The sequence below is a fragment of the Herbaspirillum sp. GW821-FHT09A12 genome (assembly GCF_059418325.1).
On the sequence record NZ_JBWKPR010000001.1, the window covers coordinates 460486 to 516939 of the forward strand.

At 61.7% G+C, this 56454-nt stretch carries 51 protein-coding genes, 1 tRNA gene and 1 riboswitch (2 of these 53 cut by a window edge); of the genes, 20 read left to right on the forward strand and 32 right to left on the reverse strand.

The annotated features are described in order from the left end of the window. From AC07N6_RS02045 to recQ, 3 genes are all read left to right on the forward strand, one after another. Nucleotides 1–828, forward strand: the 3' portion of a protein-coding gene (locus AC07N6_RS02045; protein ID WP_494780658.1) for an undecaprenyl-diphosphate phosphatase. It extends 27 nt beyond the left edge of the window; only the last 828 of its 855 coding nucleotides appear in the window; its start codon lies beyond the left edge, outside the window; the stop codon is at nt 826–828. 119 nt (nt 829–947) lie between these two features. After that, nucleotides 948–1820, forward strand: a complete 873-nt coding sequence (locus tag AC07N6_RS02050) for an undecaprenyl-diphosphate phosphatase (protein ID WP_494780659.1) — start codon at nt 948–950, stop codon at nt 1818–1820. A 60-nt stretch (nt 1821–1880) separates the two neighbouring features. Continuing rightward, a complete protein-coding gene (gene recQ / locus AC07N6_RS02055) occupies nt 1881–3734 on the forward strand; it encodes a DNA helicase RecQ (protein WP_494780660.1) in 1854 nt (617 codons plus the stop codon). A gap of 146 nt (nt 3735–3880) precedes the next feature. On the opposite strand, the gene trmB is transcribed toward recQ, so the two are convergent. The 5 genes from trmB to AC07N6_RS02080 all read right to left on the reverse strand — a co-directional run bounded on the left by trmB (nt 3881) and on the right by AC07N6_RS02080 (nt 9612). Beyond that, the gene (gene trmB, locus AC07N6_RS02060; protein WP_494780661.1) at nt 3881–4600 is read right to left on the reverse strand and encodes a tRNA (guanosine(46)-N7)-methyltransferase TrmB; all 720 of its coding nucleotides are present in this window, start codon (nt 4598–4600) and stop codon (nt 3881–3883) included. 73 nt (nt 4601–4673) lie between these two features. Next, nucleotides 4674–4747, reverse strand: a tRNA-Gly gene (locus tag AC07N6_RS02065). Nucleotides 4748–5064: 317 nt separating this feature from the next. Continuing rightward, on the reverse strand, nt 5065–7026 hold the full coding sequence (gene drt3b, locus AC07N6_RS02070; protein WP_494780662.1) for an antiviral reverse transcriptase Drt3b: 1962 nt from the start codon (nt 7024–7026) through the stop codon (nt 5065–5067). A gap of 12 nt (nt 7027–7038) precedes the next feature. Beyond that, nucleotides 7039–8298, reverse strand: a complete 1260-nt coding sequence (gene drt3a, locus AC07N6_RS02075) for an antiviral reverse transcriptase Drt3a (RefSeq protein ID WP_494780663.1) — start codon at nt 8296–8298, stop codon at nt 7039–7041. A gap of 426 nt (nt 8299–8724) precedes the next feature. Next, on the reverse strand, nt 8725–9612 hold the full coding sequence (locus tag AC07N6_RS02080; protein ID WP_494780664.1) for a LysR substrate-binding domain-containing protein: 888 nt from the start codon (nt 9610–9612) through the stop codon (nt 8725–8727). A 138-nt stretch (nt 9613–9750) separates the two neighbouring features. Here AC07N6_RS02080 and AC07N6_RS02085 point away from each other — a divergent pair, with 138 nt between their 5' ends. Further along, nucleotides 9751–10158: a tautomerase family protein gene (locus AC07N6_RS02085; RefSeq protein ID WP_494780665.1), complete on the forward strand. Its 408-nt coding sequence runs from the start codon at nt 9751–9753 to the stop codon at nt 10156–10158. Between the two features lie 85 nt (nt 10159–10243). Here the strand turns inward: AC07N6_RS02085 and arfB are convergent, their stop codons facing one another. The 5 genes from arfB to AC07N6_RS02110 form a co-directional block, all read right to left on the reverse strand. Further along, nucleotides 10244–10645 (reverse strand): alternative ribosome rescue aminoacyl-tRNA hydrolase ArfB, encoded by a 402-nt coding sequence (gene arfB, locus AC07N6_RS02090; RefSeq protein ID WP_494781265.1) that lies wholly within the window; start codon nt 10643–10645, stop codon nt 10244–10246. Between the two features lie 84 nt (nt 10646–10729). Continuing rightward, nucleotides 10730–11914 carry an alginate lyase family protein gene (locus AC07N6_RS02095; RefSeq protein WP_494780666.1) on the reverse strand — a complete coding sequence of 395 codons (1185 nt, stop codon included), beginning with the start codon at nt 11912–11914 and terminating at the stop codon, nt 10730–10732. Nucleotides 11915–12014: 100 nt separating this feature from the next. Then, nucleotides 12015–12488, reverse strand: coding sequence for a DUF3761 domain-containing protein (locus AC07N6_RS02100; RefSeq protein WP_494780667.1), 474 nt, complete (start codon nt 12486–12488; stop codon nt 12015–12017). Between the two features lie 58 nt (nt 12489–12546). Beyond that, nucleotides 12547–12801 carry a GlsB/YeaQ/YmgE family stress response membrane protein gene (locus tag AC07N6_RS02105; RefSeq protein ID WP_494780668.1) on the reverse strand — a complete coding sequence of 85 codons (255 nt, stop codon included), beginning with the start codon at nt 12799–12801 and terminating at the stop codon, nt 12547–12549. Between the two features lie 241 nt (nt 12802–13042). Beyond that, entirely contained in the window at nt 13043–13462 is a 420-nt protein-coding gene (locus AC07N6_RS02110) for a YidB family protein (RefSeq protein WP_494780669.1), read from the reverse strand. Between the two features lie 610 nt (nt 13463–14072). Here AC07N6_RS02110 and AC07N6_RS02115 point away from each other — a divergent pair. After that, nucleotides 14073–14285 (forward strand): cold-shock protein, encoded by a 213-nt coding sequence (locus tag AC07N6_RS02115; RefSeq protein WP_141914509.1) that lies wholly within the window; start codon nt 14073–14075, stop codon nt 14283–14285. A gap of 526 nt (nt 14286–14811) precedes the next feature. Here AC07N6_RS02115 and AC07N6_RS02120 read toward each other — a convergent pair. From AC07N6_RS02120 to AC07N6_RS02130, 3 genes are all read right to left on the reverse strand, one after another. Beyond that, on the reverse strand, nt 14812–14967 hold the full coding sequence (locus AC07N6_RS02120; RefSeq protein ID WP_494780670.1) for a hypothetical protein: 156 nt from the start codon (nt 14965–14967) through the stop codon (nt 14812–14814). Between the two features lie 253 nt (nt 14968–15220). Continuing rightward, nucleotides 15221–18745: an autotransporter domain-containing protein gene (locus tag AC07N6_RS02125; RefSeq protein WP_494780671.1), complete on the reverse strand. Its 3525-nt coding sequence runs from the start codon at nt 18743–18745 to the stop codon at nt 15221–15223. Between the two features lie 513 nt (nt 18746–19258). After that, complete coding sequence (locus tag AC07N6_RS02130; protein ID WP_494780672.1) at nt 19259–19468, reverse strand: protamine P1 domain containing protein; 210 nt, start codon at nt 19466–19468, stop codon at nt 19259–19261. On the opposite strand from AC07N6_RS02130, the gene AC07N6_RS02135 reads away from it, so the two are divergent. After that, nucleotides 19467–19613 (forward strand): hypothetical protein, encoded by a 147-nt coding sequence (locus AC07N6_RS02135; protein WP_494780673.1) that lies wholly within the window; start codon nt 19467–19469, stop codon nt 19611–19613. The genes AC07N6_RS02130 and AC07N6_RS02135 overlap by 2 nt on opposite strands. A 49-nt stretch (nt 19614–19662) precedes the next feature. Here AC07N6_RS02135 and AC07N6_RS02140 read toward each other — a convergent pair whose 3' ends face one another. Together AC07N6_RS02140 and AC07N6_RS02145 are read right to left on the reverse strand one after the other, a co-directional pair. Further along, on the reverse strand, nt 19663–21315 hold the full coding sequence (locus AC07N6_RS02140; RefSeq protein WP_494780674.1) for a methyl-accepting chemotaxis protein: 1653 nt from the start codon (nt 21313–21315) through the stop codon (nt 19663–19665). A gap of 395 nt (nt 21316–21710) precedes the next feature. Then, nucleotides 21711–22304: an attG domain containing protein gene (locus AC07N6_RS02145; protein WP_494780675.1), complete on the reverse strand. Its 594-nt coding sequence runs from the start codon at nt 22302–22304 to the stop codon at nt 21711–21713. Between the two features lie 143 nt (nt 22305–22447). Here AC07N6_RS02145 and AC07N6_RS02150 point away from each other — a divergent pair, with 143 nt between their 5' ends. The 3 genes from AC07N6_RS02150 to AC07N6_RS02160 all read left to right on the forward strand — a co-directional run bounded on the left by AC07N6_RS02150 (nt 22448) and on the right by AC07N6_RS02160 (nt 26489). Continuing rightward, nucleotides 22448–22873, forward strand: coding sequence for a nucleotide pyrophosphohydrolase (locus tag AC07N6_RS02150; protein ID WP_494780676.1), 426 nt, complete (start codon nt 22448–22450; stop codon nt 22871–22873). Nucleotides 22874–22934: 61 nt separating this feature from the next. After that, complete coding sequence (locus AC07N6_RS02155; RefSeq protein WP_494780677.1) at nt 22935–24503, forward strand: methyltransferase regulatory domain-containing protein; 1569 nt, start codon at nt 22935–22937, stop codon at nt 24501–24503. A 306-nt stretch (nt 24504–24809) separates the two neighbouring features. Continuing rightward, nucleotides 24810–26489, forward strand: coding sequence for a diguanylate cyclase (locus AC07N6_RS02160; RefSeq protein ID WP_494780678.1), 1680 nt, complete (start codon nt 24810–24812; stop codon nt 26487–26489). A gap of 95 nt (nt 26490–26584) precedes the next feature. On the opposite strand, the gene AC07N6_RS02165 is transcribed toward AC07N6_RS02160, so the two are convergent. The 5 genes from AC07N6_RS02165 to AC07N6_RS02185 all read right to left on the reverse strand — a co-directional run bounded on the left by AC07N6_RS02165 (nt 26585) and on the right by AC07N6_RS02185 (nt 30212). After that, nucleotides 26585–27088: a hypothetical protein gene (locus AC07N6_RS02165; RefSeq protein ID WP_494780679.1), complete on the reverse strand. Its 504-nt coding sequence runs from the start codon at nt 27086–27088 to the stop codon at nt 26585–26587. Between the two features lie 197 nt (nt 27089–27285). Beyond that, the gene (locus tag AC07N6_RS02170) at nt 27286–27732 is read right to left on the reverse strand and encodes a DUF2325 domain-containing protein (protein WP_494780680.1); all 447 of its coding nucleotides are present in this window, start codon (nt 27730–27732) and stop codon (nt 27286–27288) included. 100 nt (nt 27733–27832) lie between these two features. Next, nucleotides 27833–28537, reverse strand: a complete 705-nt coding sequence (locus tag AC07N6_RS02175; protein WP_494780681.1) for a helix-turn-helix transcriptional regulator — start codon at nt 28535–28537, stop codon at nt 27833–27835. A 133-nt stretch (nt 28538–28670) separates the two neighbouring features. Further along, nucleotides 28671–29042, reverse strand: a complete 372-nt coding sequence (locus AC07N6_RS02180; RefSeq protein ID WP_494780682.1) for a VOC family protein — start codon at nt 29040–29042, stop codon at nt 28671–28673. 159 nt (nt 29043–29201) lie between these two features. Then, the gene (locus AC07N6_RS02185; RefSeq protein ID WP_494780683.1) at nt 29202–30212 is read right to left on the reverse strand and encodes a bile acid:sodium symporter family protein; all 1011 of its coding nucleotides are present in this window, start codon (nt 30210–30212) and stop codon (nt 29202–29204) included. Nucleotides 30213–30351: 139 nt separating this feature from the next. Here AC07N6_RS02185 and AC07N6_RS02190 point away from each other — a divergent pair, with 139 nt between their 5' ends. After that, nucleotides 30352–31200: a LysR family transcriptional regulator gene (locus AC07N6_RS02190; RefSeq protein ID WP_494780684.1), complete on the forward strand. Its 849-nt coding sequence runs from the start codon at nt 30352–30354 to the stop codon at nt 31198–31200. A gap of 39 nt (nt 31201–31239) precedes the next feature. On the opposite strand, the gene AC07N6_RS02195 is transcribed toward AC07N6_RS02190, so the two are convergent. Continuing rightward, nucleotides 31240–31635 carry a hypothetical protein gene (locus AC07N6_RS02195; RefSeq protein ID WP_494780685.1) on the reverse strand — a complete coding sequence of 132 codons (396 nt, stop codon included), beginning with the start codon at nt 31633–31635 and terminating at the stop codon, nt 31240–31242. A 12-nt stretch (nt 31636–31647) separates the two neighbouring features. Next, on the reverse strand, nt 31648–33285 hold the full coding sequence (locus AC07N6_RS02200) for a flagellar assembly protein A (protein ID WP_494780686.1): 1638 nt from the start codon (nt 33283–33285) through the stop codon (nt 31648–31650). Nucleotides 33286–33598: 313 nt separating this feature from the next. Here AC07N6_RS02200 and AC07N6_RS02205 point away from each other — a divergent pair, with 313 nt between their 5' ends. The 3 genes from AC07N6_RS02205 to AC07N6_RS02215 all read left to right on the forward strand — a co-directional run bounded on the left by AC07N6_RS02205 (nt 33599) and on the right by AC07N6_RS02215 (nt 37238). After that, entirely contained in the window at nt 33599–34525 is a 927-nt protein-coding gene (locus AC07N6_RS02205) for a cation diffusion facilitator family transporter (RefSeq protein WP_494780687.1), read from the forward strand. Between the two features lie 101 nt (nt 34526–34626). Next, a riboswitch (yybP-ykoY riboswitch) is annotated at nt 34627–34796 on the forward strand. Nucleotides 34797–34805: 9 nt separating this feature from the next. Next, nucleotides 34806–35372, forward strand: a complete 567-nt coding sequence (mntP, locus tag AC07N6_RS02210) for a manganese efflux pump MntP (protein ID WP_494780688.1) — start codon at nt 34806–34808, stop codon at nt 35370–35372. A gap of 255 nt (nt 35373–35627) precedes the next feature. After that, entirely contained in the window at nt 35628–37238 is a 1611-nt protein-coding gene (locus AC07N6_RS02215; RefSeq protein WP_494780689.1) for a methyl-accepting chemotaxis protein, read from the forward strand. 5 nt (nt 37239–37243) lie between these two features. Here the strand turns inward: AC07N6_RS02215 and AC07N6_RS02220 are convergent, their stop codons facing one another. Next, entirely contained in the window at nt 37244–37750 is a 507-nt protein-coding gene (locus AC07N6_RS02220; protein WP_494780690.1) for a hypothetical protein, read from the reverse strand. Between the two features lie 149 nt (nt 37751–37899). Between AC07N6_RS02220 and AC07N6_RS02225 the strand changes: the two genes are divergently transcribed. Beyond that, nucleotides 37900–38343, forward strand: a complete 444-nt coding sequence (locus AC07N6_RS02225; protein WP_494780691.1) for a hypothetical protein — start codon at nt 37900–37902, stop codon at nt 38341–38343. A gap of 191 nt (nt 38344–38534) precedes the next feature. Here AC07N6_RS02225 and infA read toward each other — a convergent pair whose 3' ends face one another. After that, a complete protein-coding gene (gene infA, locus AC07N6_RS02230; protein ID WP_050470224.1) occupies nt 38535–38795 on the reverse strand; it encodes a translation initiation factor IF-1 in 261 nt (86 codons plus the stop codon). A gap of 324 nt (nt 38796–39119) precedes the next feature. On the opposite strand from infA, the gene AC07N6_RS02235 reads away from it, so the two are divergent. From AC07N6_RS02235 to AC07N6_RS02250, 4 genes are all read left to right on the forward strand, one after another. Continuing rightward, the gene (locus tag AC07N6_RS02235; protein ID WP_494780692.1) at nt 39120–39407 is read left to right on the forward strand and encodes a hypothetical protein; all 288 of its coding nucleotides are present in this window, start codon (nt 39120–39122) and stop codon (nt 39405–39407) included. A 395-nt stretch (nt 39408–39802) separates the two neighbouring features. Next, complete coding sequence (locus AC07N6_RS02240) at nt 39803–40519, forward strand: gluconate 2-dehydrogenase subunit 3 family protein (RefSeq protein WP_494780693.1); 717 nt, start codon at nt 39803–39805, stop codon at nt 40517–40519. Nucleotides 40520–40577: 58 nt separating this feature from the next. Continuing rightward, nucleotides 40578–42350: a GMC family oxidoreductase gene (locus AC07N6_RS02245; protein ID WP_494780694.1), complete on the forward strand. Its 1773-nt coding sequence runs from the start codon at nt 40578–40580 to the stop codon at nt 42348–42350. A 6-nt stretch (nt 42351–42356) separates the two neighbouring features. Continuing rightward, nucleotides 42357–43625 (forward strand): c-type cytochrome, encoded by a 1269-nt coding sequence (locus tag AC07N6_RS02250; protein WP_494780695.1) that lies wholly within the window; start codon nt 42357–42359, stop codon nt 43623–43625. A gap of 111 nt (nt 43626–43736) precedes the next feature. Here AC07N6_RS02250 and AC07N6_RS02255 read toward each other — a convergent pair whose 3' ends face one another. The 5 genes from AC07N6_RS02255 to xylF all read right to left on the reverse strand — a co-directional run bounded on the left by AC07N6_RS02255 (nt 43737) and on the right by xylF (nt 49474). Beyond that, entirely contained in the window at nt 43737–44618 is an 882-nt protein-coding gene (locus AC07N6_RS02255) for an L-fucono-1,5-lactonase (protein WP_494780696.1), read from the reverse strand. 65 nt (nt 44619–44683) lie between these two features. Further along, nucleotides 44684–45493, reverse strand: a complete 810-nt coding sequence (xylB, locus tag AC07N6_RS02260) for a D-xylose 1-dehydrogenase (protein WP_494780697.1) — start codon at nt 45491–45493, stop codon at nt 44684–44686. Between the two features lie 82 nt (nt 45494–45575). Continuing rightward, nucleotides 45576–46715: a sugar ABC transporter permease gene (locus AC07N6_RS02265; RefSeq protein ID WP_494780698.1), complete on the reverse strand. Its 1140-nt coding sequence runs from the start codon at nt 46713–46715 to the stop codon at nt 45576–45578. Between the two features lie 22 nt (nt 46716–46737). Next, entirely contained in the window at nt 46738–48294 is a 1557-nt protein-coding gene (xylG, locus tag AC07N6_RS02270; protein ID WP_494780699.1) for a D-xylose ABC transporter ATP-binding protein, read from the reverse strand. A gap of 199 nt (nt 48295–48493) precedes the next feature. Then, entirely contained in the window at nt 48494–49474 is a 981-nt protein-coding gene (gene xylF / locus AC07N6_RS02275) for a D-xylose ABC transporter substrate-binding protein (protein WP_494781266.1), read from the reverse strand. Between the two features lie 488 nt (nt 49475–49962). Between xylF and AC07N6_RS02280 the strand changes: the two genes are divergently transcribed. Then, a complete protein-coding gene (locus tag AC07N6_RS02280) occupies nt 49963–51237 on the forward strand; it encodes a XylR family transcriptional regulator (RefSeq protein WP_494780700.1) in 1275 nt (424 codons plus the stop codon). A gap of 75 nt (nt 51238–51312) precedes the next feature. Further along, on the forward strand, nt 51313–52377 hold the full coding sequence (locus AC07N6_RS02285; RefSeq protein WP_494780701.1) for an aldose epimerase family protein: 1065 nt from the start codon (nt 51313–51315) through the stop codon (nt 52375–52377). 48 nt (nt 52378–52425) lie between these two features. Here AC07N6_RS02285 and AC07N6_RS02290 read toward each other — a convergent pair whose 3' ends face one another. The 3 genes in view from AC07N6_RS02290 to AC07N6_RS02300 are tightly spaced (at most 15 nt apart) and all read right to left on the reverse strand, a layout consistent with a single transcriptional unit that may run on beyond the window. Then, nucleotides 52426–54528: a site-2 protease family protein gene (locus tag AC07N6_RS02290; RefSeq protein ID WP_494780702.1), complete on the reverse strand. Its 2103-nt coding sequence runs from the start codon at nt 54526–54528 to the stop codon at nt 52426–52428. 15 nt (nt 54529–54543) lie between these two features. Then, complete coding sequence (locus AC07N6_RS02295; RefSeq protein ID WP_494780703.1) at nt 54544–55935, reverse strand: efflux RND transporter periplasmic adaptor subunit; 1392 nt, start codon at nt 55933–55935, stop codon at nt 54544–54546. Further along, nucleotides 55932–56454, reverse strand: partial view of an Ig-like domain-containing protein gene (locus AC07N6_RS02300; protein ID WP_494780704.1) — the end only. It continues 4187 nt past the right edge of the window; the window shows 523 of its 4710 coding nt (coding positions 4188–4710); the start codon falls outside the window, past its right edge; it ends in the stop codon at nt 55932–55934. Before AC07N6_RS02300 ends, AC07N6_RS02295 begins: the two co-directional genes overlap by 4 nt.

A 56454-nucleotide genomic window follows, 5' to 3' on the forward strand; every position in this document is an offset into this window, starting at 1 on the left:
CTCATCATGGGCATCGTAGAAGGCCTGACCGAATTCCTGCCCATTTCTTCTACCGGACACCTGATCCTGGCTGGCAGCCTGCTGCAGTTCAGCAGCCCGACTTTCTCCAAGGAAAAAGTTGACGTCTTTGAAATCGTCATCCAGGCCGGCGCCATCCTCGCCGTGTGCTGGGAATACCGGGTACGCATCGCCTCGGTGCTGACCGGCCTGTTCACCGACCGCAAGGCGCAGCGGCTGGTGATCAACCTGATCGTCGCCTTCCTGCCGGCGGCCATCCTCGGCTTCCTGTTCAGCAAGAAGATCAAGGAAGTGCTGTTCAACCCGCTGTCGGTGGCGATCGCCTTCATCGTCGGCGGCCTGGTCATCCTGTGGGTGGAACGCCGCAACAAGGACCGCATGAGCATGGCGTCGGCACGCATTGAAACGGTGGACGACATGACCCCGATCGACGCCCTCAAGGTCGGCATCGCCCAGGCCTTTGCGCTGATCCCCGGCACCAGCCGCTCCGGCGCCACCATCATCGGCGGCATGCTGTTCGGCCTGTCGCGCAAGGCGGCCACCGAGTTCTCGTTCTTCCTGGCCATTCCGACGCTGTTCGCCGCCACCATCTACTCGCTGTACAAGGACCGCGCGCTGCTCTCCGCGGCGGACGTGCCGCTGTTTACCATCGGCACCGTGGCCGCCTTCGTCTCGGCTTTCCTGTGCGTGCGCTGGCTGTTGCGCTATATCAGCTCGCACGACTTCACCATCTTCGCCTGGTATCGGATCGTGTTCGGCATCGTCGTGCTGGTCACGGCTTATAGCGGCGTGGTGGTCTGGGTGGAATGATTCCACGCGCCTCCCGCAGGTTTGATTAATTCAGCGCAGTACCGTCGTACCGGACCGGACGCCTCGATGCGTCCGGCCTCACAATTACCTTTCGCCAACCTCATCCAAAAGAGAACCTTATGGCCAATGTTTGCAGCGCCGGCCTCGATATCGGCTTTGCCTCGCTTAGCTATCTGCAGATCGGTTTGCTCGGCGTCATCCAGGGCATCACCGAATTGTTGCCGATTTCTTCCACCGCCCATATGCGCGTCGTGCCGGCCTTCCTCGGCTGGCATGACCCCGGTTCGGCGTTTTCCGCGGCGATGCAACTGGCGGCGCTGGCCGCCGTGATCAGTTATTTCCGCCGCGACGTGGCGGCGGTCACCGGCGGCAGCGTGGCCGCCTGGCGCCGCCGCGATTTCAATGACCCCATGTTCAAGCTGGCGGTGGCCATCATCCTGGCCACCATTCCCATCGGCATTGCCGGGCTGGCGCTGTCGCACGTACTCAATGCCTGCGGCTCGCCGCTGCGCAGCCTGAGCGTGATCGGCTATTCCTGCATCGCGATGGCCATCCTGCTGGCGATTGCCGAACTGGCGTGCCGCCATCGCCGCAGCGTCAGCCAGATGCGCCTGCGCGATGCGCTCATCGTCGGCATCGCCCAGGTCGGCGCGCTGATCCCGGGCGTGTCGCGCTCCGGCTCCACGCTCACCGCCGCCTTGTTCCTCAATTTCCGCCGTGAAGAGGCGGCGCGCTTTTCTTTCCTGCTGGGGTTGCCGGCCATCGCCCTGGCCGGCCTGAAAGAGCTGGCCGTGCTGCTGCACGCGCATATCCCGCTGCAAGCCTGGGGCGTGCTGCTGTTCGGCTTGGTCGTGGCCAGCGTTTCGGCCTTTGCTGCGATCTGGGGGCTGATGAAGTTCCTGGAGAAATTCTCCACCTGGCCCTTCATCGTCTATCGCGCCGCGCTGGGGATATTCCTGCTGGTTGCGGTCGGCCAGGGCTGGCTGCAATAAAATAGCGTCTTTCTGGCGCCTTTCGTTTCCGCCAGTCCCGCGACACCTGTATAAAGATCCATGGTCGATTTCGATACCCTGCCTGCCGACACCCCTTTGCCGCAACGTGCCCTGCATGTGCTGGAGACCGTGTTCGGCTATTCGTCCTTCCGCGGGCACCAGGACGAGATCGTCCAGCACGTCGCCAACGGCGGCGATGCGCTGGTCCTGATGCCGACCGGCGGCGGCAAGTCGCTGTGCTACCAGGTGCCGGCCTTGCTGCGCGACGGCGTGGGGGTGGTGGTGTCGCCGCTGATCGCGCTGATGCAGGATCAGGTCGATGCGCTGGACGAAGTCGGCGTGCGCGCCGCCTTCCTCAACTCCACCCAGAGTTTCGACGAGGCGCTGCAGATCGAACGCCGCCTGCGTACCGGCGACCTCGACCTGCTCTACGTCGCGCCGGAACGGCTGATGACGCCGCGTTGCCTGGAACTGCTGCAGTCGGCCAATATCTCGCTGTTCGCCATCGACGAGGCGCATTGCGTCTCGCAATGGGGGCATGACTTCCGTCCCGAATACATCAAGCTCTCGGTGCTGCACGAGCGCTTCCCGCAGGTGCCGCGCATTGCGCTGACCGCCACCGCGGACGCCCAGACCCGTGAAGAGATCATCCACCGCCTGCAGCTGGAACAGGCGCGCCAGTTCGTCTCCTCCTTCGACCGTCCCAACATCCGCTACCAGATCGTGGAAAAGGCCAACGGCCGCAAGCAGTTGCTGGACTTCATCAAGAGCGAGCATCCGGAGGACGCCGGGATCGTCTACTGCCTGTCGCGCAAGAAGGTGGAAGAAACCGCCGAATTCCTGCGCGGCGAAGGCCTGGACGCGCTGGCCTACCACGCCGGCATGGACTATGCGCAGCGCACCGCCAACCAGGCGCGCTTCCTGCGCGAGGACAAGATCGTGATGGTCGCCACCATCGCCTTCGGCATGGGCATCGATAAACCCGACGTGCGTTTCGTCTGCCACCTCGACCTGCCCAAGAGCGTCGAAGGCTATTACCAGGAAACCGGTCGCGCCGGCCGCGACGGTTTGCCGGCCGACGCCTGGATGGCCTACGGCCTGCAAGACGTGGTGCAGCAGCGCCGCATGATCGGCGAGTCGGAAGCCGACGAAAGCTTCAAGCGGGTGCAAGGCGCCAAGCTCGACGCCATGCTCGGCCTGTGCGAAACCCTGAACTGCCGGCGCGTGCGCCTGCTCAATTACTTCGACCAGGAAGCCAGCCCCTGCAACAACTGCGACATCTGCATGACGCCGCCGGTATCCTTCGACGCCACGGTTGAAGTGCAAAAGCTGCTGTCCACCGTCTACCGTGTCGAACAACGCTTCGCGCCCGGCCATGTGATCGAGGTGCTGCGCGGCATCGATGGCGAGCGCGTCAAGCAGTGGCGCCATGACCAGCTCTCGGTATTCGGCATCGGCAGCGACCGCGGCGAGGCCGAGTGGCGCGCCATCCTGCGCCAGGTGATCGCGCTGGGGCTGCTGACCGTCGACCACGAGAACTACAGCGCGCTCAAGCTCACCGACGCCGCCCGCCCGGTGCTGCGCGGCGAGCAGAAGATACAGCTGCGCCAGTACCAGAAACCCGTCAAGCCCAAGCGCGGTTCGCAGCGTTCCAGCTTCGTCGAGACCGACCTGTCGACCGAAGAGCAGGCGCTGTTCGAGAAGCTGCGCTGGTGGCGCGTGGAAACCGCGCGCGAACACAACGTGCCGGCCTACGTCATCTTCCACGACGCCACCATGCGCGAGATCGCCAAGGCGCGCCCGCAATCGCTGGACGACCTGCGCCACGTCAATGGCGTAGGCGAAAAGAAACTGGAAACCTACGGCGCGCAAATCATCTCGCTGATCGCCGGCGTGGAGGAAGCGCAAGGCTGATGGTCAGCATCGCGGAGGAGCCAAGCTTGCGCTGAACTTCTTCTTGTCGCCCAGCCCGGTTTAACGCGCAAAATTAACGCGCAAAAAAATGGCATGCTGCAAACAGCATGCCGTTTTTCATTGCAGCGCCGAAGCGCAATGAAGCCTCAGGCTTTCTTCTCGAATACCAGATCCCACACCCCATGCCCCAGCCGCAAGCCACGGTTCTCGAACTTGGTGGTGGGACGGTAGTCGGGGCGCGGCGAATAGCCGGACGGATCGGAGGAGGTGTTTTTCAGCGTCGGTTCGGCGCCCAGCACTTCCAGCATCTGGATCGCATACTCTTCCCAGTCGGTAGCGCAATGGAGGTAACCGCCAACCGCCAGCCGCGAGCTCAGGAGCTGCACCAGCGGCCCCTGGATCAGGCGGCGCTTGTTGTGGCGCGCCTTGTGCCACGGGTCGGGGAAGAACACGTGCGCGCCGGCCAGCGAGCCTGGCGCGATCATGTGGTTCAGCACCTCCACCGCATCGTGCTGGATGATGCGCACGTTGGCAAGCTTGCCTTCGTCCACCAGTTTCAGATAACTGCCCACGCCCGGCGTATGCACTTCCACGCCGATGAAATTCTTTTCCGGCATCAGCGCGGCGATCTTGGCGCTGGTCTCGCCCATGCCGAAACCGATCTCAAGCACCGTCGGCGCATTGCGGCCGAACGCGGCATCCAGGTCCAGCGTTTCCTTGGCATAAGGCAGCAGGAATTTCGGCCCCAGCTCCTCCAGCGCACGCCCTTGCGCATTGGAAACGCGCCCGGTGCGGGTCACAAAGCTGCGGATGCGGCGCTCGCTGGGATCATAGAAAAGCGGCTTGCCGGATTTGTTCTCAGACATGAAATACTCGTGAATCGGTGAGGCGCGGCCCGGATATCCTGTCCGGAAGATTCCGGCACGAGCCGCATGGAATTGGAGCGGGTGAAGGGGATCGAACCCTCGTCTTAAGCTTGGGAAGCTTCTGCTCTACCATTGAGCTACACCCGCGTGTGGGTGGGGATTATACCGGGTTACTGAGGGTCTTTTCCAACGTTGGGAATTTGCTGGGGACATTACTGGTGCAAGCAAAAGAGATTAAACTTGCAAAAAATTTTGACCGCCCTTAGAGGGTGAAGAGTGGAGAAGTTACTGAGTGTGTGGATGAACAAGTCATCGCTCATACTGCTTCGATAACCATCAGTAACAAATCGAAAGCCACCTCGGCAGTAGAAAGACCCCGTTTTACGGGGGCCCTAAGGCATACATTGATATTATTCAAAATATGAGGAGAACATTCCCCACTCTTCATATTCAAGAGTAACTCATCAGTAGGCCTGCTTCAACTCCTTTTTCTCCAGCGAATTTAGCAGATCGACGTCCGACCAATCCACTTGCCAAAAGAAGGGTGAGTCTGCACGACAAAAATCATCAGTCTCTCCTTTTGAAGGAGCATTTTTTTGCAAGACTCTATAAACACTTCTTAGCCATGATTCTTTGAGAGTTTGGGAGACAAATGGGCAACTTAGCATATCTAGTAAAAGATATGCCTTCTCACTATTAACCTGTATATCGGATAGATTTGCCAGCTTCAAAGAGGCCGCTTTGAGTATCTTTCTCCTCACGTCTTCATACTGTGGAATTGCTCGTACATAAAATAAGCAGGAGATAATCGTAAAATATGAAGGATCTTTATCCTTAACGAATAAGTCATTCAATACACTTCCTGGTAACAGATGTGATTCCCCGAGTTCTCTTATGGCTAACATGATGTTAAGCCCTTCAAGATGAATGAATCCTTCTACCCCCTCTCCGTGAACTTTTCCACACTGCTCGAGCAGAAGATTTGATGCAAGTTCATAGATAACGTGGGATATTGTCTCAGCGTGCTTTGGCAAATATCGCTTAGAGAAGCGCAAGGATAAAATTAGAGAGGTACTTAACTTATAGGATGCGCTGACAGAGGGTGCTACGCTATAAAGGAAAAAGAGTACATCAAGTAAAATTTCCAGCGCTTTACGATACGTCTCTGCTACACCAATGGGTTCTTCATCAGTCAGGGAGTTATTTACCAGCTTTTTTATTCTCTCTGTGATGACGGAAATTAAAAATGAGGCGATTTGATCATAGTTAGCTTCGTTAGACGAACACAAAGCCTTAATCGAATCAATATATCCTTTGGTTAATTTCCAGCGAGAAAACACTTTTTGAGGAACTAGCGTTCCCGGGCCCTGTTCGGTCAAGAAGCTTGAGAAGAAATCCTCGGAAAGCTTGCCGACTTCAAAGATTAGCCTCGACTTTGCAGTAAAGAACGGCCGATGCAACACTGACGACTTTGCTGTATTTGCGTGAAGATTAAAAGAAGTGAGTAAATCAGCATATACGTCATAAACCAATTTCGCAGTGGCTTCATCATGTGAAAAGATAAACACATCATCCACGTATCTTAAAAATACGTAGTCAACACCATACTCATATTGGTCGAGCTTCGATACCGCCCTAAAATCTATCGACTGAAAGAGAATTTCAGCAAAAATCCTACTAACTTCAGGGCCGATTGGTATTCCGTTTGTCTCGTTGTGATTTCCATGTCTAATGATCTGATCAAATTCCTGTGCAAAAGTTGAAGAAACATTGATGTTCTCCTTGGTAAAAGATTTATCTTTGATCGCCCAAGAAAGACCGTGGGTGTAAATGCTGTCAAAACATTTTGAAACATCCAACGTCATGAGAACGGAAAATTTCTTTTCAAGATGAAAGTAAAACCGGGAATTGAAAAATTTGTAGAGACGATCGTATCCTTTGTAAGCAAAAAACGTAGGTGCATGTTTTACATATCTGTCATTTGTTGAAAGCGTTGCTGAATCATTCTTGTATTGATTGATATTTTCCCAAGAACTCTTGTTATAAAAGCTGCCAGCTATTTTTTCAGGTGAGCGTATGGAGGAGGGACTCTTTGAGCAGTAATGGATAATCAATCGTTCATATTTCTTATAAAAATTTCTGATCTTCCATTGTGAGAGCGGATGTATAAGGGCAAGCCGACGAAACTCCGTAGAATTCTTTTTGATCTTATATAGATAAGGAATTGTTGGATTTATCTTCTTGTTCTCATCTCCAAAAACAAGAGCTGCGGTGAGAACATCTTGAATATCATTTTTATTTTCAAATGATTTTATGCGCTGATATAGCCCGTCATTCGAGAAGATAATGGGTGTTTCGTAAGGCAAAGTTTCTGTAATGAGGACTCTGTCGTAGTCGCTTCGTTTGATTCGATTCTTTTTTTTCATTTTTACTCCGAATCAATAAGACCAACATTTCTGAATTTCAGAAATTCTCAGAGCAGAAAAATATACGAAAGATCTTTTGCTATGACCGCGAACGAAACTTTGACCTAATATAGACCTTTTTTGTTTGTCGCTAAGAAGGGCGTGGGATTGAGAAAAAACACGACCTTTATTGGATAAGACTGCATATCGAAGAAACCGATCTAGCTCTATCAATGCAGTGGCATCATTAGTGATTTGTGGATAACTATGGAAGATGCCAGCCAATTTTTTTCCTCCCACTTTTTGGTTGTAGACACTAAAATTTTGCGTTAGAAATTTTATTCTGTCAGCGAGTAGTGACCAGTCTTTGTTCTTTGAATAGTCAAGGAAAGACCGAGTGATACGGGTCTTTATTTTTTGAATTTTTGTTTCTGCAATGTCTAAAGTCACTCCTCTAAAATGGGAGTCTGACGCCTTGTTTTTTATCTGGATTGGCTCATGGACTTTGAAGGAATAACCCAAGTATTCAAAGGAAAATCTTTGGAGAAGCCGGTTCTTTTCCGGTGCCACTTTGGTCGTTACCTCAACAAGCTTTTTCTTTCTGTTGTTCAGTACAAGGCCGGTAGGTAGATTTTTCTCAATCTCCCTTAGAAGATGTTTTGATTTTTCACGAGCAGATGTGACGACGATAATATCGTCGACATAACGCGCGTAGTAATAAACATCTGAGAAGCTACGAATTGAAGAGTCGAAGCGACGCATCATGAAGTCTGACAATGTCGCGCTTAGAGCGAGACCTCTTGGTACTCCGGCCCCTCCAATAGAAATATAGTTTTCCATCAAAGAAGAGATTAAAGACTTACTCCGAGGACTCAATCTTCGTAATTCTTTTATTTCTCGAAGAAGCTGATTTTGATTAAATGATTCGTAGAAATTTTTTACGTCCAAGCGATAGACCCGATAAGGAACACCTTCTTCGAGTAGCAGTTGGAGATTGGATATTATTTGCGATCGTCCAATTAACGCAGACGGAAAAATGCGCTTCAGATTGCTACATAGCTTCCTTGAAACCAAATCGTGGCTCAATTGCGCAAAGCCATAGATTTCTTTTCTTTTCAACGGGAAAGAATGTAGGGGATTGACTGGTGTTCCAAATGAATTGGACGCCGCTGCAACAGCCTCAGCCAGCAAATTTTCTCTAAACGTATTTTGATCGGATCTCGGAATTTGCCGAAAATCACTTTTCCGGATTTCTTTATCAAGAGAACGATGACAGAATGATTGATCGTACAAATCCCCTCCCTCTTTTAATTCTTATCAGTAACTTCTCCACTCTTCACCCTCTAAGGGCGGTCAAAATTTTTTGCAAGTTTAATCTCTTTTGCTTGCACCAGTAATGTCCCCAGCAAATTCCCAACGTTGGAAAAGACCCTCAGTAACCCGGTATAATCCCCACCCACACGCGGGTGTAGCTCAATGGTAGAGCAGAAGCTTCCCAAGCTTAAGACGAGGGTTTTTATCACTGGCCCCACAAAAGAAAACGAGATTGGTAGATAGGCGTTTCTGATCCACTCTCGTTATCCCACTCCAGCACCATCCCCACCTATCAAAGTTCATTCCTGATTAATCAACAGAGGAATCTTCTGGGATTCCTTTGCCATTTGTCTTCTCAAGGTATCTTCCCACTTTGGGCCCCCACCCTGCTTGCGCAAGAATCTCTCAAATAGTCGGTTCCGGCATCGCCCTTGCCTGTGTCGCCAGCCAGTTGCAAAAGACATCGAGTCGCGGATGCGATCGAGCCATGCGGCGCTGAGCGATATACCGGTAACCCGAGAGCCTGAACCCGAAAGGTGCCACCAGTCGGCCCGATTCCAGGTCGTCCATGACCAGATGCCATGGCGCGACCGCGATGCCCAGGCCGCGCACGGCAGCCTCCAAGGTGAAGTAGTAGTGCTCGAACTCAGCACCTGTTGCGGCGATTGGAGAGGTTTTTGTCGCAGTACGCCACATGTCCCAGGCATTGCGCCGTGTGCGCGTATGCAGCAGAACCTGCTCCGTGAGATCGACGGGACGCTTCAGGGTAAGTTGCCGGGCCAGTGACGGCGCCAATACCGGTCCCAACCATTCGCTGAACAGCGGCAGAACCGAAGCGTCATCCCCATGGGCTGCTTCATCCACAGTGATCGACAGATCGCACGGCGCCTGCCCGCCACTGGCATCCGTGGTGCGCAGGCGGATCTCGATGTCTGGATGCCTTGCGTTGAAGTCGAAGAGTCGGGGGATGAGCCATTTCACGATGAATGTGCTGAAACAGGCCACGTCCAGTGGTTCGCGGCTGTCATCACTGATCTCACTCACGGCGTCTTCGATGTGCTGGAAAGCAGCAGACAGCGCCGGCAATAGCTTGCTTCCTGCGTCCGTCAGCCTCGGGCGATTCTTGCTGCCTTCGAACAGGGGCATGCCCAGGCTGCGTTCTAACTGCTGCACCTGGCGGCTGATGGCTCCCGGCGACACCGACATCTCTTCGGCAGCCGCCGTCATGCGACCCAGCCGGGCCGCGGCTTCGAATGCGCGCAGCGCGTTGAGTGGGGGCAGACGACGTTTCATTTATTTGATTTTATTGCACATAGATGTTGCAAACAAATCGCTTTCATGATCGATGAAATATGAACACAATCCAAGGTAAATTCTAAGGCGAATTTCTCCGTCACTCCATAAGATATTTGATTAAATAGAACATACATCATGCCATTCGTTCGTACCAACGTCCCTCAAGACACCCCGCAATCCCAGCGCGAAGCCATCGTCCAAGGCATCCATCAGGCACTGGTGGACAGCATCGGCATGCCGCAGGATGAGTTGTTCAATCTCGTCGCCGACTACCGGCCAGAGCAGTTCTGGTGCAGTCGCACGTTCAACGGTGTCGCGCGCTCGGATCGTGTGGTCGTGGTGGAGATCACGATGCGTCGTGGGCGCAGCGACGCCATGAAGCGCGCGCTGTACGCGGCCATCGCGCAAAATCTTCAGGCCAGCGCGCAGGTGAACCCGGCGGACATCCTGATCTTCATGCACGAGAATGATTATTCGGACTGGTCTGTCGGCCATGGCCGCTTTGCCATGGGATTGGTGCAGCAGGTAGAGGGCGCTTCGTGAAAAACACCCCAAAGGTTGGATTGGTGTCCAACTTTTTTTGGAGGGGCAGTCCAAACTTATCTTTTTTTAATCATTAGGTTCGGCATTAGTCCCGAACCTTGCCCCGCATCGACTTGATTTCACCGTGCTGTTTCTTTGTTTGCAGCCGCCTGCGCTGCGAACCACGGGTCGGCCGGGTCGGCCTGCGCATGGCCGATACCTGGGTCACGAGCGCCACCATTTCCTGCAGGCGTTGCATGGCGTCCGCCTTGTTCTTTTCCTGGCTGCGGTGCGCCTGGGCCTTGATGATGATCACCCCTTCCTTGCTGATGCGATGATCCCGCAATGCCAGCAGGCGCTGCTTCACAGCGTCCGGCAAGGACGATGCCCGGATATCGAAACGCAGGTGGATGGCGCTCGATACCTTGTTGACGTTCTGCCCGCCTGCGCCTTGTGCGCGAATGGCAGTCAGTTCGACTTCTTCGTCGGGGATGAAAGGGGGAAGAATGATGGCGGCCTGGAGCAGGAGTTTTATAAGTTTTCGGGGCGTGAGTGTACAGGTTCCTCCGCACACGAAATGGATAACGGTTTCCTATTTCAACGTGTAAGTCAGCGTTCCGTAGCCCAGCTGATCGAAGCCGCCGCTATTCGGGCCGTAGTTGCCGCCGCCGCCCTCAGGGCGCACTTTTTCGGCGAACATTTGCGTATAGGGCGCTGCCAGTCCCTTGAGAACGGCATAGTGGTTGTACAGCAGTTCCCAGATCGGGCGGATGTCGCCGCGGCCGTTGCTGGAGATGACGGCCTGGGTTACGTCGCTGTTGCGGTAAGTTGTGTAAGGCACGTCATTGCCGAGATTGTATTTGGCGACGTATTCGATACCGCGCAGCAAGCGGTTGTCCTGATAGCCGAACAGGTCGTCGCCCTGATTCCAGGCCATCTGGCAGAACGAGCCTGCCAGCGCCAAGTCGAGCGTGCTGTGGCCCTGATCGCGCCCGCTTTCCTGGATTTGTCCCAGCCCGTCCGGATAAAGCTGCCATACCAGATGTTCGATGGCGCCATTTCCCAGGCCGCTCTTGAAATAGTCGATCGCCTCATTGTAGATGTCGCGCCGGTCGGTCAGGATGCCGATGGCGATCATCGAACTCATGTTGGCCAGATCCCAGTTGGCCCAATAGTGATCGATCTTCGCGCCGTTGTGCCGCACCAGAAAATCGTGGTTCATCGGATAGAACACGTTGAGCATCATCGTTTTGAAACGCTGGACATTCTGCTCCGGCCATTTCTTGTAGGTGCGCATGATTTCCGCGGCATTGGCGAACTGATAGCCGTAAATGCCGGACGCCAGGAATTTGTCTGAACTTCCATCGATTTCGCTCAGTGTGCCGGACCATGCATCCAGGATGGCGGCCGCCTTGTCGGCATAGGCATCGTCGCCGCTGACTTTCCAGCGCAAAGCAAGCGCATAGGCCGCGGCGGCATCGTTGAATAGCGCGCCGTAGTTTTCAGGATGGCCGGCGCCGTCTTTGCCGCGATAGATCGCCTTGGCAGGACGAGGCTGCCAGGTCAGCGAGGCATGCGGATTGTTGATCAGCATATGCCATCCGGCCAGCCAAGGCTGCGCACCTTGATCGACCTTGGTTTTCATGCGATCGAAATCGTTTTGGGTATGTAAGGCGCCCGGATGGACGAAGGGGGCTGCCGTTGCGGCGGCGCTACTCAGAGCAATCATCAGTGCGGCGGCAGCAAGACGGCGGATGCTTCTGAACGAAAAAATCATTGGTTTAAGCTTCGGATATCAAGTGCAAATGCGCCAAGGGCTACGCGTTTGCGTCACCCTTGAAGCGCGAAGCGGCATCAGTTGGCGGCAATGCCGGAAATCATGAACAGGCTTTGCCGTGATCGGCGTGATTGCCTTTGGCCTTGGCATCGGCTTCGTTCATGTATTCGCCGGCTTTGGTCTTGCCATACCATTTCGATCCCGAGCAATGATATGTCTTGGTGGCGCTGTTGACCCAGACCTTGCCTGCACCGCCGCCGGCGGCCATTGCCGGCTGTGCCGGGGCGGCCTTGGCGGGGGCTGCGGCAGCGGCTGGAGTTGCCGCAGCGGGGGCGGGCGCAGCAGGCGAGGCCGCGGCTACTGCAGGTGCGCCCTTGGCGCCGTACCATTCCTTGATGCCCTTATGTCCGGAACAGGCGCCCTTCTTCGATTCGCCCGTATACGGCGTGCCGTCCTTGCACAGCGCGGTGGCGGCGCCGGTTGCGGGTGCAGCTGGGGCCGGCGTTTGGGCGAAACTGCTGGCCGCCAGCAGGAGTCCGGCTGTGGCGAGTACAGCGCGTAAAGAGATGTTCATGGTTTTCTCCGTCAGGAATGATTGTCGAACCAGCTTTGTGTAAAACCGCTTTCCAGCATCAACGTACAAAATGGTTGTAGGCGAGCAGGGCCAGGATGGCGCCGACGATAGACAGGATGATGCCGGCCGGATGGATCATGGCGCCATCGGCGGGGCGGCTGAACAGGCGGCCAATGAAGCCTCCGACGAAAGAACCGACAATGCCCAGGATGCCGGTCAGAAAAATACCCATATGCTCACTGCCAGGAACGATTAAGCGAGCGATTGCGCCAACAACGATACCGACTATGAACATCCAGATGTAATGCATCATCGTCATCTCCTTGATTGATAGGCCAATTGATTTTGTGAATCAGTTCTTCTTTCTTGTCACGTTCTTGCAACGTTTTATTTGATTTCAACGATTCATTGTGTGGCGATATTTCCATCAACGAGCTTGCGGGAGCGCACGTTGACCGGAGGGCGCAAAAGATTCCATCGCAAGCCAGCCTTGCCTGGCGCTTGCGAAACCGCCATGCCGCCGGCGCGGGAGGCCAACGGCATGGCGCGGCAGGCTATCCGAACAGCTTGCCCTTGAGCAAGGCCAAGCCTTGTTCCAGCAGCGCATTGTTGTCGGTGACCTGGCCGTTCGGGCTGAGGTGGTCGATGACTTGCGGCAGCAGCTGCGCCAGCCCGTCCGCGGCATGTTCCGGCGCCACGCCGGCCTGCTGCGCGACTTGCGCCAGCGAATCATTGCCGAGCGCGCTGGCGATTTGGTCGCCGGAAACCGGCTGGTTCTGGCCGGAGCCCAGCCAGGACGCCACCTGTTCGCCGAGGCCGCCTTGCTGCAACTGGGTCAGCAACCCTTGTACGCCGCCGGCCTGGTTGACCAGCGACATCACGCCGGACAACAGCGCCGACGATTGCGTCTGATCCTGGGATTGGGTGCCGAGATTGCCCAACACCTGCCCTGCGAGTTGATCGAGTAAGCCCATTATTTTCTCCTTCGGATGCGTCGCAACGGGAGCCGTTGCAAGCGGGTTGATAGTGATGAGACATCACATGCGGGGTGAAGCGAAGGCACGACAAACCAGGCGGCTGGATAACAAGGAAATGGGGTATGAAAACCGCTGGCCATCGCGCAGATTGTAAGGTGCGGCAAGGCATGTCGCCGGCTTTCCGATGGCGGTGTGGCGATGGCGCAACGTAGCGGAATTGCGGTCGCGGCAAAGCCTGCTGGTCAATCCCGGTCCTTGCCGCGCGCGGTAATTTCCAACGTTGGAATATCCGCTCGTCACCCGGTATCAGTCCGCTCCACGCGGGCACGGGCGCGTTCCGAACCAGGGGACGTGCCTGCATGATTGTTTTACTGTTGCGCTGATCGTACAAAACACACAAAACGCACAAAAGACAGGATTTTTGTCCGGCCGGCCAAAAACGTGTACAATTCGTCCCGTACTTGCATCAAGTCGTATTCCTTGTTGGTTCAAATTCCGCCTGACTGTTGTTCTCCCTCCGGTCGTTCTGTTTTCTTTCCTTCGGTTTCATTTCTTGGTCTCAAGTGCCTTTCGGGCATGTTAGCCCTATTCAACCAAAGGAAATATCATGAGCACACAAACAGGCGTAGTTAAATGGTTCAACGATGCCAAGGGCTTCGGCTTCATCACTCCCGATGCAGGCGGCGCGGACTTGTTCGCCCACTTCCAGGACATCCAGTCCACCGGCTTCAAAAGCTTGTCCGAGAACCAGCGCGTGTCGTTTGAACGCAGCGTTGGCGCCAAGGGCGAGAAGGCCAGCAACATCAAGGTTATCGCCTGAATATTATTGCGCTCAAGCCTGAACGCTATCGGATGTCCATACGCAACAGATAGCCAGGCCGGGTAGCAGCCAAGCGTCTTTACTTTCCCGATTTTCGGATACCCGCAGACCGGCACCTTGCAGATAGCATGGGTCGGTAGATTGAATCGGGGATGTGGTGACGCAAGCGCCTCGGCAAGCCCGGCATCAGCCAGGATTTGCCCAGGACCGGGCCGGCCTTCGCAGCCGCATGCCAGCGTGCAGATAGCACGGGCATGCGGGATGCGAAAGCCGGCCAAGCAAATAGTTTATTAAAGGTCGTTGCCAGGCGCTCTGCCAAGAGCGGGCGCACGGAATCAACGACCGGCTGTATTTGAAATGGCACCGATCAGATGGATCGGGCTGTTTGATCAGGCGGCACCATGCAGATGGCATGGGCCGCGGAAAATCCAGAATTAATCGATGAACGGCCCACTGTTTGGTGGGCTTTTTGCGTTTACGGGCAGCCGGGCAAGGGCATTTCAGCCCGGCCGATGCCGCGCCCGGTTCAGTGCGGGCCGCCGCGCCCGCCGCCGTCGCCCCAGCCGCCGCGCCCGCCATCGGGGCCGCCGCCTCCCGGTCCGCAGAACCACGGCGCGCATACGCAGCCGCCCAGGTTTGCCAGCAGCAGTGTCGCCACGATCGCCGTTGCAAGTTTCTTCATAAAGCCTCCTTGAACAATTCCGATGAGGCTGCATTGGACACTGCGGGCTTGCTAAGCGCGGTCAGGCATTTGCAACAAATGGTTTCGGCGGCAGGGCGCGGCGCTTCAATCGAAGCCGCAGATGCCGTCCTTGTCCAGCTGCGGCAATTCCCAATGGAAGCGGATCGCCGGCGGCATCGGCCTGAATCGGCCTGAGAGTGAGGCGCCTGTTCCCGCTGCATTGGGAACAGGCGCCTGGCGTCAACGCCTGTGCTTACCAGCTACCCCTGAAGCCTACCAAAAAGCCGAGGTTGCTCTGCCGCGAATTGTATTCGGCTTGCACATCCGCGAAGAGCGACAAATAGCTGCTCGCCTGGCCCGATACGGTCAATCCGCCAATGATCGATTCGCGCGGTATTTCGGCGCCGTAGCTGGAGAACACGATGTCGCTGCCCTGGAACTGGCTGCTCATCGGCGCGTTGCTGTTGCCGAAATCGTGCGACCAGATCAGGCGCGGCTGCAACTGGATGTTGTCGCCGAGGGCAAATACCGCTTTCGTGCCAAGCAGGGTTTTCACGGCATGGTCGCTGCGCCCATTGACCTGCAGGTTCAGCCCCGGCGCGCCGCTTTCCACAAAACCATCGCTCTTGCTGTGCGTCCAGGACAGTCCCAGCAGCGGGCGCAGTATCCAGTTCGACATGGGGATGTCGTAGGTCGCCTCGCCATACACGGAGGTGCTGCGGGAGCGGAAGTCGGCCGTGGCAATCTGTTGCAGGCTGCCGAACGACAATTGGCGCTGGGTATGGTTGTTGTTGCGGGCCATGTTGACCGAACCGCTGAGGTTCCAGTTGCCGATGGCGTATCCGGCATAGAGCGCTGCGGCATTGCCGCGCGAACGTCCGGTGACGGCATCATCCGTATTCAGGTTGCTGTTGCTGTGGCTGAACGCGACGCCAAGCACCAGGCCATCCGCAACTTGCGCATCGAACCCGATGCTTGCGCCGCGATCGCGCAGGTGAGCCGTTCCATGGTTGCTATCCCCCTCGGTCTTTTGCTGGCTGCCATAGCCGCGTAGCCAGAGGCCGAACTGGTGGCCTTTGGCGGAGGGGATCCCGCCCGCCAGAGAAAACTTCGATTGCGGCTGCAGCGATTGCATCAGGTCGTCGACGCTATCGTTTGCGGCGAGCATCAGGGGCGCGTTCGACGATGCCAGGTTATTGCCCTCCGCATTGGAGAGCATGCTCAGGCGTGCGCGCATCTGATTGCCAACACCGGCCGAAAACGCCGTCCCCAGCCGCTGCGCGGACACCAGGCCGGCGCCGTTGACGGAGGCCAGCGCCAAGCGTGCTTGCGGCGCCGATAGGCTGTCGATGGTATTGATCGCATGATGAAGGTCTTGCGATGCGGAAAGCGACATCGTCTCCAATGCGTTGGCTACCGCCATCTGGTTGCGCGTGGCGGCAAGATCGGTGTACTTGACGTGATTGCGCGAGAGCGTCAGCACCACTTGCTGGTCGGGGTAACTGAGCGTCGGCGTGAGGAAAGCCAGGTTCGAGGTGACATTGGCGAAGGTGCCGTTGAGCGTATCGGCCTGAACGATCGTGTAATTGGTCTCGCGGTTATAGTTGCCGCGGTCGGCCTGGACGTCAACCGTCGCGCCGCCGATGGTGGCGTTGCCGGCCTTGAGCTGATCCACCTGGCCCGCGGCATTGGCTTCTACGCGAAAGCGCGAACCGGGATCGAGCACGGCGCGCTCACTGACCGTCAAGGTGCCGATCGAATTGCCGGGCGCCAGCGTGCCTCCTTTCAGGAGGTGCAGATCCTTGATCGTTCCGTTGCCACCCAGCGTGGCGCCTTCATCGATCATCACGCTGGAAGCGAGAGAGCCGTTGACGGTCAGGGCGCCGGAATAAACCATGGTGGCGCCAGTGTAGGTATTGTTCCCGTTCAAGAGAAGGTTGCCTGTTCCTTGCTTTACCAGGAAGCCATTCCCCGAGATCGCCTGCGCGATGCTTACATTGTTGCCGTTGGTATCGATGAAGGCGCCGTCGTCACCGAATATGACCGGACGCGTGGGGGCAAGGGCGACATCCCGATCGAATTGCAAGTTGCCGCCGTTGATCGTCAGCGCTCCATTGGCCGCGCCAAGGTTGGCATCGCTGCTGATGGCCAGGGTGCCGGCATTGAGCGTGACGCCGCCGCTGAAACTGTTGTTGCCGGACAGGGTCAGGGTGCCCATGCCTTGCTTGGTCAATCCGCCGGCGCCCGAGATCGCTTGCGCGATATATACGCTATTGCCATGCGTATCGAGAGTGGCGCCGCCGGCATCGAACATGACCGAACGCCTGGGGGAAAGAGCGATATCCTGGGTGAAGAGCAAGCTGCCGCCGTTGAACGTCAGCGAACCATCGGCCGCGCCAAGGCTCGCATCGCTGGTGATGGCCAGGGTGCCGGCATTGAGCGTGACGCCGCCGCGGAAGGTGTTGTTGCCGTTCAGAACCAGGACGCCGTCACCGCCCTTGATCAGTCCGCCGGGCCCTGCGATGTCGTTCTTCCAGATATCGAAGTCGCCGAATCCTGCGATATCGTATTCGCTGCCGGCTTGCTGGTTGACGTTAAGGTCGCGGTAGAGATAGCTGGGGCCGCGATGCGCCCCGGGCAGGTTGATCAAGCCCCATGTCGAATTGGCCTGATCGGGCTGAATCAACCATCCTGCCAGCGAATCCTCGGGGTAGGCACTTCCGGCCAGGATATCGCGCCAATCATCTGGATTCAGATAGGGAAAGCGCATTCGCAGCAGGTAAGCGGCTTCCGCTGGGAGCCTGTCCGGTGCAAGCCGTGCGTCGGACGATCCGGTGCGCACGCCGTAATACCCGATGCGGTCCTGCTGCGACCGGTGGAGATCGGCTACCGGACTGTCCATGGCCAGCAGGCATTGAGACAGGGGTACATCGCAGGCGCCTTCCATGGATTGGCGCGCGGCCCTTGCGGCGTTGGCGATTTCGGATGCGATCGTATCGTTGGCCATTGTCTGTGCCATGGTGTAAAACATGGCCATGCGTGACGCGATGGTGTCGGTGGCGAAATGGGCATCCCGCACGAGTCGGCTTTCCGCGTACTGAAGCGCTCTGGCATAGGCTTCTTCGCCTCTTTCCGGAAACATCGTTGCCATCAAGAACGCTTGTCGGTAGCCGTTAAATGAATGTCCGCTGGGGAAAGAATCTCCAGGCCTCTCTCTGGCACCGGGGATGAAGTTGCCTTGTCTATCCAACGTGTCCCTGGGGCGCGCGCGTTTATGTTGAGCTTTGAGAATGAAGTCGATACCAATGGTTGTTCTAGTAGGGTCGGCGTGGGGAGGGTAATTGTAGGTTTCTCTGGAAAGGAATGTTGCTCTATTGTGTAACCTTTGCAGGTTGAGAAAGCCTCGGCGTGTATTCAGTCGCAATCCCTGACTTGAATCTGCCATCGTTTCTCCGAGTGCGCTCCTCAGGAAGGTTCTATATGGGTGGTTGTCGCTTTCGTTAGAATCTTGTCTTGCTAAGTTAGCGCGATCACGATCCTCCCTTCTAATGCGACGATAGTTTATGGCCGTCAGGCGATCGATATTTTCGATGTCCGAACCAGGTTGAGGGTAATGCGTCAGTATGTTGTCGCGCAAATTCACGAACCAGTTGTCGCGATGGGCCTCGATGAGACTTAGCCCGGTAGCAGAAGGAGTGCTGGCCCAGGCGGAATGGGCGGCAAGCAGCCCGAGCATGACAAGGGAATATGTCGCTTTCAGTTTTAATTTCGGTTTCATTGACGGATGGCTTCACGGATTTGTAGAAAGGCCGGCCTGTCCTTCTATCGATGGGCGCGCGAATGCGATGCGGACAGGAGGACATCCCGGGGCTTGAGGCGTGAAGAATGCGTGCGACTTATGAACGGAATATGAAAAAAACGGCAACAAAAAAAAGGTTCATCTGAACCAAAATTTATTCGTTCAACATGCGAACGATGTTCGTTTTTCTACTGAATGCATTTCGATATGGCGCATCAGGCGCGCCTGGGATTTTTCTGCGAGGAGGGGGAGTCGCCAGCGATGTTGATCGGCGCTTCAAGCAGGCATTGGAGCTGTGCAATGCAGGCGAGGGGAGGAAGGCGTTGGCGCCGGAAGTGAAGGGGGCGAGGGGCATTCGGACCGAAACCGAACGTAGAGGCCGCACATGTCCCGGTATGGCAGTTCAATGAAAAAGGGAGGCCGATGGCCTCCCCTGCGTAGCGATATGGCGCCTTAAGCAGGGAGCGGCGGTATTGCCCGCTCCCTGTTTGTTCAGACGCTGGTATCGATGATGTTGCCGATCTTCTTGAAGCCTGCGGAGATGTCGTCGCTGACAGTATTGGCGGCGGACTTCACGGTGTCCACCGTGGTGTCGTAGGCGTCGCCGATGTCGTCGCCGACTTCCTTGACGACGTTCTTGATCGGTTGGACGATGGTGTTGTAGAAACTGCTGTTGCCGGAAGAAACGGATGACACGCTCATGATGGACTCCCTTGTCGTATGGATGATGCCGGCCACCGCGGCCGCGATGGCAGCGGCAGGACACGGCTTCATCATAGCCAAGCAAGGTGTCAGCGTGAATGCTGCCACGCCCGCCTTTCGGGTAAAGATTTGCAAGTCAATGTAAAGGCTGGCGGCGGGCGGCTGGCGGCGGTCGGGCCGCCGTCCTGCGCGCGCTACGGTCGCGCCAGCCGGGGTGCGGCCATCGGCAGCGTCGGTACGGGGGATGTCGCGATCTGGCGTTGCGGCGGCGCGCCGTCGCCGATCTTGAACACGGAAACCGCCTGGCTCAAGCGGTGCGCCTGGTCGCGCAGGTTTTCGGCAGCGGCGGCGGCCTGTTCCACCAGCGCGGCGTTTTGCTGCGTGGTTTCATCGATGGAGTTGATCGACTGATTGAGTTGTTCAATGCCGCCGCTTTGTTCGCGGCTGGCCATGGTGATCTCGTTCATGGTCACCGCCATGCCCTGTACCGCGCTGCGTATTTCATCCATCGCATGCGCCGTTTCGCGCACCAGCAGGTTGCCGCTTTCCACTTTGCTGCCGGAGTCGTCGATCAGGGTCTTGATGTCCTTGGCGGCGGCCGCCGAACGCTGCGCCAGCGTGCGCACTTCTGCCGCCACCACCGCGAAGCCGCGTCCCTGTTCGCCGGCGCGGGCGGCTTCCACCGCCGCATTGAGCGCCAGGATATTGGTCTGGAACGAGATGCCGTCGATCAGGCCGATGATATCGACGATCTTGTCCGAGGCGGTGTTGATCTCTTCCATCGTCATGCCCATGCGCCGCACCGATTCGCTGCCGCGGTTGGCGATATCCGAGGCCGATTGCGCCTGGCGGTCGGCATTGGCTGCCGAGTCGGCGTTCTGGCGTACCGTGGCGGCGAACTGTTCGACGCTGGAGGCGGTTTCCTCCAGGCTGGCGGCCTGGGATTCGGTGCGGCCGGAGAGGTCGAGGTTGCCGCTGGCGATTTCCTGCGTCGAGACCGTGATCGACTCCACATTGCGCCGCACGTCGCCAATGATGGAGCGCAGGTTGACGTTGAGTTGCTGCAGCGCTTGCAGCAGCAGCCCCATGTCGCCGCGCCGGCTGGCGTCGACCTGCAGGTTGAGGTCGCCGCCGGCCAGGCCGTGTACGGTGCTGATGGCTTGTTTCAGCGGCGTGACGATGGCAGCGTGCAGCATGGCCCAGGAGCCCAGCAGCAGCAAGATGCCGGCGACGGTGCCGGCCCATACCGGATAATGGTTGGCGCCGGCCGTTCGCACGGCGTGGCCGGCGATGAGGCCGCCGGCGGCAAACATCAGCGCGAGTACGGCCATGACCAGGCCCAGCCTGCGTGCGATGGAGATGTTGCGCAAGTTCAGCAGCCAGCCGGCGAGGCCGCCGCGCACGGCGGCGCCGCGCCGGATCCGCAGGCCGCTGGCCTGGCCCGCGCTGAAACGCTGGTAGATGGCGTCGGTCGCCTGCACCTGTTCGCGCGAAGGGCGTGTGCGCACCGACATATAACCGACCGTCTGGCCGTTTTCGCGCACCGGCGTGACGTTGGCCTGTACCCAGTAGAAGTCGCCGTTCTTGCAGCGGTTCTTGACCAGGCCATTCCATGGCAACCCCGATTTGATCGTGGCCCACAGGTCGGCGAAGGCCTCGCGCGGCATGTCGGGGTGGCGCACGATGTTTTGCGGCGCGCCGATCAGTTCGGCTTCGGTGAAGCCGCTGATTTCAATGAAGTAAGGATTGACGTAGGTGATGTTGCCCTGGAGATCGGTCTTGGAGACGATGGATTTGCTGTCTTCCAGCAGACGTTCGACCGTGGTGACCGGCTGGTTATTGCGCATGCGATTTCCCCCTTGCGTTAGTGCGCCGGGCCCGCGCCATTGGCTGGATCGGTGCATATAGTTATGGATGCGACGGCACTTTCCCCTGATGCCGCGGCCTGGCAAACTCAAACTATCGCTACTGCGTGCGGAACTGGATACGTCGGTAAGGCTTGGAATGGATCGCGCCGGCAAGCAACGCAAGGTCGTTTGCCGCGTTGGGCCAGTGGCCTTTTTTTGATTTGGCGCGATCAGCCATTGTTGGCAGATCTGCTTCGGTTTTTCAAGCGATACCGAACGCCGGTGCGGCGTATGGCATCAGAATTAATCAAACTGCAAGGCAATGTGTTGTAAAAATATGAGTAATTAATGATTACGTATCGCCGCGTGAGAAATGCGCCGCGCCGCCAGGCGCCTTATTGTGTCGGCTGCACCTGGAACAGCAAACCCTGCAGCACCACTTCCACCGACAGCAGTTGGTTGGCGACCACTTTCGTCATGCGTTGCCCGGGATGGTTGAGGGCGATGTCGGTCAGGCTGGTGATCAGCGGCAGCAGCTTTTCCGGGTTGGACGAGATGAAGCTGCGCGCGGAACCGTCCGCGCAGATCAGGAATTCGTCGCGGGCGGCTTGCGAACGGTCGGTGAGCAGCACGCCGACGGCCCTTAGCTCGCCTTTCTTGTTGAGCGTGCCGAGCATGGAAGTCTGCGCCGGGCCGACCTTGGTTTCCAATACGTATTCGTATTGGCCGGAATGCAGGCGAGAGGGGTCGATCCGGTACAGGGTGGCCATGTGCGCCGGCTCATCGACTTGCATGCCGGCCAGCACATCGGGCAGCTTTTCGTTGAAGCGCCGGGCGAATTCGTCGGAGGTGACGCCCAGCGTGGTTTCGGCCGCCGCGTGTTCAGCCTGTTGCTGTTCGATGGAGCGGTCGCAGCCGGCCAGCAATGCGGCCATCGTCAGGGCGGCGCACAGCAGCAGGCGCTGCGGGAGGAGGAGGCGTGGAGACATGGTCGGGGAGTCCGTGGCGAAGATCGCTACATTGTGCACCAAGGCGGCCTGATGCGGCATGTTGCGGCCTGTTAGACGCCGCGCTGTTTTGGCGATGGTGATAAAGTGAACGCTTTGCCGACAGCCCCGCGCATTGCCATCCCATGAGCGTCCCACAAGAACCGATTTCCGACCTTATCGAACTGCGCGGCATCATCCGCCAGTTTTCCGGCGAACGCGACTGGCTGCGTTTCCATACCCCGAAGAACCTCGCCATGGCGCTGTCGGTGGAAGCGGCGGAGTTGATGGAGCATTTCCAGTGGCTGCCCACCGGCGCCGACCATGAGCTCGACGCCGCCGCCCGCGAAGGCATCCGGCACGAGATGGCCGATGTGCTGGTCTACCTGATCCAGTTGGCCGACCATACCGGCGTCGACCTGCGCAGCGCGGTGCTGGAGAAGATGGAGCTGAACCGCCGCAAGTATCCGGTCGAGCAGGCGCGCGGCAGTTCACGGAAATATACGGCCTACAGTGCCCACAGCAGCAAGGACGACACTGCCAATAACAATAGCGACGGCGGCGGCAGCTGATGCCGCCATCGCTGCCGCTGCTGTCTAATAACGCCAATGCCATCCCCGCAGGGAGCCTGCCTTGAATAACTGGAACGACGGATACGTCTTCGACATCGCCTACACCTACGGTTACTACCCCGGCATGAATCCGGCGCGCCTGCCGCTGGCGTTCGCCTTCCACGGCCTGCGGGCGCCAGTCGTGCAGACGGCCTGCGAACTGGGGTTTGGCCAGGGGCTGTCGACCAACTTCCATGCGGCGGCATCGGGCACGCGCTGGTGGGGCAACGATTTCAATCCCATGCAAGCCGGTTTCGCCAAAGAGCTGGCCGCGGCCAGCGGCAGCGGCGCGCAGCTGGAAGACTCGAGCTTTTCGCACTTTTGCCGTCGCGGCGACTTGCCGGATTTCGACTTCATCGCGCTGCACGGCGTGTGGAGCTGGGTCTCGGAAGAAAACCGCGCCATCATCTTCGACTTCATCGACCGCAAGCTCAAGTCCGGCGGCGTGCTTTACATCAGCTACAACACCCAGCCCGGCTGGTCCGCTTTCATGCCGTTGCGCGACCTGATGGTGCAGCACACGCAGCAAGCCGGCAACGACGAACAGGCGCTGCCGACCGAAGCGCGCATCGATGCCGCGCTGGATTTCGCCGCCCGCATGTTCGATGCCGACCCGGTGTACGCCCAGGCCAACCCGTTCATGCGCGACCGCCTGAAGATCCTGCAGCAGCAAGGCCGCGACTATCTGGCGCATGAGTACTTCAACCGCGACTGGCACGCCGAATCCTTCGCCCGGATGCACCAGCGCCTGTCGCAGTCCGGCCTGCAGTTCGCTTGCCCGGCCCACTACGCCGACCATCTCGACATGGCCAACCTGACGCCGGCGCAGCGGCAGTTCATGCAGGGCATGGATGATCCCGTGATGCAACAGAGCGTGCGCGACTTCATGGTTAACCAGCAGTTCCGGCGCGACTACTGGGTGCGCGGCGGGCAGGGGCTGGACGAGCGCCAGCGGGTGCAGGCGCTGGCGCTGCAAAGCATCGTGCTGCTGACCGAGCCGGACAAGGTGCCGTTGACCATCCAGAACGTGGCCTCCGAGATCACCCTGAACCGGCTGATTTACGACCCCATCCTGCAGGCCTTGAGCGACTATCAGCCGCATACGCTGGTCGACCTGGCGGCGTCGCTGGCGCATCGCAACCTGAATTTGTCGCAAGTGCTCGACTCGGCGCTGATGCTGATCGGCACCGGCCATGCCGCGCCGTTGCCGAGCGAGCCCGCGGACGACGCGCGCGCGGAGATTACCCGGCGCACCCGGGCGCTTAATGTGCATTTGCTGAATATGGCGGCCCTGGCCGCGCCATCGGCCATCGAAGGCGGCGTCGGCCACCTGTGCAGCCCGGTGACCGGCGGCGGGGTGGCGGTCGACCGCATCGGCCAACTGTTCCTGCTGGCCTACCTGGAGCATGGCGAGCAGGTGGATGCCTGGCCGGCGCTGGCGTGGAAGTACATCAGTGCGCAAGGCAAGAAGCTGGTGCGCGAGGGGATACGGCTTGAGGGCGAGCAGGAAAACCTGGGCGAGCTGGCGACCCAGGCGCAGCTGTTCGCGCGTACCCGCCTGCCGCTGTTGCGCGCGCTGCAGGTCGTGTGACTGGCGCGTGGCCGGCGTGGATAAAACGTCACACCGGCCGACAGGCGTTTGCATAGGCCTGCGCTAGCCTGTAGCATTTCGCTTGGCCTGCCAACGCGGGCCTGTCATTGGCCGGAATTTGCCGGATATCGGGAGGGGCCGGTAGAACGGATCAAGCGGCCAATGCATATCATCCATGGCGGCGCCGGGCGCGAAGTCCGGAACATTCCCTGTCTTGCTGCTTCGCGGATACGCTTGCCGTCGTCATCCGCGGGTAGCCTCTGATCACCAAGAAAATTTTCCCATGAGAAAGTTCATGCTCTGCCTATGTCGCGTCTGAATCCGAACCTGAAACTGAAAACCCGCCTGGCCCTGGCCGTCGTGGCCGCCGTGGTGATTACCGCCATCGTGGTCACCGCCATCTCGCTATTCGTCATCCGGCGCGATATGCGCGATGAATTGGGCGAGCAGCAATTCACTGCCTTGAAGCTGACCGCCGCCGCGCTCGATGCCGGTTTTGAAGACCGGCGCATTTCGTTGCGCCTGCTGGGCGAGGGCATCCCCGACGCCGTGCGCCACAATCCGGCGCAGATGCAGCGTTACCTTGAGCAGCACCTGTCGCTCAATGCGCAGTTCTTCAATGTCAGCGTGGTCGAGGCCAATGGCGCCATGATCGCCAACTATGCCGATGCCGGCCAGGTCAACCGCTTCAGCATGGCCGGCCGCGACTATCTGGTGGAGACGGTCAAGGCCAAAAAGGGCGTGATTTCCAAGCCGCTGAAAAGCAAGATGTCCAACCGCTCGGTGGTCTTGATGACCGAGCCGCTGCTCGATGCGCACGGCGAAGTCGACCTGGTGCTGGTGGCCAGCATCGACCTGAAGGAGCACAATTTCCTCGGCCAGTTTACCGATGTGCGCCTGGGCAAGAGCGGTTTCATGTATATCTTCACCACCGACGGCATCGTGGTCGAGCATCCGGACAAGGAGCTCATTCTCAACCACATGGATGTCGCCGGCGGCCAGGGCATTGCCAACGAACAGGCGCTCAAGGGGTTTGAAGGCAGCATGGAAAGCGTGGACCAGGCCGGCGCGCCCGCCTTGACTTCGTACAAGCGCATGAGCAGCGCCAACTGGATCATCGGCGCCCACTACCTGAGTTCGGACGCCTACGCCCCCATCGCCGAGATGCAGGAGCGCGCCATCCTGGCCGCCGCCGTGCTGACGTTGCTGGCCGGCATTCTGGCCTGGTGGTTCGTCAACCGCCTGTTCCTGCCGTTGCAGCGTTTGCTCGCGCACATCCAGCGTATCCGCCAGGACAAGAGCCTGGCGCAATTGCCCGGAGAAGTGCGCCAGGACGAATTGGGCGACCTGCACGGCGCCTTCAATGCCCTGATGCAGGAGCGCAAGAACATCGAGGCCGAACTGGACGAGGCGCGCGTCAACCTGGAGGAAATGAACAAGACCCTGTCGCGCCTGGCGCTGGAAGACGCGCTCACCGGCCTGGCCAACCGCCGCCAGTTCGAGCGCGGCCTGCAGGAGGAATTCAACCGGGCCGCGCGCACCGGCCTGTCGCTGGCGGTGATCATGATCGATGTCGACTACTTCAAGCAGTACAACGACCTGTACGGCCACATGGCCGGCGACAAGGTGCTGCGCCGCCTGGGCAGCGCCATCCGCGATACCAATGTGCGTCCGGAAGACCTGCTGGCGCGCTACGGCGGCGAAGAGATCGCGGTGCTGCTGCCGGGCGCCAGGCTGGAGGGCGCGATGATGGTGGCCGAGCGCATCCGCAAGTCGGTCCAGGGCCTGGGAATCGAGCACAGCGCCAGCGCCACCGGCAACCTCACCATCAGCATCGGCGTGTCCGCCGTGGCGCCCCAGCGCCAGGTGGACAATCCGGAAGACGTGCTGCGCGAGGCCGACGAGGCGCTATACCTGGCCAAGGCGGCGGGCCGCGATTGCATCCGCACGGTCGAGGACGTGCAAAAGTCGAAGGGGCAGGCTTGAACGGGGTCCAGAACCGCAACCCGGCCCGCCATTGAAAAAGCCGCGCATGGTGTGATGCGCGGCTTTTTCGTTGGCGGCCCGGAACGCGTCCGGGCTCATGGCTGTTGCGGCGCCGGCACCAGGTACTTGGACTTGGCGCAGTACATCTTGGCGTTGGTGTCGTTGTAGACGATCTTGCTGCCTGCCTGCGACTGGCGTACCGGATAGGCGGAATTGTCTTCCGGCGTGAAGCGTATGCCCAGGGTCGAACTGATGGCGTCCGTCAGCCTGACCGGGGTGGCGTTGAAGAAGGCGCCGATGAAGTCGGCCTGGCTGTTGCTGTCGTTGACCAGCAGGTCGGTGACCTGTACCCCCCACAGGTTGACATTGGTGGCCTTGAACCAGTAAGCGCCGCCTTCGGTCTTGTACGGCGGGCCGAAGGCTTCGTACAGGTAGTCGTAGAAGTATTTGCTGTTGAGCTGGTTCAGGCACAGCAGGGCATTGCCGACTTCGATGCCGAAGCTGGGTTGCGGCGCGGCTTGCGCGACCGGGGCCACGCCGGCCGAACAGGCCAGCGCCAGCGCCGGCAGGCTTGCGGCCAGGCGACGTACGATTTTCAAACAAGCTCCCGAGGATGATGCCGGATCGGCTGGTTGTCACTTTGGAACCTGTTCCCGCTCCCGGCAGGGCGCGCGCACAGGTTCTTGACCATGGTGTATGGCCGTGGGAGTCGATTGTAGGGGGCTTTGCCGATTTTTTCCAATCGGCATGATGGGTTTAAGCTGCCGGCGGGGCCGGCAACAGGTTCTGGGGGGCGTCAGCGCCCGCTTCTGAGCATGCGTTCGCCGCGCGCGGAGGGGCCGCTCGTCGTGGGGTGTTGCTGCGCCAGGCTGCCCAGGCCGTCGAGGAAGGAGGCGATGCCGGTTCCCTTGACCAGCACGCATGGCTTGCCCAGTTTCTTGCAGGTGCTTTTGACCAGGTGATAGGCGTTGTGGCTGATGTTGCCGGAGGCGCAGATCACGATGTCGGCCGTGGCCAGCATCGGCGCCAGGCGGTGCAGGTTGTCTTCGCGGCCGCCGTCGTGGTGGATGAAACGCCCGTCGCGCGTTTCGATCTCGGCGCGGTAGTGGTTGCGCGCGCCGGTCAAACCTCCCACGCACAGCACACAGCGGTCGTCCAGTGAAATGCGCGAGGCAGGCTGGGGCGGGAGGGCGGATGGCGCAGGCGCATTGCCTGCCTTGGTGCGGCGGTTCTCTTTTCGCATGGGGTGGCCCGGAAATGATAACGGCTCCAGCCTAACCCTGCGGCCACCCCGGACGAACGAATGAATTTGCATCTGCATATGCGGTTTGCGCCGCCATGCGCTATTGCAGGGGCGCGTCCGGTTCCTTGCGGTCGCGCCGCATGGCGCGCACGAAGTCGGCCAGGCGGCGGCCGTCGCGGTCGGGATAGTAGCCTTGCTCGCTGAGCTGTTGCACACGGTCCAGGCGGAACGAGCGAAAGTCGTCGCGCGCTTCGCACCATGCGGCCAGTAGCCAGCTGCCGCCGAAGAAGGCCAGCGCCAGCGGCCAGACTACCCGCTGGCTGGCGCGTTGCCGGGCATCCGAATAATCCAGGAGCAGCTTGTGGCGGCTGCTGATGGCCTGGCGTATTTGCTCCAGGCATTCGCCTTGCTGCGGATCCATTAAGGTGTCGGGGGCGAACAGCGGCGTGGCCTCGACGAAGTCGCGCTTGTCGCGCGGCAGCGCCAGCACCACCTTGGCCAGTGCGGAGGCGGCCGAGGCCGACAATTGCGGGCCGCCCCAGGCTTGCACCATGCGCATGCCGATCACCAGCGCATCGATTTCATCGGCGTTGAACATCAGCGGCGGCAAGTCGTAGCCGGGTTTGATGCGATAGCCGACGCCGGCCTCGCCATCCACCGGCACGCCCGACAGGGAGAGATCGCGAATGTCGCGATAGACCGTGCGTTCCGAGACCGACAACCATTCGGCCAGCTGGCGCGCGGTGGTGAGCCTGCGTCCGCGCAGGTATTGGGTGATCTGGAACAGTCGGTCGGCTCGGCGCATGGGAGGCAGGGAAAATGCGGTGCGCGCCATTCTGGCACGCACCGGCCGGCTTCGCCACCAGCTTCGATGTTGCTGTGCAATGCGGCTGCGATGGGGCGCGCATGTCGATGTCGTCCGCTTGCGCCGGCGATGCTCAGTTCATCGCGTGCAGTGCGACCCGGTTGCCTTCTGTGTCGATGAACTGGCAGATATAGCCCATCTCCTTGGGCAGTTGGGTTTTCTCCATGGCGATCTTGCCGCCGGCGGTTTCGATGCGGTCGATGACGGCCTGGATCGAAGGGCCGGCATCCAGATACACCAGCGTGCCCTGGGGCGAGGGTTCGATCCAGTCGCCGCCGGTCAGGCAGCCGATGGACTGGCCGTCATCGCGGGTGAAGACCGCCATGGGGGATTCTTCTTCCAGGCTTTCCAGGCGCAGCCTGGTGGCGAACACGGTTTCGTAGAAACGGGCGGCGCGGGTCAGGTCCTTGGTGGCGATTTCGAACCAGTTGACGTTGGTTTGCATGGTGTCTTCCTTTCGTTGTGCATGTGGTTGAGGATGCCGCCGATGGCGGGCGGCATGCGACGCATCATGCAGGCAGGCTCCTGACAGCGTGGTGTCAGGAGCCTGCATAAAAACCTGTTTACGAACAGGTTCTAAGGAAGGAAAACAGGAGAATAAAGTTCAGCGGCCGGCGCCGGCCACGGCCGGGGCGCTGTCGGGCCGGGTCTGCTCCTGGCGCTCGTGCTGTTCGGCATAGCGGCGCGCCAGCACGGCGCACAGCATCAGCTGCATCTGGTGGAACAGCATGATGGGCAAGAGCACGATGGCCGCGCCGCTGCCGGCAAACAGCACCGAGGCGATCGGGATGCCCGAGGCCAGCGACTTCTTGGAGCCGCAGAACACCAGCACGATCTCATCGCCGCGCGGCATCTTCAGCGCCCGCGCGCCATAGGTGGTGATCAGCAGCACCGCGCCCAGCAGCACCGCGTTGACCAGCAGCAGCAGCGCCAGCTGGCCGGGCGGGAACAGGTGCCAGATGCCTTGCGCCACGGCGGCGCTGAAGGCGGCGTAAACCGACAGCAGGATACCGCCGCGGTCGACCACGTTGACAATCACCTTGTGGCGATTGATCCAGGCGCCGATCCACGGGCGCAGCAGGTTGCCCAGCACGAACGGCAGCAGCAATTGCAGCAGGATGCTTAGCACCTGCGACCAGCCGCTGCCTTCATGGTGGCGATGCAGCAGCAGGGTCACCAGCAGCGGCGTGACCAGGATGCCCAGCAGGTTGGACGCGGTGGCGCCGCAGATCGCCGCCGGCACGTTGCCGCGCGCGATCGAGGTGAAGCCGATCGACGATTGCACCGTGGACGACAGCGTGCAGACGAACAGCACTCCCATCCACAACTGCGGCGTCAGCAGGTCCGGCGCCGCGGCCTTGAGCGCCAGCCCCAGCAACGGAAACAGGATGAAGGTCGAGGCCAGCGTCAGCAGGTGCAGCTTGGGTTGCTTCAGGCCGGAGATTGCCGCCTCGCGCGACAGCTTGGCGCCGTGCAGGAAGAACAGCAGCGAGATCGCCACGTTGCTGGCCACATGCATGAAGCTCTCGAAACGGCCGGTGGCCGGCAGCAGCGTGGCCAGCAGCACGGTGCCGATGAGCAGTTGGGTGAAGCGGTCGGGGAGGAAGCGTTTCATGGCAAGGGACGAGGTTCGATGATTTTCCTCCATGATAGAAAATCGGACGGCTATCGGGAACCCCTTTGATCGCGTTGACTGTGATCGGAAAAATCGATGACAATGGCATGTCTTCCAACGTTGCCGATGGCGCCCCATCATGCTCAATCCCGTCTGGCTGCAGACCTTTACCACCGCTGCCGCTTCCCGCAGCTTCACCGAGGCCGGGCGCCAGCTCGGGTTGACGCAATCGAGCGTGAGCGACCATATCCGGCGGCTGGAAGAAAGCGTGGGGCGGCGCCTGTTCGTACGCGACACCCATTCCCTGGCCCTGACCGCCGATGGCGAGAGCCTGTTGGTGCATGCGCGCCTGATCCTGCAAGCGCATGCCCGCGCCGAGGCCCAGTTCAGCGGCGAGCGCTTGCGTGGCCGGGTGCGCTTCGGCACTTCCGATGACCTTGCCATGGGGCCGCTGCCGGACATGTTGGCGGCTTTCCGCAGCCAGCATCCGGAAGTCGAGCTGGAGATCACCATTGGCCTGACCAGCGAGCTGTATGCCTTGCTCGACCAGGGCAAGCTGGATTTGCTGGTGGGCAAGCGGCGCAGCGGGGAGTCGCGCGGGCACAGCATGTTTTCCACGCCGATGCAGTGGCTCACCCGGCCGGAGACGCAGGTCGACCTGTCGCAGCCGCTGCCGCTGATCCTGTTGCCCGAGCCCAGCATCACCCGTGCCGCCACGCTGCAGGCGCTGGGCAAGTCGGGCCACCATTGGCGCATCGTCTGCACCAGCGGCAGCCATGCCGGTTGCATGGCGGCAGCGCGCGGCGGCCTGGGCTTGTCGGCCTTGCCGCAGCATCTGGCCTCGCGCGACCTCACGGTGCCGCTCAACCATGCCAGCCTGCCGCTGCTGCCCGATGTGGAATATGTGGCGTTGACGGCGCGCCGCTTGTCGCGGCCGGCGGACACGCTGTACCAGATCCTGATGTCCAGCCGCCTGAGCCGGGGCTGAGGGGGCCTGAGGTCGCGCCTGGCGGCGCTTAATTGGCGCTCAGTCGGCGTCGACGACCAGCGCGGGCCGGTCCAGTGCGCGGATGCGGCGGTCGACGAAGTAGCCGCCGGCTTCGGTATAACGCAGGTAATGGCGGCCGCACAGCGTACAGCGCGCCACGTTGCAGCGGTTATAGGGATAGTAGCGCGGCGCCACCGGCGCCTCCGGCCAGTCGTAGCGTGTGCCGTCGGGGTGGTATTCGGCGAAGGTGGGTTCGTCGTAGGGATCGGCGACCAGCGTGCCGATGTCGGCCAGTTGCCGTTCCGGCAGCGCCAGCGGCAGGCTGATCCAGCCGGCGGCATCGGCGCCGCGGCAATTGCAGGCCCGGGTCACGGCGGCGCAGGCTTGCGCCAATGTGCGCAACTGGTCCGTGCCGAGCTTGGGGAGGTCTTCCATCAAAGCGGATCGTTACTTCTTCGGGTTGTAGCGGATATCGCCCTCGAACAGCTGCGCGGTGCCGCCGCTGAGGTCGGACTGCACCGGCCATACCTGGTGCCCGATGCGCAGTTCCGTGCCTTCATAGACTGCCTTGGCGACGACGATGCGGGCATCTTCGGCGGAGACCATGCCTTCCTTCATCTGCGCCACGTCTTCCAGCAGCGTCTTGACCTCATAGGCCAGCGTCTTGCGTTTCTCGCTGGTCTCGAACAGGATTTCCGGCGTGGCCTTCTCGGGGTTGAGCTTGTAGTAGCCCTGTTGCTTGATGGTGCGATCCAGTTCGGCCACCTTGCGCGCGTATTCCTGTTCCTTGATGGCGATCTTTTCTTCGAGATAGGGATCCAGGCCGACCTGCACGCGGGTCAGGTTGCCGGTGGGGGCGCCGATGACGTTGGCGCGGATCATGTTGGTGGCCTCGATGCGGCCGCCGATGATCTGGCCGGTGCGCGGGTTGCCCTTGCCCACCGTGATCTGGTCGCCGGCCAGCAGTTCGCACTGGCGCGCGTTGCCCAGCACCAGGATGTTCTCGCCGGCTTCGATGTGGGCGCTTTCGGCGAACATCACCTGCACCGATCCCTTGGCGCTGATGCGCGAGGCGATGGAGGTGGTGCCGGCCGAGGCGGCCACGCCTTCGCTATGGCCGATCACGCCGCCCTTGACGGTGACATTGCCGCCGGCCACGATCTCGGCCGCTTCCACGGTGCCGCTCACCACCACGTCGCCGCCCACATGCAGCTTCATGCCGGTCATGACGTCGCCGGAGACGCGCACCGTGCCTTCGAAGGTCAGGTTGCCGGTGGACAGGTCGACGTTCTCGATATCGATCACCGGATTGACCTTCACGCCATTCTTGACCACTGTAGGCTGGCCCGGCACGATCGCCACCAGCAGGTCGGGATCGTCCGCGCTCGGTTCGGCGCCGACCGATTCCTTGGCGAACGGGACATCGGCGATCGGACGCGCCGGCACCTTGCCGCCGCGGATGTCGATGCCGTCCTGGCCGGGGACCGGCGGGATGCGGCGCATCAGCGGGTCGCCCGCCGACACCAGCAGCAGGTAACCCATATCGGCATAGGAGACGACGGCGTCTTCCTCGATTTCGGCCAGCTCTTCCTGTTTTTCTTCCAGCAGGCTTTCGAAGCGCGCCGGTTCGGCCGGCGTCGGCATCAGGCCTTGCGCGATCACCAGCTTGTTGCATTGGCCGGCGGAGAGGGCGCCGCGCAATTGTTCGTGCAGGATGCCGTAGGTGATGCCCGCAGCGCGGATCGCGTTGACCACCTCCACGCTCTTGGCGCGGCCGCCGAACGGGGCCACCAGCGTGAGCGAAGCGCTCATCAGGTCGTCGGCCACGTCCAGCGCGAACTCGCCGTCGCGGCGCTGGGCGATGACCTGGCTCACCGCTTCCTTGGCGTCTTCGGCCTTGCGCACGAAACCGTTGAGGACCGAATCCTGGAAGAACAGCTTGGTCAGCCCGTTGTCCGTCATGGCTTGCTTCAGGAAGGCCAGGGTCAGCGGCGGGAAGCCCGCCGTCGGGGTGAAGGTTGCGCTCAGTTCGCCGCTGTCCCTGTCGAATGCGAACGACAGCGGTTGCGGAGTTGCTTGTGCCATGCTGTTCCTCGGATGAGTTGCTGCTCTTGGTCTGCCGGAGCGTTTTGGTGCGTTGCCGTGGCCGCGGCGCGATGGCTCGCAACGGTTCCCCCGATGCGGCCGGAGACTGCCCATCCAGGACGAACCCTGCTGAAATTGATCTTGCGCGTGCAAGATCGCGCGCTTTGGCGGAGCAATCGGCCACGGGCATCCCCTGGGGCCCGGCGGCTGACATTGTATTGTGGCAAGATGATCCTGCAATTTGATCGATAGCACAAGTTTTGCCGATATTTGCGGATATTTAAAGGTCGTCCCAAGGTATATAGTTGACGATATGTTAAGCGCAGAAAAAGAAAACGCGCCCGAAGCCGAGGCCCGCTATCGCGCCGGCCGGGTCAGCACGATGGTCAGCATCGCGGTCAACGTCGCCCTGAGCGCGCTGCAGATCGCGGCGGGGATCCTGTCCGGTTCGCAAGCCCTGATCGCCGACGGCGTGCATTCGCTGTCGGACCTGGTCTCCGATTTCGTGGTGCTGTTCGCCGCGCACCACAGCCGCAAGGAGGCTGACGCCGACCACCAGTACGGCCACCAGCGTTACGAGAATGCCGCCTCGCTGGCGCTGGGCAGCCTGCTGCTGGCGGTGGGCATCGGCATGCTGGTTTCGGCCGCGCACAAGATCCAGGATTACGGCCATACGCCGCCGGTGCACAGCGCCGCGCTGTGGGTGGCGCTGGCGGCGCTGCTGGCCAAGGAATTGCTGTTTCGCTACATGCTCCGGGTGGCCGAGCGGGTGCGCTCGGGCATGCTGGTGGCCAATGCCTGGCATGCGCGCTCGGACGCCGCTTCCTCGCTGGTGGTGGCGCTCGGCATCGGCGGCAGCCTGCTCGGCTTTACCTTGCTCGATCCGGTGGCGGCGGCGGTGGTCGGCTTGCTGGTGGTACGCATGGGCTGGCGTTTTTTCTGGGCGGCATTGAACGACCTGATGGACCGCGCCGTCTCCGAGGAGCAATCGCAGGCGATCCGCTGCACCCTGGAAGGCACGCCCGGCGTGCAAGGCTTGCACGACCTGCGCACGCGCAAGATGGGCGACCTGACCCAGGTGGACGTGCACCTGGAAATCGATGGCGCGCTGACCGTGGCGCAAGGCCACGCCATCGCCGCGCTGGCGCGCCAGCGCGTGCTGGACGCGCACAATGTGCTGGACGTGATGACCCACGTCGACCCGGTGGCGGTTGAGGCGCATCCGGCGCGGGCCGCGTAAGGCCGCAAAGGGGCCGCATCAGGCGGCGCGGCCCATTGCCTTGCCGTCCGGGCATGCGCAACGTGCCTGGGGGACAGCACACCGGCTTATCGGTTAGAATGCAGCCTTCTCTTTGGGGAGTAGCCAGCTTCCGGGCAATCCGGAAGAGCCCGCGTCAACATTCTCGGCCCAGGCCGTGGCGCGGGTAGCCAACTTGGTAGGCGAGACCATAGACGTTTCCGCGCATGAGGTCGGGCGTGTGGATGCGTCCATGGATTTCGCCCGGCCAGGAACCCCGTTCATGAACTTCCCCGCTCTCGTCCTTCTCGCCTTCGCCATGTCGACCGATGCCTTTGCTGCGGCCATCGGCAAGGGCGCCGCCATGCACAAGCCGAAATTCCTGCAGGCGCTGCGCATCGGCTTGCTGTTTGGCGTCATCGAAGCCATCACCCCGCTGATCGGCTGGTTCGCCGGTTCGGTCGCCACCCAATGGGTATCGGAATGGGATCACTGGATCGCCTTCGTGCTGCTGCTGGTCTTGGGCGCGCGCATGATCCGCGAAGGCTGCAGCGGCGGCGATGAAGCGGCCCCGCCCGAACCGCGGAACCAGTCGGTGCCGATGCTGGCGCTGACCGCCGTGGCGACCAGCATCGATGCGATGGCGGTGGGCGTGGGCCTGGCCTTCGTCGATGTCAGCATCGTCGAAGCCGCGCTGCTGATCGGATTGGCCACCACCATCATGGTGACCATCGGCGTGATGCTGGGACGCCTGCTGGGCAGCGTGATCGGCAAGCGCGCCGAGATCATCGGCGGCGTGGTGCTGATCGGCGTGGGCGCCGCGATCCTGTACGAGCATCTCGGCGCCTGAGGCCATTGCCGCCGCAACGGCGCACCGCGCCATAAAAATGCTGGTGAATCTGCGTTTTGTGCAGAGACGCATGGCGAGGCATCCCCTATTCTTGCCAACCTGAAGACAATGCGCCCGCCGGTGTTGCACGTTACTTCCTGCAATTGAACCGCCCGGGCATTAGGTAGATGCGGCAGGCAGGAGGAGACATTCCCGCTTCATCGGACAGGTGGTGCCGTGCCCGATGCCGCATCGTCGCAATTGATTGGGGCGGTGATGAAACTGAGCATTGCAAAGCGGCTTTTCCTCGTGTGCGGCGTGTTGGTGGCGGCCCTGGCGGCGGTTGCGGTTTCCGGCTGGGTCTACCTGAACGAAGTGGCGGTGCTGGCGCAGCGCGCCAGCGGCAACCGCACCCAGCAACTGATGCGGGTAGCCGATATGGAGCTGAGCATGACGCGCATCTCGCTGCAGATGCGCGACGCCATGCTGAGCCGGGCGCCGGAAAAGGTGGCGCAGACCGTGGCCGATGTCGGCCGCACGCGCCGGCATATCGAGGAAGTGCTGGCCGACTACAAGCAAAATGCGTTGCTGGACGCCGGTAATGCGTTCTTTGCCAATGCCACGCGCTTTTCGGCCGAATTCTGGACCGTGGGCGACCAAAACCTGAAACTGATCCAGGAGGGGCGGATGGAAGAGGCGTATGCCTTCCTGTCCGGCAAGACGATGGCGGCGCGCAACCAGTTCCTGTCCGCCTTGAGCGCGGAGAAAAAGCGCCAGACGCAGGTCCTGGTCGAAGAAGTCGACCAGATCGAGGCCAATGCGCACTCCATCAGCAATTTGCTGGCAGCTGTGGCGGCATTGCTGGCCTGCGGATTATTGGGGTTTTCCTGGTATGTGGCGCGTCTGTTGGGACGGCGCTTGCGCCAGGCGCAACTGATCGCCGAGCATGTGAGGGACGGCAATCTCACGATGCCCGTGGAAGATGCCGACCATGATGAGATCAGCCCGTTGCTCAAGGCATTGGGGGCGATGCAGGATTCGTTGGCGCGGGTGGTCAGCGCGGTGCGATGCGGCGCCGAAGGTGTGGCCGCGGCCAGTGCGGAGATCGCTCACGGCAACCATGACCTGAGCGCGCGTACCGAGCGCCAGGCCGCCGCGCTGGAGCACACCGCCTCATCGATGGAGGAATTGGGGGCCACCGTCAGGCAGAACGCGGATAACTCGGCCCAGGCCAATCAGCTGGCGATGAACGCCTCGCAGGTTGCCATCCAGGGCGGCGAAGTGGTTGGCCGGGTCGTGGAAACCATGAAGGGCATCAACGACAGCAGCCGCAAGATTGCCGACATCATCAGCGTGATCGATAGCATCGCTTTCCAGACCAATATCCTGGCGCTCAATGCGGCGGTGGAAGCCGCGCGGGCCGGCGAGCAGGGGCGCGGTTTCGCGGTGGTGGCCAGCGAGGTGCGTTCGCTGGCGGGGCGCAGCGCCGATGCCGCCAAACAGATCAAGATGCTGATCGGCGACAGCGTCGAACGGGTGGAACAGGGCGCCGCATTGGTGGACAAGGCCGGCGCCACGATGGCCGATGTGGTGGAGAGCATCCGCCGCGTGGCCGATATCGTGGGCGAGATCAGCGCGGCCAGCTCGGAGCAGAGCACGGGTGTGCTGCAGGTCGGCGATGCGGTGGCCGAGATGGATCGCGGTACGCAGCAGAACGCTGCCATGGTGGAGCAGATCGCCGCTGCCGCGTCCGATCTCAAGACGCAGGCCGGGGATCTGGTCGGGGTCGTCGCGCTGTTCAAGATCCCGGGGCAGCAGCATGAGGCGCTGTCGGCGCCGGAGCCGCTCATGCTGGTTCAGCCGGAGCGGCTGTTGCCAGGCGTCTGACCGCGTTAGCCGGGTTTGCGATAGTTGCCGGCTACCCAGCGTTCGGCGCTGTCTGCGTTCAATTTGTAGTTGGGGGCGACTTGCACCTTGGCCAGCACTTCGCCCATCTCATCCCAGGCCGTCAGGTCGGCGTAGGGAAAATCGTCGTCGGGCACGATGTCCAGGGTCACCTTGATCGAAGCGCCGCCATCGCCGTCGACGGTGACGTGCTTGTGCAATTGCGCATGCAACTGCTGCTCGCTGCGGCGGCGGAATTCCGATGCGGTTTTCACCAGCGTGTTGAACGCGGACTTGTCCAGCGGCTTGGGGTTCTTCTTGTCGCGGCCCATGGTCCAGGGGCCGATCAGTGTCGGTTCGCGTTCCCCGTCGCGCGTCATCTCGACCGCCCAGCCGTCGTCATCGTCATTCTTGATGATGCGGGCGGTCCAGCCGTCTTCACGCCACAGGCGCGCTTCATTGATGGCGTCCTGGCCGGAGGAGGAATCGTTGGCGGTGGCGTCGAAGTCGGACATGCGGGAAAGGAGAGAGGTTGAAAGGGCCCGCCATGATAATGGAATGCAGGCGGGAATGCAGGCAGCGCAGCGCATATGTACATGGCGTTGCAATGAAGGCTGCAACGGCGGCAGCGCGCTATGCTACGATGCCCCGAACAATCATTTGAATGGCAACGGACATGGCGCAATACGGCGCAGCTTATCGCGGCAAGCACATCACGGTCGACTACCAGGAAGACGCGCGCAGCGGCGATGTGCGCTGTGTGGTCAAGGTCGGCGAGGTGGCCTACCCGGATATCCGCGGCAATCCTTTCCGCTCGGCCGCCGCGGCGCAGGCGACCGGCGCCGCGTTCGCGCGTGCCGTGATCGATGCCGAGCTCGACGGCGACGCGGTGGAACACCGCGGCTACTTCATCCGCGCCAGCAGCATCGAGCAGCGCGACGGCAGCTGGGTCGGCAGCTACCAATTCCACCGCAACGACAATCCGGTGCCGTTTCGCCGCGTCAGCTGCGACGGCTTTCGCGGCAATTCTCCGGTGGAAGCCGAGGAGTACGCGATCGGGATGGCGCTGCAGGCGATGGATGCCGATATCGCGGCGGGAAAACTCTGAAGTCTTTGCCGATGCGCCGGTGTCCAGTCGGTCCGGTATGCCCCTGAAAAGCAGAAAGCCCCGATCCGTGGATCAGGGCTTTTCGCATGTGTTTTTTTCGCATGCGGTTCTCTATCGATACTCGACTTGAGAAGACCGTCGCGGCATCCAGTCCTATCTGGACAGTGATGCCGCCCGGCCCCTTGCGCGCCTTAACGGCGGCGGGGAGGCCTCGGTCCGCTGGAGGTGCGGTTCTCGATATGGCGGAAGATGATTCTTCCCTTGCTCAAGTCGTAAGGCGACAATTCAAGCGTCACTTTGTCGCCCGCCAGGATCTTGATGAAATTCTTCTTCATGCGTCCCGCGCTATAGGCGATCAGGGAATGTCCATTTTCCAGATCAACACGGAATCGGGAGTCAGGCAACACTTCAGTTACCTGGCCCTGCATTTCGATCAACTCTTCCTTCGCCATTCAGTCTCCGAAACAGGTGAGCCTGGTGCAGGCCGGCAAACCGTTGCACGCAACTCGTTAAAGGGTATTTCCCAGGTGAGAACTTCTTTGCGTCAGTTGCGCAAGAAGTTGCCGGTATTCCTCGAACAGGCGAAGCCAGACGGCTTCGTCGCCTTTCAGGCAATGTCATATCCTCGGCTGCGTGATCAAAAGAGCATCGGCTCCGGAAGCACGCCAAACAAGAAGAAATAGAAACGAGGGATCAGACAGGACTTGCCAGGGAGGCAAGACAGGTGAGAGGCCAGACTTTTACGTCACTTGGTGAGGAGTTGCGCCACTATACACATGTTCGGCCTTTTCATCCAGCTTTATTTCGGCGCGGCGAGCCAAGCGCCGGCGCGGGCATGCGCCGATTCCGGCAGCCCGGCGATGGCCGCCGTTGTCACGGCCCATGGCGTTTCCGCGACGAAATGCATGCCGCCTGGAAATTTAGAGTTACGACATCTTATGTCTTCCGGTGTTAAAATCACGCCCATGCCGGCGCATCGGCATCCTGGTCCTGCCGGACCGGAGCAACAAGAAATGCCAGCCGCCAAAGGCTGGATCGGATTGGGAGACGAGTTGTTCAACTAACTCGCGAATTCAGGCAATGGTAACCATCCACCACCCAGCAAGCGGCTGCTCCGCAAGAGCCAACGCCACATCCGCCGACGCAGTCCTGCGCACGGCATTTTCCTCTGTCGATACCCTCGGTTCTTCGCCCGGCGCGGGAATGCGGCCGGCTATTTGCCGTCTGGCCGCCCGCAACGGGATCGCCGGGCTGGCCGGGTACAGCCGCTACGACAGCGCCTGAACGCCAGCACCCCAAGCGCCGCCGACCATTTGACTGACAGGTTTTCCTGTTGCGCATGCCTTTCCGGCGTTGCGCCGGCTGCCGCATTTTTACGATTTCCAGTCCCTGCGCACCTGATCCCGTCCCGGATCGCGGCGCCGGCTTGTTTTTCCAACCACCATACTCCGCGCTCACCATGCCGAAAACCAAGTTCAGCCCATCGCGCCGCGCCGTTCTGGCGGCAACGGCGGTTGCCGTTCCCATCGTCTCGATTCCCATGTTCAAGTCGGCCCAGGCCGAGGGCCTGGAAGGCATCGAGCTCAACCGCTACCAGCCGGTATTTTTCTCCGCCGCCGAATGGATTTTCATCCTGGCCGCCTGCGACCGCCTGATCCCTGCCGAGGGCCGCGGCCCTGGCGCGCTGGAAACCAATGTGCCGGTCTTCATCGACCAGCAACTGCATATCGGCCTGGGTTCCGATATCTACCAGCAGGGGCCGCACAAGGTCGACGCCCCGGCCACGCTCGGTTTCCAGATTCCCTATGCGCCGCAGGAGGTGTACCGCATCGGCATCAAGCTGGCGCAGCAGATCAGCCGGCAACAGCACGGCAAGCCTTTCGAGCAGCTTGACGCGAAGGACAAGGACGCCTTGCTGACCGCGCTGCAAAAGAACACCGCCGATTTCGCCGCGCTGGGCGAAGCCTCGCTCAAGCCGTCGCAGTTCTTCGGCCAATTGCTGGGCGACACCAAGAACGGCTACCTGGCCGACCCCATGTACGGCGGCAACAAGGACATGAAGGCCTGGGTGGCGATCGGCTTCCCCGGCGCGCGCGCGGCCTACACCGAATGGGTCGACCAGCATAACGTGAAGTATCCGCTGGGCCCGGTGAGCCTGTCCGGCAAGCGCGCCTGAGCCCGCTCCGTTTTCCCGATTTTCCGATTTCCCGATTAACTAAAGAATCAGCCTCCGTATGCCAAACATTACCAACGACGAAGTCGACGTCGTCATCGTCGGCCTTGGATGGGCCGGCTCGATCATGGCCATTGAACTGGCCAGGGAAGGCCTCAAAGTCCGCGCCCTGGAGCGCGGCCCGGACCGTCCTCCCGAAGATTTCGCCTACCCGAAACCGGCCGACCAATACGGTTACGCCACCCGCAACAAGGTGTTCGCCACCCCGCGCGACGCCGCGCTGACGGTGCGCTACAACGCCGCCCAGGCCGCGCTGCCCACCCGCAAGTGGGGCGCTTTCGCGCCCGGCACCGGGGTCGGCGGCTCGGGCCTGCACTGGACCGGCGTGCTGATCCGTCCCACGCCCACCGACCTCAAGTTGAAGACCTACGCCGACCAGGCCTACAAGCACGGCAGCCTGGATCCGGACATGCGCATCAAGGACTTCCCCTTCACCTGGAACGAGATCGAGCCGCACTATGACTTCTTCGACAAGGTGTGCGGCCTGTCCGGCAATACCGGCAACCTGCAGGGCAAGCTCCAGCCGGGCGGCGACCCGTTCGAAGGCCCGCGCTCCAGCCCGTATCCGCTGCCGGCGCTGCATGACACCTACAACAGCAGCCTGTTCGCCGACGTGGCGCGCAAGATGGGCTACCACCCGTTCCCCAATCCTTCGGCCAACGTGTCGACGGCCTGGACCAATCCCTACGGCGCGCAGATCGCGCCCTGCAACTACTGCGGCTTTTGCAGCAAGTATCCCTGCCTGAACTATTCCAAGGCCTCGCCGCAGACCACCATCCTGGATGTGGTCAAGCGCATGCCCAACTTCGACTACAAGGCCAACGCCAACGTCATCCGCGTCGACCTGCACGCCGACAAGAAGACGGCCAAGGGCGTCACCTACATCGACGAGAACAAGAAGGAAGTGTTCCAGCCGGCCAAGATCGTGATCCTGTCCAGCTTCCAGTTCGCCAACGTGCGCCTGATGCTGCTGTCGGGCATCGGCAAGCCGTACGACCCGCTCACCGAGACCGGCACCATCGGCCGCAACTACGCTTTCCTCTCCAACGGCGGCGCCACGTTGTTCTTCAAGGACAAGAACTTCAACTCGTTTGCCACCGCCGGCGCCACCGGCGAAATGTTCAACGACATCTCGCCGGGCAACTTCGACGACGGCATCAAGCTGGGCTTCATCGGCGGCGCCAAGATCCACAGTTCCCAGGCGTCGGGCGCGCCGATCGGCACCGCGCTGCCGCCGGGCACGCCGAGTTGGGGCCGTGGCTGGAAGGAAGGCATGATCGACTGGTACGACCATTCGATGAAGGTCAGCATCACCACCACATGCATGTCCTATCGCGGCCACTACCTGGACCTGGATCCGACCTATAAGGACCCGTGGGGCCAGCCGCTGCTGCGCATGACATTCGACTGGCGCCAGAACGAGCTGAAGCTGCAGCGCTACCTGCGCGACATCGTGCTGAAGATTTCCAGGGAGCTCAACCCGGACTTCATGTCGGAAAGCTTCCTGGCGCTCGACTCGCACTGGGACATCACCAAGTACGTCTCCACCCACAACGTGGGCGGCGCCGTCATGGGCGATTCGCCGCGCGACTCGGCGCTCAACCGCTACCTGCAGTCGTGGGATGTGCACAACGTGTTCGTCCCGGGCGGCAACGCCTTCCCGCAGAACTTCCAGGCCAACCCGACCGCCACCATCGGCGCCATCACGCTGTTCGCGGCCGAAGCCATCAAGAAGCAGTACCTGAAAAACCCAGGCCCCTTGGTCAAGGTGTAAGCAAAAATGAAAAGACTGAACCAACTACTGGCCATCCTGGCCCTGAGCTTGAGCGCGTTGTCGGCGGCGCACGCGGCGGCGGACCAGGCGCTGCTCCAACGCGGCGAATATCTGGCCCGCGCCGGCGACTGCATGGCCTGCCACAGCGCCGCCGGCAAGCCGGCTTTCGCCGGCGGCCTGGCGATCGACAGCGGCCACGGCATGATCTACTCCACCAACATCACGCCCGACAAGCAGCACGGCATCGGCAATTACAGCGAGCAGCAGTTCGCCAGCGCGGTGCGCCATGGCGTGCGCGCGGATGGCACTCCGCTGTATCCGGCCATGCCTTATCCCAACTATGCCAAGGTCTCGGACGAAGACATCCACGCGTTGTACGCCTACTTCATGGATGGCGTGAAACCGGTGGCATCCGATCCGCCGCCGTCCAGCATGAGCTTTCCTTTCAACCTCCGCTGGGGCATGAAGCTGTGGAACATGTTCTTCGCCAATGACCAGCCATTCAAGGCGCAAGACGGCTGGAGCGGCGAGGTCAGGCGCGGCGCCTATCTGGCTGAAGGCCTCGGCCACTGCGGCAGCTGCCACACGCCGCGCGGTTTCGCGATGAACGAAAAAGCCAGCGACAGCACGCAGGAGCAGTTCCTCGCCGGCGGCGAACTGAACGGCTGGGCGGTGCCTTCGCTGCGCGGGATGCCGCACTGGAGCGCGGACGACATCGTCGCCTACCTGCAAACCGGGCGCAACAAGAGCGCCGCCGTCGCCGGCGAGATGAGCCTGGTGGTGGAGCACAGCACCTCGCACCTGACGCCAGGAGACCTGCAAGCCATCGCCGCCTATCTCAAGACGCTGAGCGTGGCGCCGTCGCGCAGCAGCGGCGTCAAGCCGCAGGGGGCGGAGGCCACCATCAAGAAACTGACGGCGGCCAAGGACTTGAGCTTGGGCGAGCGGCTCTACCTCGATAACTGCGCCGCCTGCCACTTCGTCACCGGCAAGGGCGCGCCCGGCATCTTTCCGGTGCTCGACGGCGCATCGGTGGTCAATGCCGGCAATCCCGGCGCATTGGTGCAGGTGATCTTGCAAGGCGCGCGCACGCCATCCACGGAAAAGGCGCCGTCGATCCTGGTCATGCCGGGGTTCGCGCATCGCCTGTCCGACAAGGAAGCGGCGGAGCTGGCAAGCTTCGTGCGTCAGGGATGGAGCAACCAGGCCGCCGCGGTATCCGAGCGCGATGTCTCCAAGGTGCGGGAGAAGCTGGAAAAGCGGGAAACGCACTGACGGTATGGCGCGGCAAGACCCGCGCGCCGCCGGCAGCGGCTGTCAGCGGCTGTCAGCCATGCGAGCGAAAAGCCGCCGCGAAGTCGATTCGCGGCGGCTTTTTTTGTTTCATCACAATGACAAGCCATAGACCTTGGCTGAAGTTTCTCCCCACAGCGCATCCTGTTCCGTTGCCGATAGCCGCGTGCCGGCCCATTCCCGGGTAACCGACACCACCCTGGAATAGGACGCGGCGAGCAGGCAAACCGGCCAGTCGGAACCGAACATCAGCCGCTGCGGCCCGAACAGTTCCAGTGCGGTATTGAGGCACAGCAGGATATGGTCGAAGTCGCGCAGGCACAATCCGCGCATCCAGTCGGCTTCGGTGAGCAGGCCGGAGAGTTTGCAGGCGACGTGCGGCATGGCGGCCAATTCCCGCGCCTGCTCGCGCCAGCGTTCGAAGGCCCCTTTGTTCTTGCGGAATTCCTTGAGCGCCGGTTTCCCCAGATGGTTGAGCACCAGCCAATGCTTGTCGTGGCGGGCGCAGAAGGCCCGGATGGATGACAGCTGGCGCTCATGCACCAGCACGTCGTAGACGTAGTTGCGCTCTTGCAGCCAGCGGATTCCCTCGTTGAATTGCGGTTGCGCCAGGAATGCCGGCGGATCGGTCTCGTCCTGGATCTGGTGGCGAAATCCCAGCAGCTTGTCGCGCCCCCATTGTCCGACATGCTCGGCCAGCTCGGGCGATGAAATATCTTCCCAGCCGATGACGCCCGCGATGCGGCGATCCTGCCGCGCCAGTCCGAGCAGGAAGGCGGTTTCATCGCGGCCGGGGCGCGCCTGCACCGTGATCGACGCATGCAGCCCGTGCGCTTCAAGCAGCGGCTGGAACTGGTACGGCAACCGATCCTGCGCCAGCAGGTCCATCTCGGCGCCGATCCACGGATAGTCCTCCGAGCGATAGTGCCAGAAATGCTGGTGCGCATCGATCCGTAGCGGCTTTTTTGCGTTCATGGGGCAGGTTCCGCACGATGGCTGCTGGGACAGCCGGGCTCGGAGATCGTCATGGGATACCCGCCTCAGGCGCCGAGCCAGCCGGCGTCGACGTAGTAGTTGCGCCCGGTGCACATGGCCGCGCTGTCGGAGGCCAGGAACAGCGCCAGCGCCGCCACGTCGTGCGGCTCGATGCGCTTGGGCAGGCATTGCGAGGACAGGATGTTGGCTTCCTCCTCCGGGTTGTGCCACAGGCGCGTCTGGCGCGGCGTGCGAACCGCGCCGGGGAGGATGCAGTTGACGCGGATGTGATGCGCGCCAAGGTCGCGCGCCAGGCCGTGCGTGAGCCCTTCGATGGCGGCCTTGGCGGTCATGTAGAGCGCCAGGTTGGGCAAGCCGAGATGCCAGGAAATGGAACCGAAGTTGATGATCGCCCCGCGCCCTTGTTCGCGCATGCCCGGCGCGACCGCTTGCGCGCAAAAGAACTGGTGGCGCAGGTTGACCGCCATGCGTTCCTCCCAATAGGCGGGGGTGACATCGTCCAGCGCATGGCGGTCGTCGTTGGCGGCGTTGTTGACCAGGATATCCACCGCGCCGACGGTTTCCCCGATGCGCGCAAAGGTGGCGGCCAGCGCCTCCAGGTCGCGCAGGTTGCAATGCAGGAAGGTGGGCGGGAAGGCCGCATCTTTCAGCGTTGCTTCCAGCGCGCGGGATTCTTGCTCCGCAATGTCGAGGAAGAAAACGTTCGCTCCCTGGGCGACGAAGGCGGCAACCAGCGCGGCGCCGATGCCGGTGCCGCCGCCGGTGACGACCACGCGCTTGCCGGCCAGGCTGGGATAAATGGCGTGCTCCATGGCGCCGGCGGAAGTCGATGCGGGTTGAGTTGATGCGGTCATGCTAAGGGGCTCCGGAAATAGGGTGAAATACCGGCCGGGCCAAGCCCGGCGACAGAAGGATGAAAAGATGAATATCGAATGCTCAGCGTCCCGAACGGGTACTGACGTCGACCCAGACGGCCAGCACCAGGATGCTGCCCTTGACGATCATCTGCCAGTAGGTGCCGACATCGAGCATCGACATGCCGTTGTCCAGGCTGGCCATCACCAGCGCGCCGATCAGCGCGCCGTAGATGGTGCCCGAGCCGCCGCGCATGGAGGTGCCGCCGATGAAGCAGGCGGCGATGGCATCGAGCTCGCCCATGTTGCCGGCCGAGGGCGAACCGGCGGCCAGGCGCGCGGTGTTGACCAGGCCGGCCAGCGCGCACATCACGCCCATGATGCCGAACACCCAGAGCTTGACTGCCTGCACGTTGACGCCGGACAGGCGCGTGGCTTCCATGTTGCTGCCCACCGAATAGATGCGGCGGCCGAATACGGTTTGCGTGGTGATGTAGCTGAACAGGCCCAGCAGCGCCAGCAGCATCAGCACCGGCACCGGGATGCCGTCATAGCTGTTGAGCGTGCGCACGAAGGCCAGCAGCACGGCGCCGATGAGCAGCACCTTCACCGCATCGCGCCACAAGGCCGGCACCGGCAGCGCGTGGCGTGCGCGGTTGGCGCGCTGGCGCCAGGTCAGCCCCAGCGTCAGGGCGAACAGGATCAGCATCAGCGCAATCCCCAGTTGCGGCGGCAGGTAGCCTTGCCCCAGATACACCAGGTGGTCCGACACCGGCGCGATGGTCAGGCCGCCGGTCACGCCCAGCAGCACGCCGCGAAAGGCCAGCATGCCGCCCAGGCCGACGATGAACGAGGGAATCCGCTTGTAGGCGGTCAGGTAACCGCTGAACAGCCCGAACGCCAGGCCCAGCGCCAGCACCAGCGGCAGGCTGAGCGCCAGCGGCAGGTGGTAGGTCACATCCAGGATGGCGGCCACGCCGCCGAGCAGGCCGAGCAGCGAGCCGACCGACAAATCGATCTCGCCGGCAATGATGACCAGCACCATGCCGCAAGCCAGGATGCCGGTGACCGCCATCTGGCGCAGCAGGTTGGACAGGTTGCGGGGCGTGACGAAACCGCCCTCGGTCTGCCAGCTGAAGAAGGCCCAGATGATGGCAATGGCGATGAGCAGTGCGATGATCTTGTAGCGGCCGAAAATCTGCTTGATGTTCGTTGTTGTCATACTCAATTCCAGGTTGTTTTATTTATGCGGCAGCGCTGTGCGTTGCCTGGCGTTGCGCCGACTGGTTGATGGCGGCCGCCAGCACCGTCTCCTGCGTCAGGTGTTCATTGACGAAGTCGCCGCGCAGCTTGCCTTCGCCGATGACCAGCACGCGGTCGGACACGCCCAGCACTTCGGCCAGCTCGGACGACACCATGATGATGGCCACCCCTTGTTTGGCCAGCGCCGCGATGAGCCGGTAGATTTCCGCCTTGGCGCCGACATCGACGCCGCGCGTAGGCTCATCGAGAATGAGCACCTTGGGTTGCGCCAGCAGCATTTTCGCCAGCACGGCTTTTTGCTGGTTGCCACCCGACAGGCCGGTGATCGGCAGGAAGGGGCTGGCGGTCTTGAGCTGCATGCGCACGATCTCGTCCTGGATGGTCTTCAGTTCGGAAGCGGTATCGATGCGGGTGCGATGCGAGAACCGGTCCAGTACCGTCAGCGTGATGTTTTGCCCGACCCCGAGATCGGGCACGATGCCATGTTGCTTGCGATCCTCCGGCACCATGCACAGGCCGAGGCGGATCGACTTGAGCGGCGTGCCGGTATCGACCTGCACGCCGTCCATGAAGACCTTGCCTTCATAACGCCCGGGATAGGCGCCGAACAGCGCCGACACCAGTTCGGTGCGGCCGGCGCCGACCAGTCCGGCGATGCCGACGATCTCGCCGCGGCGTACCGCCAGCGACACGTCGTCGACGCGCTTGCGCCTGGGGTTGTCGACATCGAAGCAGGTGACGTTGCGGGCCTCGAACACCACTTCGCCGATCTCATGGTCGCGGGTCGGATACATCGCCGTGATTTCGCGCCCGACCATCTGCGTGATGATCTGGTTCACATCCAGCGACTGCATCGGGGTGGTGGCGATGTGCTTGCCGTCGCGGATCACCGAAATGGTGTCGCAGACTTCGGCCACCTCGTCGAGCTTGTGCGAGATGTATACGCAGGCCACGCCACGGGCCTTGAGGTCCTTGATGATCTTGAGCAGGATCGCGATTTCCGACGAGGTCAGCGACGACGAGGGCTCGTCCAGGATCAGCAGGCGCGCCTTCTTGTTGAGCGCCTTGGCGATTTCCACCAGTTGCTGGTGGCCGCCGCCGTACTGCATCACCGGCAAGGCCACGTTGATGTCGGGCATGTTCAGCTCGCGCATCAGTTCTTCGGCGCGGCGATACATGGCCGGATAATTCATGCGGCCGCCGGGCAGGGTGATCTCGTGGCCCATGAAAATGTTTTCGGCCACCGACAGCTCCGGCACCAGCATCAGTTCCTGGTGGATGATGACGATGCCGGCCGCTTCCGTGTCGCGCACCGACTGGGCCACGAGCGGCTTGCCATCCCACCGGATCTCGCCTTCCCAGGTGCCGTGCGGATAGACGCCGGACAGGATCTTCATCAAGGTGGATTTGCCGGCGCCGTTTTCGCCGCACAGGCCGACGCATTCGCCGGCCTTGATCTTGAGGTCGATGCCATCCAGGGCGCGGACGCCGCCGAACTGCTTGACGATGCCCTTCATTTCTAACAAATACTCAGACATGCCTGCTCTCGTGGGATAAAAACTGCCGGAACGTCATGGCGATGCCATGGAAGTTCGGGGCGGTAAAGCATGCGCCGGCCGCGATGCATCGCAAACGCACCGAAAACGCATCGCCATCAGGCGAATCAACGCATCGGAAAATGAAGCGACCGCTCCGATCCGGGCCGGCGCCGCGCCGCTCCGGATCGTCGCCGCCGCTTTATTTGCCGCCGATTTGCGCTTGCGTGTAGAAGCCGTCATCCACCAGGATATTGACGTTGGCCTTGGTCAATGGGGTCGGCTTGAGCAGGACGGTGTCGACCTTCTTGAAACCGTTATCATATTGCGAGTTGTAGGAAGGCTTCTCGTTGCGCGCCAGTTGCACCGACAGGTTGGCCGCTTCGGAGGCGATCAGCTTGAGCGGCTTGTACACCGTCATGGTCTGGGTGCCGGCGACGACGCGCTTGACCGCGGCCAGGTCGGCATCCTGGCCGGAAACCGGCACCTTGCCGGCCAGCTTTTGCGCCGCCAGCGCCTGGATGGCGCCGCCGGCGGTGCCGTCGTTGGAAGCGACGATGGCGTCGATCTTGTTGTTATTGGCGGTCAGCGCGTTTTCAACGATGGACAAGGCCTCGGTCGGGTTCCAGTCCTTCACCCACTGCTGGCCGACAATCTTGATGTCGCCCTTGTCGATGTATGGCTTGAGCACCTTCATCTGGCCTTCGCGCAGCATCTTGGCGTTGTTGTCGGTGGGCGAGCCGCCCAGCAGGTAGAAGTTGCCCTTGGGCTGGACCTTGACCACGCCTTCGGCCTGCATTTCACCCACTTTCTCATTGTCGAAGGAGATATAGGCGTCGACATCGGCATTCAGGATCAGGCGGTCGTACGACAGGACCTTGATGCCGGCCTTCTTGGCTTCCTTGATGGTGTTGGTCAGCACGGTCGCATTGAACGGCACGATGACGATGACATCGACGCCGCGCGAAATCAGGTTCTCGATCTGGGAGATCTGGCGCGCTTCGCTGGCGTCCGCCGACTGGACGAAGACTTTTGCGCCCAGTTTCTCCGCGGCCGCGGTAAAGAAATCGCGGTCGCGCGCCCAGCGTTCGACGCGCAGGTCGTCAATGGAAAAGCCGATCTTGGGATTTTTCGCATCCGCCATGGCGCTGGTGCTGACCAGCGAGATGGTCGTCATCGCCATCAAGGCCAATACACTTTTTTTCAGAATTGCGTTCATTGCCTGATCTCCAATGTCATTATGATTTTTAAAGGGGCATCTTCAGGAACATGGCGGGTGCCAGTCCCATGTTCAAGCTGGCGACCGGCCCCTTGTCATGAGGCCGATCAGCTTGTCGTTACCGTGCCGCCGGTTTGCCGTCCCGCTCCGCAAATTCGCGCAGGGGAAGTCTCTTGCTATGCATCAAGGCCTTTTGAATAATTGCTATCGGTTTTGATGTGAGGCCGATACTAGCAACCGCCGATTCATGTCTACAATTACGAAATTCACCAACCGGGATAGCGATTCTTTCTGTTGCGGTCGCACAAAGCCGTTCCCGGGCCGATCGATCGCTACAATCGTAAGCAAGATGTCAGCTGCAGAGCTGGGAATGACAAGACCGCGCGCCGCGATGAGCGAAGGCGCGCGCCGGAGACGGCGCTGGGAAGCCGGCGCGCAGGGGAGAGTGCAGAGTGGCAAGAGTGCCAACAGTGCATCGTATTGCATTGCTGTTCAATGCGAACAAGATATTCGACCGCGAGATCATTGCCGGCATCGGCGAATACCTCAGCAGTACGCGCGCCTCATGGGACCTGTACCTGGAGGAGGATTTCCGTACCCGCCTGCAAGGTATCGAGCGCTGGCAAGGGCACGGCATCATCGCCGAATACGACGACCCGGCCACCGCCGAGGCCTTGTCGCGGGTGCGATTGCCGGTGGTCGCCATCGGCGGCTCGTATGCCGATGAAAGCGTCTATCCGGAAGGCCGGCCCTATGTCGCCACCGACAACTTCAAATTGGTCAAGCTGGCCTACGACCATCTGATCGAGGCCGGCCTGCAGAATTTCGCCTTTTTCAGCTTGCCCCAGGCCGGCGTCAATCGCTGGGCGCAAGAGCGCGAGAGAATCTTCGACATGCTGACCCAGCGCGACGGGATACAGGGCGACATCTATCGCGGCGTCGGCACCAGCGCGCAGTCCTGGGATACCGCGGTGGAACAACTGATCGCCTGGGTGCGCAGCCTGCCCAAGCCGATCGGCATCATCGCCGTGACCGATGCGCGCGCGCGCCAGCTGTTGCAGGCTTGCCTGTTCGCCGGCATTGCGGTGCCCGAGCAAGTAGCCCTGATCGGCATCGACAACGACCCGCTGGCGCGCGTGCTCACGCGCGTGCCGCTCAGTTCCGTGATCCAGGGGACGACCGAGATGGGCCGCACGGCGGCGCACTTGCTGCACCAGATGCTGCACGGCGCGCAGTTTCCCAACACCCGCATCCTGGTGCCGCCGGCCGGCATCAATGTATTGGCCTCGAGCCGCCATGAAGTGCGCAATCATCCGCATGTGATGCAGGCGCTGCACTTCATCCGCCAATATGCCTGCCAGGGGATCAAGACCGAACAGGTGGCCGATTACGTCGGCATCTCGCGCTCCTCGCTGGAATGGTATTTCCGGCGCGAGCTGGGGCGCAGCGTGCACGATGAAATCCTGCGCTTCAAGCTTGATGCCGCCAAGCGCCTGTTGCAACAGGACGGCAGCAACGCCGCCGACATCGCCGTCACTTGCGGCTTTACGTCGGTGCAATACATGCATGCCGTCTTCAAGCGCGAACTGGGCTGCACGCCCAGGGAATACCAGGAACAGTTGGCCGGCGGCGAGGAGACGCCCAGGCCAGCGCCCCAGCGGCCGGGGAAAAAGCTTTCGGCGGCCGCATCGATACTGGCGCCGCCAGCGGACGGCAGCGGCAACTGACAGGCATCAAGGACAAACGGGCGAATGAACATACCGATGGATCCGCAATTCAATCCATTGCCAAATTTTTAGACGATGACGCATTTCACAATTTCCAGCACCTCTGCTGAACACGGTATCAACCTGTACACCTTGCGCAATGCCTATGGCATGCGCGTCATCATCAGCGACCGCGGCGCGGCGCTGGTTTCCTGGTGGGCGCCGGACCGTTACGGCCGCGAAGCCGACGTCTTGCTCGGCTACAAGGACGTCGACGACTACATCGCCAATCCGGCTTACTTCGGCAGCATCATCGGCCGCTGGGGCAACCGCATCGCCGACGGCCGCTTCACGGTGGATGGCGTGGCTTACCAGGTCCACCGCAATAATGGCGACAACCACTTGCATGGCGGCGAGGGCGGGTTCCATCTCATGCCGTGGCAAGTGCAGCCCGATCCGGAAGGCTTGCGGATGACGCTGGTATCGCCGCACGGCGCGGCCGGTTTCCCGGGCAATGTCCTGGCCTCGGTGCTGTACCGGCTGGACGACGAGGGCCGGTTGCGCATCGACTACACCGCCACGACCGACGCCCCTACGCCGCTCAACCTGACCTCGCACGGCTACTTCAACCTGAACGGCGGCGCCGACAATATCTGCGACCACATCCTGTCCATCGACGCCGATACCTATTTGCAGGTCGACCGCACGCTCATCCCCGAGCGGGAGGCGGAGGTGGCCGGCAGCGCCTTCGACTTCCGCCAGCCGGCGCCGATCGGCCCGCGCTTGTCATGGCCCGACGAGCAACTGGGGATTGCCGGCGGCTTCGACCATTGCTATTGCCTGCGCCGGGAAGAGCCGGAAGCCGGCGAGCCGGGGGCGCGCAGCCAGGCATTGCGCGAGGTGGCGACGGTCTATGATCCGGGATCCGGGCGGCAGCTGACCGTATCGACCACGGAAATCGGCCTGCAGTTCTACAGCGGCAATTTCCTGGCAAACGTCGCGGGGCGGGGCGCGCAGCCCTATGTCCCGCATGACGGCTTTTGCCTGGAGGCGCAGGCTTATCCCAACCAGATCAACGGCCCGCAGCGCGAAGCCGTGATCCTGCGTCCCGGACAGGTGTACCGCCAAACGACGGTGTATCGCCTGAGCGTGCGGGAATGATTTGCCGAGCTGTTGCGGCTGGCGGCGGGAAGAATGGATTGGGTCGCGCTAGAAACCGGCTTCGCGCCATGCCACCGAAGCCGCCGTGCGCAGGAACCTGAGCGCCGGCACTTCCCAGCGTCCGGCAATCGTGACGCGCCCGCGCCATTCCGTCTGTTGCGCCGGGAGCGCCTCGGCCACTGCCAGCACCACACGGAACACGGCGTGCTCCGGATACAGCACGCCGTTTTTTTCCCTGGCCAGCACGTCGCCGCCGAACAGGGTGGCCAGTTCAGGCTCGCCCATGGTGCGGGTGGCGTCGCGGTCGATGCTGGCGACCGTCAGGCGCAATGCCGGGCTGCCCAGGCCGTCGGCGATGAACAGCGCCCGGTCGCCCGGCGCAATGCGGTGCACGGCCTCCTCGTCGACATAGGTCACCACTTGCCAGCGTCCGCCGGCCACCAGCGATCCCAGGTATTCCCGGTTGCCTAGCCATTGCCCCGGCCGCAGGTCGGGATCCATGTCGACCAATACCCCCGCATAGGGGGCCAGCGGCCGGTATTGCTGGAAATCGGCCGCGACGGCCGCCTGTTCGGCATTGGAAAAAGCCAGTTGGTCATTGAGCACCTGCCAGTCCTTGCGGGTGGCGGCATCCAAACCGGCGGCCGCCGATTGCCAGGACAAGGAGGCCTGGCGCACATCGGCTTCCCTGGTGCGCAGGTTCAGCTCGCGCGAACCCAGGCGCAGCAAAGCCTGGCCGGCTTGCACCTGGCTTCCGTTGGCCACCGGCAGCGACTCCACCATCGATTGCGCGGGGGCGTACAGGGCCAGCCGGGTTTGCGGCTGCAGCATTCCGGAGCCGCGCACGCGATCCGGCCACGGCAGCAGGAACAGCAGGCACGCCGCCAAGGCCAGCAGCGCGCTGCGACGGGCCCGGCGGCTATGCTTCAATTGCGGCCAGCGGGCCAGCCAGGCCTGGATCTCGCGCCACAGCGGCAAGGCCACGAACCATCCCATTTCCACGCAGAACAGCAGGATGCCCACGGCCTTGATGAAGAAATGGTAGACCAGCGCCGCGATACCGAGAAACAGCACCAGCCGGTAGATCCAGACTGCCCAGGCGAACAGCACCAGGCCGATGCGGCGCGGGCGCGGAAATATTTCCGGCGGCGGTTCACCGAGGGCGAACAACCGCTCGCGCAGATCCCAGCGCGCCAGCGCGAAGCAGCGCTGGTGCAGATTGGGCAGGCCCAGGTAGTCCGACAGGATGTAATAGCCGTCGAAGCGCATGAACGGGCTGGCATTGATGGCCAGGGTCGAGATCCAGGTCGTGGTCGAGAGCAGGAAGGCGGCTTGCCTGAGCCCGCCCTCGGGCAGCCACACCCAGGCCAGCGTGGCCCAGGCGGCGATGCCCATCTCGGTGACGATGCCGGCGCTGGCCACCGCCAGGCGTTGTCCGCGCCGCGGCAGTTTCCAGACTTCGTTGGTGTCGGTATAGGCGACCGGCCACATCACCAGGAAAGCCAGGCCCATGGTCGGCACCCGGCAGCCGTAGCGCTTGGCGGTGAGCGCGTGCCCCAGTTCATGGCAGGTCTTGGCGAACACCACGGCCAGGCCGTACATCATCGCGCCCTGCCAGCTCAGCGAGTCCAGCAGCGTCGCCGAAAAACGGTCCCAGTCGCGATACGCGCCCACCAGGCCCAATACGCCGGCGGCCATGGTCAGGCGGCGGAACGTCGGGCTGAACAGGAACGCCAGCCGCGGTTGCAGCCACGTCAGCCAGGCATCGGGGCGCAGCAAGGGAATGCGGAAAAACAGGTAGTTGTGCAGCAGCCATTGGAACAAGCTGCCGCGCTGCCTGGCGCGCGCCGCGGCAAACGCCGCGGCCGAGCCGGGTAGCGGCTGCAGCAGGCTCTGCTCGCGCAAGAAGACGAGAAACTGTTCGAATGCCTCGGCATCGAGCTGCAGGGCGGTTTCGCGGTTGATGCCGTCGATGATGGCTGGCGCATCGTCCAGGTGCCAGCGGCTCAGCATCTCGAAACTCGGCCAGTCGAGCTGGAAAAAGACATTGCGCACCGGATCATGCAGCGTCCAGCTGGGCTGCCCGTCGGGCAGCCGCGGTCCGGCGGTGATGGACAGTTCCTGGCGCAGGGCCGGTAGTCTGGCGGGCATGATGGCGCTAAAGGTTTAAAGGGCGAGGAACTGGCGGATGCTGGCCAGCGGCCGCCGCAGCATCCAGTACACCAACGGCACACGCTCCCCCACCAGCTTGACCGTGCCTTTGAGGCCGATGCGCTGGTCGGTGGCGGCGTCGAGCCTGGCGCGTACGCGATAGGCATAGCTGCCGTCGGGGCGCGCCGTGGCGCGATGCCCCATATAGCGCAGCGTGCCCGAAAGCGGCGTCAGCGGAGATGCCGACAGATAGAGATGCAAGGGCGCCTGGTCCGGCAATGGGATGGCGTCGCCAAGCGGCACCCAGGCTTCGATCTCCGCATCGTTGGGCGCGGCGATTTGCATGATGCGTTCGCCGGTTTGCACCGGCCGGCCGATCCATTCGGACGGGTCGTCGAACAGCGCGATGCCGGCTTGCGGCGCCAGCACCTTCGAACGCTGGGCCAGATCCTCGAGGAACGCGGCCTGCGCCTGCTTTTCGGCGACCTTGCCCAGCAGCCCGGCCAGTTGCGCCTTGGCGCGCCCATCGTTGAGCACGATCTGCGCGGCCTGGCGGTATTCGGCTTGCGCGGTGGCCAAGGCTTCGCGCGCGACATCGCGCTTGCTGGCGATCGGCGCCTGGTCGAAAGAGAACAGCGCCTGGCCGGAGGCAACCGGCTGGTTGGGGCGCACCGCGAAATCGGCGATCACGCCATCGAGCGGGGCGCGGATGGTGGCGGGATTGGCGGCCACCAGTTCGCCGGGAGCCAGCACCGTCAGGCGCACCGGGAACAGCAATACCCCGAGCACGGCCGCGGCCAACGTTGCGCGCCGGCGCCAGCGCCGGGAACGCTGCGGCGTGTCCAGCCAGTTGCGCAGATGCGCCGGCAAGGCCGCCGCCGACCAGCGCGACCCTCCATGCAAGGCGCGCCAGGCATGCTGCCAGATGTCCATCCATTCCGCGAGCAAGGCCAATTGTTCGGCCGGCAGCGCGCAGTCGCCCGCCAGCAGCAAGCCGCCCTGGCCGGCGGCGCCGGCGGATGCGCCTTCTTTCGAATGGCCGAGCTTGCGCAAGGGGATCCAGGTGACGAACTTGGGCAGCCACTCATCCCATGCGGCGGCGACCTTGGGGGGCAGTTGCGCGGCGTCGACGGCGAGCGGCGCATCGGCATCGTGCCGCTCGCAAAGCGTGCGGCACAACTGGTCGATCCATTGCGCATAGGGGGCGTTGGATTCGACCGCCACCACCCCCGACAAGGTATGCACGCCGCCGGCGCCGAACCAGAGCGCGGCCTGACGGTAGGGCGCCAGGGCGCGGCTGTCATTGACGGCGAGGAAGGCCAGCTCGTTGGCGCTGCCCGCCGCGCGCGCGCGTTGCGCCAGTTCCAGCAGGGGCAGCAGGGGATTGACGGCCTGGCCGGTGGTCATGCACGCAATCTCGCCGCGGCCTGGCTATGCGACAGCAGCGCCAGGCGATCGGCGCGCGCCGGCTGCGCCGATTTGATTTGTTCGTTCAGGCTGGCGCGTCCCGCCGATCCCGGCGCGCTGCGCTCCGGCTGCACACCGGGGCTGCCCTGGCCGTCCTTGGTGACGACAATCTTGAATACCTGCACCGCAACGTGGCCTTGCGCGTCGCGCGCGGTGACGGTAAAGCTCAGCGTACCCTCGAATTCGGGCGGCGGCGTGCCTTCAAAGCGGGCCGTGCGGGCATCGAATTTGAGCCATCCCGGCAAGGGCCGGCCGTCCGCCTGGGCCGCGCTCAATTGCAGGCTGCCGGCATCGCCGCTGCCGCCATGGAAGAAGGCATCGCCGGCCAGCTGGAAGGAGATGGCGCCGCCGCCGTGCGCGCTCAGGTCGGGGATGGGGGTGTTGGCAATGAGCACGCTGTCATTGCCGAACAGGTCCGGGCGGCCGCTTGCCGGTGTTTGCAATGTGGACAGGGCGGCG

Bases quoted from the DNA above. Each gene is read 5' to 3' on its own strand.
- trmB (WP_494780661.1), bottom strand. From the start codon at position 4,600: ATGTCTGAGAACAAATCCGGCAAGCCGCTTTTCTATGATCCCAGCGAG.
- AC07N6_RS02080 (WP_494780664.1), bottom strand. From the start codon at position 9,612: ATGAAACGTCGTCTGCCCCCACTCAACGCGCTGCGCGCATTCGAAGCC.
- AC07N6_RS02295 (WP_494780703.1), bottom strand. From the start codon at position 55,935: ATGACCACCGGCCAGGCCGTCAATCCCCTGCTGCCCCTGCTGGAACTG.
- AC07N6_RS02235 (WP_494780692.1), top strand. From the start codon at position 39,120: ATGTTCGGCCTTTTCATCCAGCTTTATTTCGGCGCGGCGAGCCAAGCG.
- AC07N6_RS02085 (WP_494780665.1), top strand. From the start codon at position 9,751: ATGCCATTCGTTCGTACCAACGTCCCTCAAGACACCCCGCAATCCCAG.
- mntP (WP_494780688.1), top strand. From the start codon at position 34,806: ATGAACTTCCCCGCTCTCGTCCTTCTCGCCTTCGCCATGTCGACCGAT.
- AC07N6_RS02140 (WP_494780674.1), bottom strand. From the start codon at position 21,315: ATGCGCAATAACCAGCCGGTCACCACGGTCGAACGTCTGCTGGAAGAC.
- recQ (WP_494780660.1), top strand. From the start codon at position 1,881: ATGGTCGATTTCGATACCCTGCCTGCCGACACCCCTTTGCCGCAACGT.
- AC07N6_RS02255 (WP_494780696.1), bottom strand. From the start codon at position 44,618: ATGAACGCAAAAAAGCCGCTACGGATCGATGCGCACCAGCATTTCTGG.
- AC07N6_RS02115 (WP_141914509.1), top strand. From the start codon at position 14,073: ATGAGCACACAAACAGGCGTAGTTAAATGGTTCAACGATGCCAAGGGC.
- AC07N6_RS02130 (WP_494780672.1), bottom strand. From the start codon at position 19,468: ATGAGCGTGTCATCCGTTTCTTCCGGCAACAGCAGTTTCTACAACACC.
- xylB (WP_494780697.1), bottom strand. From the start codon at position 45,493: ATGACCGCATCAACTCAACCCGCATCGACTTCCGCCGGCGCCATGGAG.
- AC07N6_RS02145 (WP_494780675.1), bottom strand. From the start codon at position 22,304: ATGTCTCCACGCCTCCTCCTCCCGCAGCGCCTGCTGCTGTGCGCCGCC.
- AC07N6_RS02240 (WP_494780693.1), top strand. From the start codon at position 39,803: ATGCCGAAAACCAAGTTCAGCCCATCGCGCCGCGCCGTTCTGGCGGCA.
- AC07N6_RS02200 (WP_494780686.1), bottom strand. From the start codon at position 33,285: ATGGCACAAGCAACTCCGCAACCGCTGTCGTTCGCATTCGACAGGGAC.
- AC07N6_RS02215 (WP_494780689.1), top strand. From the start codon at position 35,628: ATGAAACTGAGCATTGCAAAGCGGCTTTTCCTCGTGTGCGGCGTGTTG.
- infA (WP_050470224.1), bottom strand. From the start codon at position 38,795: ATGGCGAAGGAAGAGTTGATCGAAATGCAGGGCCAGGTAACTGAAGTG.
- AC07N6_RS02095 (WP_494780666.1), bottom strand. From the start codon at position 11,914: ATGATTTTTTCGTTCAGAAGCATCCGCCGTCTTGCTGCCGCCGCACTG.
- drt3b (WP_494780662.1), bottom strand. From the start codon at position 7,026: ATGAAAAAAAAGAATCGAATCAAACGAAGCGACTACGACAGAGTCCTC.
- AC07N6_RS02125 (WP_494780671.1), bottom strand. From the start codon at position 18,745: ATGAAACCGAAATTAAAACTGAAAGCGACATATTCCCTTGTCATGCTC.
- AC07N6_RS02245 (WP_494780694.1), top strand. From the start codon at position 40,578: ATGCCAAACATTACCAACGACGAAGTCGACGTCGTCATCGTCGGCCTT.
- AC07N6_RS02285 (WP_494780701.1), top strand. From the start codon at position 51,313: ATGACGCATTTCACAATTTCCAGCACCTCTGCTGAACACGGTATCAAC.
- AC07N6_RS02185 (WP_494780683.1), bottom strand. From the start codon at position 30,212: ATGAAACGCTTCCTCCCCGACCGCTTCACCCAACTGCTCATCGGCACC.
- AC07N6_RS02250 (WP_494780695.1), top strand. From the start codon at position 42,357: ATGAAAAGACTGAACCAACTACTGGCCATCCTGGCCCTGAGCTTGAGC.
- AC07N6_RS02290 (WP_494780702.1), bottom strand. From the start codon at position 54,528: ATGCCCGCCAGACTACCGGCCCTGCGCCAGGAACTGTCCATCACCGCC.
- xylF (WP_494781266.1), bottom strand. From the start codon at position 49,474: ATGGCGATGACGACCATCTCGCTGGTCAGCACCAGCGCCATGGCGGAT.
- AC07N6_RS02190 (WP_494780684.1), top strand. From the start codon at position 30,352: ATGCTCAATCCCGTCTGGCTGCAGACCTTTACCACCGCTGCCGCTTCC.
- xylG (WP_494780699.1), bottom strand. From the start codon at position 48,294: ATGTCTGAGTATTTGTTAGAAATGAAGGGCATCGTCAAGCAGTTCGGC.
- AC07N6_RS02150 (WP_494780676.1), top strand. From the start codon at position 22,448: ATGAGCGTCCCACAAGAACCGATTTCCGACCTTATCGAACTGCGCGGC.
- AC07N6_RS02170 (WP_494780680.1), bottom strand. From the start codon at position 27,732: ATGCGAAAAGAGAACCGCCGCACCAAGGCAGGCAATGCGCCTGCGCCA.
- AC07N6_RS02220 (WP_494780690.1), bottom strand. From the start codon at position 37,750: ATGTCCGACTTCGACGCCACCGCCAACGATTCCTCCTCCGGCCAGGAC.
- AC07N6_RS02100 (WP_494780667.1), bottom strand. From the start codon at position 12,488: ATGAACATCTCTTTACGCGCTGTACTCGCCACAGCCGGACTCCTGCTG.
- AC07N6_RS02105 (WP_494780668.1), bottom strand. From the start codon at position 12,801: ATGATGCATTACATCTGGATGTTCATAGTCGGTATCGTTGTTGGCGCA.
- AC07N6_RS02195 (WP_494780685.1), bottom strand. From the start codon at position 31,635: ATGGAAGACCTCCCCAAGCTCGGCACGGACCAGTTGCGCACATTGGCG.
- AC07N6_RS02110 (WP_494780669.1), bottom strand. From the start codon at position 13,462: ATGGGCTTACTCGATCAACTCGCAGGGCAGGTGTTGGGCAATCTCGGC.
- AC07N6_RS02265 (WP_494780698.1), bottom strand. From the start codon at position 46,715: ATGACAACAACGAACATCAAGCAGATTTTCGGCCGCTACAAGATCATC.
- AC07N6_RS02225 (WP_494780691.1), top strand. From the start codon at position 37,900: ATGGCAACGGACATGGCGCAATACGGCGCAGCTTATCGCGGCAAGCAC.
- AC07N6_RS02180 (WP_494780682.1), bottom strand. From the start codon at position 29,042: ATGCAAACCAACGTCAACTGGTTCGAAATCGCCACCAAGGACCTGACC.
- AC07N6_RS02175 (WP_494780681.1), bottom strand. From the start codon at position 28,537: ATGCGCCGAGCCGACCGACTGTTCCAGATCACCCAATACCTGCGCGGA.
- AC07N6_RS02135 (WP_494780673.1), top strand. From the start codon at position 19,467: ATGATGGACTCCCTTGTCGTATGGATGATGCCGGCCACCGCGGCCGCG.
- AC07N6_RS02120 (WP_494780670.1), bottom strand. From the start codon at position 14,967: ATGAAGAAACTTGCAACGGCGATCGTGGCGACACTGCTGCTGGCAAAC.
- AC07N6_RS02050 (WP_494780659.1), top strand. From the start codon at position 948: ATGGCCAATGTTTGCAGCGCCGGCCTCGATATCGGCTTTGCCTCGCTT.
- AC07N6_RS02205 (WP_494780687.1), top strand. From the start codon at position 33,599: ATGTTAAGCGCAGAAAAAGAAAACGCGCCCGAAGCCGAGGCCCGCTAT.
- AC07N6_RS02160 (WP_494780678.1), top strand. From the start codon at position 24,810: ATGTCGCGTCTGAATCCGAACCTGAAACTGAAAACCCGCCTGGCCCTG.